This window comes from Mycobacterium sp. 663a-19 (genome assembly GCF_035616495.1).
GTDB lineage: Bacteria > Actinomycetota > Actinomycetes > Mycobacteriales > Mycobacteriaceae > Mycobacterium.
This window is the reverse complement of sequence record NZ_JAPJAV010000007.1, coordinates 1-57,671: the sequence shown is the minus strand read 5'-3', so window position 1 is coordinate 57,671 and position 57,671 is coordinate 1. Positions and strand designations below refer to the sequence as shown.

The window sequence follows — 57,671 nt, the reverse complement described above, 5'->3', positions numbered from 1 at the left end:
ATCACCATCACCCAGGTGGAGAACGCGGCGATCGCCGCCACCGCTCGCCGCGACTGGGCCAGCGGGGCCGCGAGGGCCAGCGGCCAGGAGTAGTACCAGGGCAGGGCCGCCGGGACGAACAGCACCACGATCAGCATCGACCAGGCGATGCCGGCGAGCGCGGCCCGGTCGTCGCGGCGGAAGCGCCACCACAGCACCGGCAGCGCCACGGCGATGATCGCGATCCCGATGAGGCGGGTGATCCGCAGCGTGGCGTAGAAGTTGACCGGGAAAAGGCCGCTGCCCAGGGCGTGGATCAGGTTGGCCGCCGCGGTCGGCACGGTCAGCCAGTTGATGATCTTCACCGACCCGGCCAGCGCGGTCAGCCAGCCCAGCCCCACACCGGCGACCGCCGACAGGATGCCGAACACCACGGTGAAGGTCAGCAGCGACAGCGCGGTGGCCGCCAGGAACGCGGGGGCGCTCCGGTAGCCGCGTCGATCCCGCAGGTGCCGCATCCACACCCACACCAGAAACGGCAACGCGATACCGGCGGTGGCCTTGACCGCGATCGCGACGGTGATCAGCGTGACGCCCAGCGCGTGGCGGCCCTGGAAGCTCAGCGCGATCCCGGCGGCCATCAGGCCGACCATCAGCATCTCGTTGTGCACCCCGCCCATGAGGTGGATCAGCACCAGCGGGTTGAGCACACAGATCCACAGCGCGGTCGCGCCGCTGGTGCCCAGGTGGTGGGCCAGCCGGGGCGCGGCCCAGATCAGCAACGCCAGCCCGGGCAGCATGCACAGGCGCAGCAGCATGGTCCCGGCGATCACGTGATTGCCGACCACCATCGTGACCACCTTGGCAATCAGGATGAACACCGGGCCGTAGGGTGCGGTGGTGATGGTCCAGATGGGGCTCACGTTGTCCAGCAAGGCATTCGGGTTGGCGACCGGGCCCACGGCGTACGGGTCGAAGCCGTCGCGCAGCAGGGCGCCCTGGGCCAGATAGGAATAGGTGTCGCGGCTGAAGACGGGCACCGACACCAGCAGCGGCGCCAGCCAGAAGCCGGTGGTGGCCCGCATCGTGAACTCGGTCGCGGTGCCGGCCACCACGCGGCGGCCCAGCGCCAGCCACGCGATCAGCATCAGGCCCACGCCCGTCCACAACAGGATCGACGACAGCACCAGCCCGTGCCCGAAGCGCAACCAGGACATGTGCATCGCTTCGAGCAGGGGGTCGTGCGGCTTGATGCTGCCGGCGCCCAGCCCGCCCAGCGTGATCAGCACCGAGCCGCAGAAGCCCAGCCGCGCAGGCCCCGCCTCCGGCGTGGCCACGAAGGCGCGCAACCGTGAAAACCGTTGGGCAAACGGATGTTTCGTTGCCGACGGGCGTTCCGCCGGGGTGTGCGTCGGGGTGGTCATCGGTTCAGGCGGCCCGGTTGGTGGCCATCTTGGCCAGGTCGGACAGCCCCGCCTTGGCCGCGTCGCTGATCGGCGCGGCCGCCAAGGTGGCCAGCGCCCGCCGGGTGAGCTCGGCGATGCGTTGCTCGGCCGCGGCCAGCGCGCCCACCGACTCGATGATGCCGCGCAGCTCGCCCACCTGCGCATCGGTCAGGCGTTCGCCGATGGAGCTGCGTAACACGTTGGCCGCCAACGGATCCGACTTGTCCGCCAACTCCACCGCCTCGGCCAGCAGCACCGTGCGCTTGCCCGACCTCAGGTCGTCGCCGGACGGCTTGCCGGTGACCGCGGGATCCCCGAACACGCCCAGCACGTCGTCGCGCAGCTGGAACGCCACGCCGAGGTCGGTCCCGAACCGGTCGAAAACGGCTTGCACATCGGGCCGGTCGGCGGCGGCGGCCACGCCGAGCTGCAGCGGCCGGGTCACGGTGTAGCAGGCGGTCTTGAAGGTGGCGACGTTCATCGCCGGCGCGATCGACTCGGCGGCGCCGGCCTCGGCGGCGATGTCGAGGTATTGCCCGCCCAGCACCTCGGTCCGGATCTCGGCCCACACCCGCCGCACCCGCGACCGGGCGTCGGGGGGTATTCCCGCCCCGAGCACGATGTCGTCGGCCCAGGCCAGCGCCAGGTCGCCGAGCAGGATGGCCGCCGATATCCCGAACCGGTCGGGCGAGCCGCGCCAGGCCTGGTCGCGGTGCAGTGCGGCGAAGTGGACGTGAACCGTCGGGCGGCCGCGCCGGGTCGAGGAGCCGTCGATCACGTCGTCGTGCACTAGCGCGCAGGCGTGCAGCAGTTCCAGCGCCGAAAACAGCAGCAGCACTTCGGGATCGGGCTGTCCGGTCGCGACTGCGCGCCAGCCCCAGTAGGCGAACGCGGGCCGAATCCGCTTGCCGCCGCGCAGGACGAAGTCTTCCAGGGCGGCGACCAGGGCGCCGTATTCCGCGCCGATGTAGGCGGTCTCGGTGCGTCGCGCGTGCAGGTACCGCCGAAGCCGGTCGGTGACGGCGCCGGTCAACTCAGCGGTTGCCGCTGCCGCTGGGGCATTTGGGCTCAGCGCGGCGCCCCCTTCTGCTCGGCGTGGTGATGCTGGTCTATGGGCCCGACCAGTGTATTCGGCGCGGGGCGCGGGCCCGATCCCGACATCGTCGGTCCCCGATGGGCACGAGTTGCTTCGAGTGGCTCACTTTTCCCCCGCAAGCGGGTGGTACCCCCACGCCCCTCATATGCTGGCGGGGTGCCTGGGCGTGGGCACCTGACCGAGGGAAGGAGCCGCGTGACCCTCAGCACGATCGCGCTCGAGCTGGTGCCGCCGAACGTCGACGACGGTCGGGACCGGGCACTCGACGATGCGCGAAAAGTTGTGCGGTACTCGGCGGAGTCCGGTCTGGCGGGCCGGATCCGGCACGTGATGATACCGGGGATGATCGCCGAGGAGGACGACCGTCCGGTCGCGATGAAGCCGAAGCTGGACGTGCTGGACTTCTGGTCGCTGATCAAACCGGAGTTGCCGGGGTTCAACGGCCTGTGCACCCAGGTGACCGCGTTCTCCGACGAGCAGTCCCTGCGCAAGCGGCTCACCCTGCTGTCCGATGCGGGCATGCAGGGCGTGGTGTTCGTCGGCGTGCCGCGCACGATGAACGACGGCGAGGGCTCCGGGGTCGCGCCGACCGACGCGCTGTCGATCTACCGCGACCTGATCCCCAATCGCGGGGTGATCCTGATCCCCACCCGCGACGGCGAACAGGGCCGGTTCAACTTCAAGTGCGACCAAGGCGCGACGTACGGCATGACGCAGTTGCTGTACTCCGACGCGATCGTCGGCTTCTTGACCGAGTTTGCCAAGACCACCGACCACCGGCCGGAGATCCTGCTGTCGTTCGGCTTTGTGCCCAAGGTGGAAAGCCGCGTCGGCCTGATCAATTGGCTGATTCAGGATCCGGGCAATGCCGCGGTGGCCGACGAGCAGGCGTTCGTCAAACGGCTGGCCGCCAGCGAGCCCGCGCAGAAGCGCCGGCTGATGGTCGACCTGTACAAGCGGGTGATCGACGGCGTCGGCGACCTCGGCTTTCCGCTCAGCATCCACCTCGAGGCGACCTACGGGGTGTCGGGCCCGGCGTTCGCGACGTTCGCGGAGATGCTGGCCTACTGGTCCCCCGACGCGCCCTAACCGGGCGGTTGGTCGCGGGGCGCGGTGAACCGCTCGGAGCGGTCCCGGCCGACCCAGGCCAGCACGCCGACCACGGCGGCGGCCGCGAAGGACGCGATGCCCAGCCAGACGCCCGCGCCGGTGAACGAACGCGTGTTGGGATCGGTGTAGCGGGCCTGGGCGTTCATCGTGCTCACCACGCCGGGCTTGAGCTTCCACGACACGACGTCGGGCTCGACGCGGTCGCCGTTGGTCGAGGTCACCACCCCGGGGAAGGCGACGGTCAATTCGACGTCGGCGTCGCTGTCGGTGACCGACGTCAGATCCGCTCGGCCCTCCATGATCACCACGCTGCCGCTTCTGCGCAGCGACAGGTTCACGCCCTGCGCGTCGGGGTTCATGTGCACCAGCTGCGGCACCTCGGCGAACGTCAGATCGGAGAACACCGCCTGCGAGCCGACGTAGCCGTCGCTGTCGTAGTTCGACACCGCCACCTTCTGGCCGAACGGCAGATCGCCGCCGAGCTGGGGGCCGGGGTCCTTGGGGCTCTTCGGCTTGGCCGCCGCGATGACCTCGCCGGACACCAGGTCGTCGGGCGAGATGGTCAGCGACGCCCTGACCCGCAGGCATCCGGTGGCCAGCGGGACGAGCAGCAGCAGCATCGCGATGACCAGCAGGCGGCGCCGCCGAGCGGTGAATCCTCGGGCTTTCGGCGCTGACGGGCTCGCGGGCACCAGGTCATCGTGCCAGATCCGGTCGCTACAGGGGCAGCGCGCGGCCCAGGATCGCGAACGCCCGCGGATCGCCGGCGAAGTGGTAGCCGCGGATGATGTCGGCGAATCCCAGCCGCCGGTACAACCGCCACGCGCGGTTGGGCTCACCGTTGGTCTCCGGCGTGGAGAGCAGGACGTTGCGTTCCCCGCGGCCGGCGAGCAGCCGGCGGGCCAGCGCCTCGCCGAGGCCGCGGCCCTGAGCGCGCGGATGAATGTGCAATTCGGTCAGCTCGAAGTAACTGGTCATCAGCCGGGTGATCTCCTGATGCGGCAGGCCGCCGCGCTGCAGGCCCAGCACGACCTGCTGCTGCCACCACTGACCGGGCGCACCGGGGTAGCCGTAGGCGACGCCGAGCAGCGGCGCGTCGCTCAGCTCGGCCGCCGACGGCGGCTCCGGGCCGGACGGCGCGTCGGCCTCGACGACGGCGGCGCCCTGCCAGCCCTGGCGCCGAATGTGCTCCAGCCACATCGCGGCGCGCTGGTTCTCGGTGCCCCTCGGATAGCGCATCGCGTCGACGTAGACCCCGAGAGCGTCACCGAGGCGGCGCTCCATATCGTGCGGTGGCAGATCGATGAGGAATATCGCCAACTCGCGGAGTCCTCCTCAGCCTCATGCAGTGGCCCGGCCGTGCGACCTATCGCCATTATCGGACCCGACGCGCGGCGTTGCTCGAGCGGTCGCCTCCGCAACAGGGTTGTAGCGCACCGCCGTTGCCGCCGACATGTTCGTCGGGTCCCAGTCGGGTCCCAGTCGGGTCGTCGCCGGGATGATCGCGACGATGCACCAGGGATAGAATCGCTGCCGAACCAGTGGTACGCCGCAGATTGACCTCGTATCATCTGAGTTAGTTGCCCCAAAACGGGCATCCGCGTGATATCGATAGTTACGTGCCAAGCGGTCGGCAAGGAGGGACGAATGCCACTCTCCGATCATGAGCAGCGGATGCTCGATCAGATCGAGAGCGCTCTCTATGCCGAGGACCCCAAGTTCGCTTCGAGCGTGCGTGGCGTGGGCTTCCGGGCGCCGACCGCGCGACGGCGGTTGCAGGGCGCGGCGCTGTTCGTCATCGGTCTGGCCATGCTGGTTTCCGGCGTGGCGTTCAAGGCCACGATGATCGGGAACTTCCCGATTCTCAGTGTCTTTGGCTTCGTCGTGATGTTCGGCGGGGTGGTGTTCGCCATCACCGGTCCGCGGTTGTCCGCCCGGTCGGGCCACTCGGGGTCGCTGCCGGGATCGGCGCGCCAGCGCCGCAGCAAGGGCGGCGGGGGCTCGTTCACCAGCCGCATGGAGGACCGGTTCCGTCGTCGTTTCGACGAGTAGCCGGATCTCCTGATACACAGCGCCTGACACAGCGGGGTAGCCGACGGCTACCCTGTTTCGCGCTCGTGCCCGATTCGAGCCCCAATCGAGGCCAAACCGTGGCCCGCCGCGCCCCGCCGGGCCGGTTTTGGCCCCACTTCGCCCCACCCACCGACTTCTCCCGCGTGAAATGCGGTTTTCCGGCGCGACAATCCGGCGCCCGGGCGGGCCGGGCGGCCGTCGCATCGACTTAGGTGGCGGAAAGCCCGGAAAAATCGTCGACGACACCGCGTGAATGGGGCGAAGTGGGGGATTGTGGGGTATGGTGGCTGAAGCGTTTGGGTGAGGCGAGAGCCGGGTCTCCACGGGAGGTGAGCTGGTGTTTCTCGGCACCTACACGCCCAAGCTCGACGACAAGGGGCGGCTGACGCTGCCCGCAAAGTTCCGCGACGCGCTGGCAGGGGGGTTGATGGTCACCAAGAGCCAAGATCACAGCCTGGCCGTGTACCCGCGGACGGAATTCGAGCAGCTGGCCCGACGGGCGAGCAAGGCCCCGAAGAGCAACCCGGAAGCCAGGGCGTTCCTGCGCAACCTGGCCGCCGGCACCGACGAGCAGCATCCCGACGCCCAGGGGCGCATCACCTTGTCGTCCGACCACCGCCGCTACGCCAACCTCTCCAAGGACTGTGTGGTGATCGGCGCGGTCGACTACCTCGAGATCTGGGACGCGCAGGCCTGGCACGACTACCAGCAAACCCACGAAGAGAACTTCTCCGCGGCCAGCGATGAAGCACTCGGCGACATCATCTGAGGCGCATGCCCGTGCATCGTGGCCTCTGCCCGAACCGACCCTGGCGTACTTCCCCAACGCCAGGTTCGTACGTTCGGACAGGGACCCCGGTGCCTGGGCGTCGCGCCCGACCAGGGGAGGTGTTGCGGTGCTTGACGATCCGCGAGACTTCGGGCACGTGCCCGTCCTGGCGCGGCGTTGCGTCGAGCTGCTGACCCCCGCACTGACCCGCCACCACCCGGACGGATCGGGGGCGCTGCTGGTCGACGCCACCGTCGGCGCGGGCGGGCACGCGGAGCGGTTCCTCACCGAGTTGCCGGGGCTGCGGCTGATCGGGCTCGACCGCGATCCCAGCGCCCTGGACATCGCCCGGGACCGGCTGCGGCGATTCGACGACCGGGTCACGCTGGTGCACACGAGGTTTGACGGGCTCGCCGCGATGCTGGCCGAATCCGGTTATGCCCCAACGGAATCGGTCGACGGCGTGCTGTTCGACCTCGGCGTCTCGTCGATGCAGGTCGACCGCGCGCAGCGAGGCTTCGCGTATGCGCAGGACGCGCCGCTGGACATGCGGATGGACCCGGGCTCCTCGCTCACCGCGGCCGACATCCTCAACACCTACGACGAGACCGCGCTGGCCGACATCCTGCGCCGCTACGGCGAGGAGCGGTTCGCGCGCCGCATCGCGGCGCACATCGTCCGGCGGCGCGCGCACGCGCCGTTGACGTCGACGTCGGAGCTGGTTGCGCTGATCTACCAAGCGATTCCGGCTCCGGCCCGGCGCACCGGCGGGCACCCGGCCAAGCGCACGTTCCAGGCGCTGCGGATCGCGGTCAACGAGGAGCTGGACTCGCTGCGCGACGCCATTCCCGCCGCCCTGGACGCGCTCGCCGTCGCGGGCCGGCTCGTGGTGCTGGCCTACCAATCGCTGGAGGACCGCATCGTCAAGCGGGCGTTCGCCGACGCGGTCGCCTCGCGCACACCGGTGGACCTGCCGGTCGAATTGCCGGGCCACGGGCCACGATTCCGGTTGTTGACGCACGGCGCGGAACGCGCCGACGCCGCCGAGATCGAGCGCAACCCGCGCAGCGCCGCGGTGCGATTACGGGCCGTGCAACGGGTGCAGCACAACGCCGAAGCGCAGACAACCGGGAAGGGCCACGCATGAAGGCAAAGCGCGACACGCAAAAACGCCGCGCTGTCGGTGACCGCCGCGACCGGCGCGACGGGGCCGCCCGGAAGGCCCGGCGCGCCACCGCCGATGCGGCGCCGCCGCGCCGGACCCGACCGGCGAGGGGCGCCGCGCCCGCCCGCGAAGCCCGGGCGCCCAGGTCCGGCCCGCAGACCGGCCCGATCGCCCGGCCGGTCGAGCGGTCGGCCCGGCCGAAGAGCACAAGCCAGGCCAAGGCGCGCGCCAAGGCGCGGAAAGCCAAGGCGCCCAAGGTCGTCCGGCCGCGGCTGACCGAGCGGATGGCCAACCGACTGGCGTCGATCGACCTGCGGCCCCGGACGCTGGCGAGCAAGGTCCCGTTCGTCGTGCTGGTGATCGGCGCCATCGGCCTCGGGCTGGGCCTGACGCTGTGGCTGTCCACCGACTCCGCGGAGCGCTCCTACCAGTTGAGCCACGCCCGGGAGCGCAACCGGCTGCTGCAGCAGCAGAAGGAGTCGCTGGAACGCGATGTGCGCGAGGCGGAGTCGGCGCCGGCGCTGGCCGAGGCCGCCCGCAAGCAGGGCATGATCCCGACGCGGGACACCGCCCACCTGGTCCAGGACCCGGCCGGCAACTGGGTGGTGGTCGGCACGCCCAAGCCGGCCGACGGCGTTCCGCCGCCGCCGCTGAACACCAAGCTTCCCGAACCGGGCCCGCCGCCACCCCCGAAGCCGGCGGCGCTTCCCCCCGAGGTCCCGATCCGGGTGCAGCCGGCCCCCGCTGGTCCCGGTGGGCCTCCCGCGCCGGCGAGGTCGGGCCCGGAGGCGTTGCTGCGCGCGCCGGACGGCTCGACGACGCTGGGCGGCCAGCACCTGCCGCAGGCCGCCCCGCCGCTGCCGGGCATGCCCGGCGGGCCGGCCACCGGGCAGTTCCAGGGTGGAATGCCCCTGCCGGGCCTGCCGGCCCCCGCGGCTCCGGCGACCGCCCCGGCGCCCCCCGAGGTGTCGATTCCGTTGGGCGGGTTGCCCGTCCCGACGAGCGCGCCCGCCCCGCTGCCCGCCGAGGTGCCGGTCCCGCTGCAACCGGTTGCTCCCGCCGCGACGACGCCGGGTGCGCCCAGGTGAGCCGCGGCGACTCCCGGCGCACGCGCCGGCCGGCGCGCCCGACCCGGGGACGCGGCGCGGCGCAGGACGCCAAGCATGTCGGGCGCCCCAAGCGGGCCCGCAAGCCGGAAAAGACCCCGAAGGCGCAGAAGGCCAAGGCGGCCACGAAATCCCGCGCGGCGCCCGACGCGGCGGGCCGGTCCACGCGGGAGCGGCGCACCCGTCAGCTGGTCGAGGTGGGCACCCGCGGTGCGTCGTTCGTGTTCCGGCATCGCGCCGGCAACGTCGTCATCCTGGTGCTGATGGTGGTGGCGGCGGCGCAGCTGTTCGTCCTGCAGGTGACGAATGCCCCGAAGCTGCGGGCCCAGGCCGCCGGCCAGCTCAAGGTCACCGACGTCGAGAAGGCGGTCCGCGGCAGCATCGTCGACCGCAACAACGAACGGCTGGCGTTCACCATCGAGTCCCGCGCGCTGACGTTTCAGCCCAAGCGAATTCACCAGCAGTTGGAGGAAGCCAAGAGGAAGAACTCCGCGGCCCCCGATCCGCAGCAGCGGCTGCGCGACATCGCCACCGAGGTCGCGGCCCGGCTGAACAACAAGCCCGACTTTCAGACCGTGCTGAAAAAATTGCAGAGCAACGACAACTTCGTCTACCTGGCGCGCGCCGTCGACCCCGCCGTCGCCAGCGCGATCTCCGACAAATACCCCGAGGTCGGCTCCGAGCGGCAGGACCTGCGCCAGTACCCGGGCGGATCGCTGGCCGCCAACATCGTCGGCGGCATCGACTGGGACGGCCACGGCCTGCTGGGGCTGGAGGACTCCCTGGACTCCGTGCTGTCCGGAACCGACGGCTCGGTCACCTATGACCGCGGCTCGGACGGCGTCGTCATCCCCGGCAGTTACCGCAACCGGCACCGGGCGGTCAACGGCTCGACCGTGCAGCTCACCATCGACGACGACATCCAGTTCTACGTGCAGCAGCAGGTCCAGCAGGCCAGGAATGTGTCTGGCGCGCACAACGTTTCGGCGGTCGTCCTGGACGCCAAGAACGGCGACGTGCTGGCCATGGCCAATGACAACACCTTCGACCCGTCGCAGGACATCGGGCGCCAGGGCGACAAGCAGCTGGGCAACCTGGTGGTGTCCTCGCCGTTCGAGCCGGGCTCGGTGAACAAGGTGATCACCGCGTCGTCGGTGATCGAATACGGCCTCACCAACCCCGACGAGGTGCTGCACGTGCCCGGCTCGATCCAGATGGGCGGGGTCACCGTGCACGACGCCTGGGAGCACGGCGTGATGCCCTACACCACCACCGGCATATTCGGGAAGTCGTCGAACGTCGGCACCCTGATGCTGGCGCAGCGCGTCGGCCCGGAACGCTTCTACGACATGGTCCGCAAGTTCGGGCTGGGTCAGCGCACCGGCGTCGGGCTGCCCGGTGAGAGCGCCGGGCTGGTGCCGCCCATCGACCAGTGGTCGGGCAGCACGTTCTCGAACCTGCCTATCGGCCAGGGTCTTTCGATGACGCTGCTGCAGATGGCCGACATGTACCAGACCATCGCCAACGACGGGGTGCGGGTACCGCCGCGGATCATCAAGGCCACCATCGCGCCCGACGGCACCCGCACCGAGGAGCCCCGCCCGGAGGGGATCCGGGTGGTGTCGCCGCAGACGGCGCAGACCGTGCGGGGCATGCTGCGCGCCGTCGTGCAGCGCGACCCGATGGGTTACCAGCAGGGGACCGGGCCGGCGGCCGGGGTGCCCGGCTACCAGATCGCCGGCAAGACGGGCACCGCCCAGCAGATCAACCCGGGCTGCGGTTGCTACTTCGACGACGTCTACTGGATCACCTTCGCCGGGATGGCCACCGCCGACAACCCGCGCTACGTCATCGGCATCATGATGGACAACCCGGAGCGCAACGCCGACGGCACGCCCGGTCATTCGGCGGCCCCGCTGTTCCACAACATCGCCGGCTGGCTGATGCAGCGCGAGAACGTCCCGCTGTCGCCCGACCCGGGCCCGCCGCTGACGCTGCAGGCCACCTAAAAGGCGAGCCCCTCGGACGCGACGCCCACCGGGTGCGCCTCGGTAGGGTCTCAGCTGTTCGCAATAAGGTGCGCCGGCTGTTGGCGGATCCGAGAGTCACGGTCGTGGTCGTCGAACACCGGGATCGGTTGGGGTGGATGAACACCGAGTTGGTGGAGTCGGCGCTCTCGGCGCACGGTCGTCGGCTGGTGGTGCTCGACGCCGGTGAAGGCGATGACGATCTGGTGCGCGACATGGTCGAAGTGTTGACCTCGTTCTGCGCACGGCTCTACGGGCGTCGGTCGGCGCGCAACCGGGCACTGAAAGCCATGGGTTGCGCCCAGCGTGATGTCGGACCGCGGGCGGCTGTCAGTGGTCGGGGGAATGATGGTGGCCATGCGTGAGTTTCGGGGAAGGCTCTTGGCATGAGTGGCGTGCGAGTCGTCGCCAGTGCGGCGTTGTCGAGCAATTTCGACAAGCGCTACGTCGTCGTCGACGAGGCGACCGGCGAGATTGTGGATGACGCTCAGGGATACGGGTACAAGACCGCGCAGAACGCGCACCGGGCACACGCCTACAAATCGATGCCGCCGAAGAAGAAACGCCAACGAGACGCCGCCAAACGACAGGTCCAACGCTGGTGTGGTGCGCACCCAGAATTCATGCAGCACGTCGAGCAATCGATGTTCTATGCGATGAAGGCCGGCGAAAGCTTTATTGCGGCAGATGTGCGGGCAATCTTGGCCGAACACGGCTTGGAGCTGCCGTTCTCGGTCAAAGGCCTGATGCGGCACTGGAACTGGTGATGCAGCGTGGGTAAGCAGCTGCGCCGGATCGGTGAGCCGGTGGTCGCTGCCCCGCCGGCCGGTGCTCGGGTTCGCACCCGGTTGCACCTGAGTGAGCATGAAACCGAGGTACTGGCGGGAATCGGAAAGTTTCTGGGTTCGGTGTATCGCCGCGAGCTGGCGCACCGGATCTCAATGGGCCACTTGGACCGTAAGGCGCACGCGGTGTGGCGGGCCCAGCGTAAGCAGGCGGTGACCGCAGTGTCGTCGTCGCGGTGGGCCGGCGCGATCACCCGCGCGGCTGAGGACCAGTACCAGCTCGGCATGCGAGCCCTAACCGACCAGGTGGCCGATTTGCGGTCCGCGATTGCGATACTGGAACGTCGATGCGGGTTGCGTCCCGGCCAGGCATCCGCCCCCGCGCGGGATGCTGAGGGTGGTCCGCGGCGAGGGTCCCGGCGGCCGGTGCGGGGGTATGCCAGTGCGGCGCAGCGGTTCTCCAAGACCCGCAGGCTGGCGGCGCTACGCGAGCGGCTGGCCGCTGCCGGGGAGGCATTGGCGGCAGGATGCCCGTCGATCACCCTTGGCGGCAACCGTTTGTGGCGCACCCGCCAGAACCTCGCCGCCGCTGAGATGACTGCGCAGCAGTGGCGCGGGCACTGGGATGCGGCCCGAATGTTTTTGACCGCGGACGGTGAATCTGGCAAGACCGGCGGTAACGAAACGATCCGCGTCGACACCCACGGCCGGTTACGGATCAAAGTCCCTGCCGCGCTGGCGGATCGATTCGGTGCGCATTTACACATCGCCGCACCTGTCGTGTTCAACCACCGTAGCGATGAGTGGGGCGATCGAGTTCATCATCGGCGAGCGGTGCGCTACGACATCACCTTCGACCCGAAACGTGACCGCTGGTATCTGGACGCGTCCTGGACAATTACCCCGGCTCCGATCGGCGAGCTCGACGAGCTGCGCGACGGCCACGTGCTTGGTGTGGATCTCAACGCTGATCACCTAGCTGCATGCGTCCTGGACTGTTCGGGCAATCCGGTCGGCGCGCCGGTCACCATCCCCGTCGACGCCGAAGGTTTACCTGCCACACGGCGCGATGGGCGGGTTCGGGCCGCGATCACCACGTTGCCCGACCTCGCGGTCCACCACAATTGCACCGCGGTGGTGGTGGAGAACCTCGATTTCGCTGATGCGCGTTCCGCTGGCCGTGAGACGTTGGGCCGTGGCCGCCGCGGGAAGCGGCTACGGCGCACCGTCGCCGGTATCCCCACGGCCAAGTTCAGATCCCGGCTCACCTCGATGGCCGCCCGCCGTAGTATCGCGGTCATCGGCGTGGACCCCGCCTACACCAGCAGGTGGGGGCGTCAGCACTGGCGCACCCCTCTTCAACAGCAGACGTCCGACCCGGCCACCGTGACCGTGCATCACGGTGCGGCAGCCGCGATCGGCAGACGTGGACTCGGCAAGCCGATCAGGCGTCGACCGGCAGGACCCCGCTCTCAACAGCGGATGCGTGCGGGCACTCCACCGGCCAGACCTGACCAGCCGCCGGACACCACACGACGGTGCCGTAGTTTTGGCTCACCGACCTGCCCACAACGACGACGAGGCATGCCGGTCCACCAGAGAGCACCCACCGTCAGCGGCCAACACCGTTCGGGCCGCACAGGACTCACTCCTGCTCAGTATTGAGGAACGGTGTCATGGCTGATCATGGGGATCAGGCGGCGCCGGAGGGAGGTGACACACGTGGAGCCCACCGCGTTGCGCCCCTCCGACACCGCGGGCGCGCGGCTGCCGGCGCTGGCGGCCCGGATCGGCGCCGCGCCGGCCGACGGCGCCGAGGCCGTGCCCGACGTGCCGGTCACCGGCGTGACGCTGCGTGCCCAGGACGTGCGGCCCGGCGACCTGTTCGCCGCGCTGCCCGGCTCGACCACCCACGGCGCCCGGTTCGCCGGCGATGCGATCGAACGCGGCGCCGTCGCGGTGCTCACCGACGCCGCCGGGGTCGCCGAGATGGCCGGCCGCGCCGGCACCGTGCCCACGCTGGTGCACCCCGCGCCCCGCGCCGTGCTCGGCGGCCTGGCCGCCGCGGTGTACGGAAACCCGTCGGAGAAGATGACGGTCGTCGGGATCACCGGGACGTCGGGCAAGACCACCACCACCTATCTGGTCGAGTCCGGCCTGCGGGCCGGCGGCCGCACCCCCGGACTGATCGGCACCGTCGGCATCCGCATCGACGGCGCCGACATCCCCAGCGCGCTGACCACCCCCGAGGCCCCCGCGCTGCAGGCGATGCTGGCCGCGATGGCCGAACGCGGCGTCGACACCGTGGTCATGGAGGTATCCAGCCACGCGCTGACGCTGGGCCGGGTGGACGGCACCGGGTTCGCGATCGGCGCCTTCACCAACCTTTCCCGCGACCACCTCGACTTTCACCCCACCATGGCCGACTACTTCGAGGCCAAGGCGTCGCTGTTCGACCCGGGCTCGCCGCTGCGCGCCCGCACCGCGATCGTGTGCATCGACGACGACGCCGGGCGCGCGATGGCCGCCCGGGCCGGCGATGCGATCACCGTCAGCGCCACCGGCCGGCCCGCCGACTGGCGCGCGGTGGACGCGGCGCCGCTGGGGGCCGGGGGACAGGAGTTCACCGCCGTCGACCCCGCCGGCGCGCACCACCGCATCGGCATCCGGCTACCCGGCGACTACAACGTCGCCAATTGCCTTGTCGCGCTGGCGATCCTGGACGCGGCGGGGGTCCCCCCGGAGCGGGCGGCGCCCGGGCTGCTGGAAACCCGGGTTCCCGGGCGGCTGGAGGAGATCGACCGCGGCCAGGACTTCCTGGCGCTGGTCGACTACGCCCACAAGCCCGGCGCGTTGCGGGCGGTGCTGACCGCCCTGGCGCGCCCGGGGCACCGGCTGGCGGTGGTGTTCGGCGCCGGCGGCGAGCGCGACCCGGGCAAGCGCGGGCCGATGGGCGAGATCGCCGCCGAGCTGGCCGATTTGGTCGTCGTCACCGACGACAACCCGCGCGGCGAGGACCCCGCGGCGATCCGGCGCGAGATCCTCGCCGGGGCGGCCGGCGGCCCCGCGCGGGTGGTCGAGGTCGCCGACCGGCGGGCGGCCATCGAGCACGCGGTCGCCTGGGCGGGCCCCGGCGACGTCGTGGTGATCGCCGGCAAGGGCCACGAAACCGGGCAACGCAGCGGCGGACAGACCCGCCCGTTCGACGACCGGGTGGAGCTGGCCCGGGCGCTGGAGGCCCTGGAGGCCCGGCGATGATCGACCTGACCGTCGCCCGGATCGCCGAGATCGTCGGCGGCACACTGGCCGACGTGTCGCCGGAGGCCGCCGCACAACTCCGGGTCACCGGGACCGTCGAATTCGACTCGCGGGCCATCGGTCCCGGCGGGCTGTTCCTGGCGCTGCCCGGGGCGCGCTCGGACGGGCACGACCACGCCGGCGCGGCGGTCGCGGCCGGGGCGGTCGCGGTGCTGGCCGCGCGGCCGGTCGGGGTCCCCGCCATCGTGGTGCCCCCGGTCGGCGAGACCGACTCGCGGGCGGGGGTGCTCGAGCACGACGCCGACGGGTCGGGCGCCGCGGTCCTGGCCGCGCTGGCCAGGCTGGCCACGGCGGTGGCGGCCGAGCTGGTGGCGGGCGGGCTGACCATCATCGGGATCACCGGCTCGTCGGGAAAGACCTCGACCAAGGACCTGGTGGCCGCCGTGCTGCGGCCGCTGGGCGAGGTGGTGGCTCCGCCGGGGTCGTTCAACAACGAGCTGGGTCATCCCTGGACGGTGTTGCGCGCGACGCGGGACACCGACTTCCTGGTCCTGGAGATGTCGGCGCGCCACCCCGGCAACATCGCCGAGCTGGCCCGGATCGCCCCGCCCGCGATCGGGGTGGTGCTCAACGTCGGCACCGCGCACCTGGGCGAGTTCGGCTCGCGCGAGGCCATCGCGCGCACCAAAGCCGAACTGCCGCAAGCTGTTCCGGAATCGGGCGTCGTCGTGCTCAACGTCGACGACCCCGCCGTGGCCGCGATGGCCCATGTCACCGACGCCTGGGTGGTTCGGGTGAGCCGGGCCGCCCACACCGAATCGGGGCCCAGCGACGTGTGGGCCGAAAACGTGTCGCTGGACGAATTGGCCAGGCCGCGTTTTACCCTGCACGCGATGGACCCGCGAGGCGCTGCTGAAGCCGAGGTGCGCCTCGGCGTGTATGGCGACCATCAGGTCACCAACGCGTTGTGCGCCGGCGCGGTCGCGCTGCAATGCGGCGCCGGCGTCGAGCAGGTGGCCGCCGCGCTCGCCGACGCCGGGCCGGTGTCGCGGCACCGGATGCAGGTGACCACCCGCCCCGACGGGGTGACCGTGATCGACGACGCCTACAACGCCAACCCCGACTCGATGCGGGCCGGGTTGCAGGCGCTGGCCTGGATCGCCCGCGGCGGCGACAACCGGAAGCCCCGCCGCAGCTGGGCGGTGCTGGGCGAAATGGCCGAGCTCGGCGAGGACGCGATAACCGAGCACGACCGCATCGGCCGGCTGGCGGTGCGCTTAGATGTCTCTCGACTCGTTGTGGTGGGAGTGGGGAGGTCGATGAGCGCCATGCACCACGGGGCGGTCATGGAGGGCTCGTGGGGCTCGGAAACCGGCCCGGGAGCCGATCGAGGGGCCGTGAACGTGGCCGACGCCGACGCCGCCCTGGCGTTGTTGCGGGCCCAGGTGCGACCCGGCGACGTGGTTCTGGTCAAGGCGTCGAACGCGGCCGGGCTGGGTGTGCTGGCCGAGGCGCTGGCCGCAGACGACCCCGCCGGCGAGGTCGGCCCGTGAGGCAGATCCTCATCGCCGTCGCCGTCGCGCTTGCCGTGTCAATCCTGTTGACCCCGGCGCTGATTCGGCTGTTCACCAAGCAGGGGTTCGGCCACCACACCCGCGAGGACGGCCCGCCCAGCCACCACACCAAACGCGGCACGCCGTCGATGGGCGGGGTGGCGATCCTGGCCGGCATCTGGGCGGGGTATCTGGGCACGCACCTCGCCGGGCTGGCGTTCGACGGCGACGGCGTCACCGCGTCGGGGCTGCTGGTGCTGGGCCTGGCCACCGTGCTGGGCGGCGTCGGGTTGGTCGACGACCTGATCAAGATCCGCCGGTCGCGCAACCTCGGGCTGAACAAGACGACCAAGGCGGTCGGGCAGGTCACCGCGGCGGTGTTGTTCGGCGCGCTGGTGCTGCAGTTCCGCAACGCCAACGGCCTGACCCCGGCCAGCGCCGACCTGTCCTACGTCCGCGAAATCGCCACCGTCACATTGGCTCCCGGACTGTTCGTGCTGTTCTGTGTGGTCATCGTCAGCGCCTGGTCGAACGCGGTCAACTTCACCGACGGCCTGGACGGGCTGGCCGCCGGAACCATGGCGATGGTCACCGGGGCCTACGTGCTGATCACCTTCTGGCAGTACCGCAATGCGTGCGCGACCGCGCCCGGCCTGGGCTGCTACAACGTGCGCGACCCGCTGGACCTGGCGCTCGTCGCGGCCGCCACGGCGGGCGCCTGCATCGGCTTTTTGTGGTGGAACGCCGCGCCGGCCAAGATCTTCATGGGTGACACCGGGTCGCTGGCGCTGGGCGGCATCATCGCCGGCCTGTCGGTCACCAGCCGCACCGAGATCCTCGCGGTCGTGCTGGGGTCGCTGTTCGTCGCCGAGGTCACCTCGGTGGTGCTGCAGATCCTGGCGTTCCGCACCACCGGGCGCCGGGTGTTCCGGATGGCGCCGTTCCACCACCACTTCGAGCTCAGCGGGTGGGCCGAGACCACGGTGATCATCCGCTTCTGGCTGCTCACCGCGATCACCTGCGGCCTGGGCGTGGCACTGTTCTACGGCGAGTGGCTGGCCGCGGTCGGTGCCTGACGTGTCCGGGCTGGCGCCGCTGGTGCCCGGGGCGCCCGTGCTGGTGGCCGGCGGCGGGGTCACCGGCAGGGCCGTGCTGGCCGCCCTCGGGCGGTTGGGGGCGGAGGCGACCCTGTGCGACGACGACCCCGAAACGTTGCGGGGCTACGCCGAGGGCGGGGTGGCCACGACGACCACAGCGGCGGCCGCCAGGCAGGTCTCGGGCTTCGCCCTGGTCGTCACCAGCCCCGGCTTCGCGCCGACGACGCCGTTGCTGGCCGCCGCCGCCGCGGCCGGCGTGCCCATCTGGGGCGACGTCGAGCTTGCCTGGCGGCTGGACGCCGCGGGCCACTACGGCCCGCCGCGCCGCTGGCTCGCGGTGACCGGCACCAACGGCAAGACCACGACGACGTCGATGCTGCAGGCCATGCTGACGGCGGCGGGGCGGCGCAGCCTGCTCTGCGGCAACATCGGCAGCCCGGTGCTCGACCTGCTCGGCCAGCCCGCCGAGCTGCTGGCCGTCGAGCTGTCCAGCTTCCAGCTGCACTGGGCGCCGTCGCTGCGGCCCGAGGCCGGCGCGGTGCTCAACATCGCCGAGGACCACCTGGACTGGCACTCCACGCTCGCCCACTACACCGCGGCCAAGGCCCGGGTGCTGGGCGGCCGGGTCGCGATCGTCGGGCTGGACGACCGCCGGGCCGCCGCGCTGCTGGACACCGCGACCGCGCCGGTGCGGGTCGGCTTTCGGCTGGGCGAACCCGCGCCCGGCGAGCTCGGCGTGTGCGACGGGCAGCTGGTCGACCGCGCCTTCGCCGACGACCTGACGCTGTTGCCGGCCGAGTCGATACCCGTGCCGGGCCCGGTCGGCGTCCTCGACGCCCTGGCCGCGGCGGCGCTGGCCCGCAGCGTCGGGGTGCCCGCCGAGGCGATCGCGGCCGCGGTCGCCTCGTTCCGGGTGGGCCGGCATCGGGCCGAGGTGGTGGCCGTCGCCGACGGGATCACCTACGTCGACGACTCCAAGGCCACCAATCCGCACGCCGCCGAGGCGTCCGTGCTGGCCTACCCGCGCGTGGTGTGGGTGGCCGGTGGCCTGCTGAAGGGCGCGTCCGTCGATGCCGAGGTCGCCAGGATCGCATCGCGGCTGGTCGGGGCGGTGCTCATCGGCCGCGATCGCCAAGAGGTTGCAGAGGCGTTATCGCGACACGCGCCGGATGTCCCCGTCGTCGAGGTTGTTACAGGCGAGGATGCTGATATGCATGCGACTGCTGTGATTCCTGGTGCGAATGTGACAGAAGTGAAACATACCGGCGAAGGTCTCGGCATGCGCGTCATGACCGCGGCGGTGGCCGCGGCCCGCGACTTGGCAAGGCCCGGCGACACGGTGCTGCTGGCGCCCGCCGGTGCGTCGTTCGACCAGTTCACCGGTTACGCCGACCGTGGCGACGCCTTCGCGGCCGCCGTGCGCGCGGCGATCCGGTAGGCGGGTATGCGTAACGCGCTGACCCGGCTCCTGCGTCAGGACAAGCGCCGGGGACAGGACGAAACCCCTGCCGCGCGGATCGAGGCCGAAGAACCGGATGCCGCGACGGACGCCGACGCGCCCGGCGACGCCGCCACCGACAAACCCAAGGCCGACAGGCCCAAGGCCGATAGGCCCAAGCCCCAGGCCACGGCCGAGGACGGCGGCCGTCGCACCTGGTTCGGCAACCGGTTCGGCGCCTGGCTGGGCCGGCCGATGACCTCGTTTCACCTGATCATCGCGGTCGCCGGGTTGCTGACGACGCTCGGCCTGATCATGGTGCTGTCCGCGTCCGGGGTGCGGTCCTATGGCGCCGACGGATCGGCCTGGGTGATCTTCGGCAAGCAGGTGCTGTGGACGGTCATCGGGGTCGTCGGGGCGTACGTGGCGATGCGGATGTCGGTGCGCTTCCTGCGCAGCGTCGCGTTCACCGGCTATCTAGTCACCATCATCTTGCTGGTGCTGGTGCTCGTGCCGGGAATCGGCAACCTGGCCAACGGTTCTCGCAAGTGGTTCGTGGTCGCGGGCTTTTCCATGCAGCCGTCCGAGCTGGCGAAGATCGCGTTCGCGATCTGGGGCGCGCACCTGCTGGCGGCCCGCAGGCTGGAGCGGGCGTCGCTGCGGGAGATGCTGATCCCGCTGGTGCCCGCGGCGGTCATCGCGCTGGCGCTGATCGTGGCCCAGCCCGACCTCGGGCAAACGGTGTCGCTGGGCATCATCCTGCTGGCCCTGCTGTGGTACGTCGGGCTGCCGCTGCGGGTCTTCGTCACCTCGCTGGCGGCCGTCTTCGTCGCCGGCGCGATCCTGGCGATGTCCGCCGGCTACCGATCCGAGCGGGTGCGGTCCTGGATCAACCCCGAAACCGACCCGCAAGACACCGGCTATCAGGCCCGGCAGGCGAAGTTCGCGCTGGCCCACGGCGGCATCTTCGGCGACGGCCTGGGCCAGGGCGTCGCGAAGTGGAACTACCTGCCCAACGCGCACAACGACTTCATCTTCGCCATCATCGGTGAGGAACTCGGCTTCGTCGGGGCGTTCGCGCTGCTGGCGCTGTTCGGGCTGTTCGCCTACACCGGCATGCGGATCGCGCGCCGCTCGGCCGACCCGTTCCTGCGGCTGCTGACCGCCACCACGACCATGTGGATCATCGGCCAGGCGTTCATCAACATCGGCTACGTGATCGGGATACTGCCGGTCACCGGCATTCAGCTGCCGCTGATATCCGCCGGTGGAACATCCACGGCCGCAACGCTTTTCATGATCGGGATTATGGCCAACGCGGCGCGACACGAACCGGAGGCGGTGGCCGCGCTGCGTGCGGGCCGCGACGACAAGATGAACCGGCTGCTGCGCTTGCCGCTGCCCCAGCCCTATGTGCCCAGCCGCATCGAGGCGTTCCGCGACCGCAAGCGGACCCGCCCGCAGCCGGGCCCCGCGGGCCGCAAGCCCGCCCCGGCGCCTGCGCGCAAGGCCTCCCGCAAGGCCGAACCGCCGCTGCGGCCGGCGTTCCCGCGCACGGCCGCCCGCCCGGCCCGGGGCGCAGGGCATCATGGATCTGGCCAGCGCTCCAATCGGGGCGCCGGCCAGCGTCAACCGCGGCGCGCTCGCGCATTGGAAGGTCAGCGTTACGGGTGAACAACACGGTCAGGAGGGCGACCGGCGGGCGGGGGGAAAATTCCTCGCCCGCCGGTGCCTCTTTGTCGGTCGTGCTGGCCGGCGGTGGCACCGCGGGGCACGTCGAGCCCGCGATGGCCGTCGCCGACGCGCTGTCCGCGCTGGATCCGCAGGTCCGGATAACCGCGCTGGGCACGGCGCGCGGGCTGGAGACCAGGCTGGTGCCCCAGCGCGGCTACCACCTGGAGCTGATCACGCCGGTGCCGCTGCCGCGCAAGCCGACGGGCGACCTGGCGCGGCTGCCGACGCGGGTGTGGCGCGCCGTTCGGGAGACCCGCGCGGTGCTCGACGTCGTCGACGCCGACGTCGTCGTCGGGTTCGGCGGCTACGTGGCGCTGCCGGCCTACCTCGCCGCCCGGGGTGTGCCCGGGCTGCGGCGCCGCATCCCGGTGGTGATCCACGAGGCCAACGCCCGCGCCGGGCTGGCCAATCGGGTCGGCGTGCGCGGCGCCGACCGGGTGCTGTCCGCGGTGCCGGACTCCGGCCTGCGCCGCGCCGAGGTGGTCGGCGTGCCGGTCCGCGCGGCGATCACCGCGTTGGATCGCGCGGCGCTGCGGGCCGAGGCGCGCAACCACTTCGGCTTTGCCGACGACGCGCGGGTGCTGCTGGTGTTCGGCGGATCCCAGGGCGCGGTCTCGCTCAACCGGGCGGTGTCCGGCGCCGCCGCGGAACTGGCCGCCGCGGGCGTGTCGGTGCTGCACGCGCACGGCCCGAAGAACACCCTCGAACTGCGCACGCCCGAGCCGGGCGACCCGCGCTACGTGGCGGTGCCGTACCTGGACCGGATGGACCTGGCCTACTCCGCCGCCGACCTGGTGATCTGCCGGTCCGGGGCGATGACGGTCGCCGAGGTGTCGGCGGTGGGCCTGCCGGCCATCTACGTGCCGCTGCCGATCGGCAACGGCGAGCAGCGGCTCAACGCGCTGCCGGTGGTCGACGCCGGCGGCGGCCTGGTGGTCGCCGACGCGGACCTCACGCCGGGCCTCGTCGCCCGGGAGGTGACCGGGCTGCTCACCGACCCGCCGCGGTTGGCGGCGATGACCGCGGCGGCCGCCCGGGTGGGGCATCCGGATGCGGCGCTGCGGGTGGCCCGGGCCGCGCTGGACGTCGCGCGGCAAGCCCGCCGCGCGCCGGGAGGCCGGCGGTGACCACCGAGCAGTCACCGCCGCAGTTGCCGCCCGAGCTGCAGCGGGTGCACATGGTGGGCATCGGGGGCGCGGGCATGTCCGGCGTCGCCCGCATCCTGCTGGACCGGGGCGGACTGGTATCCGGTTCGGACGCCAAGGAATCGCGCGGCATCCACGCGCTGCGGGCCCGCGGCGCGCTGATCCGGATCGGACACGACGCGTCGTCGCTGGATCTGCTGCCCGGCGGCGCCACCGCGGTGATCACCACCCACGCCGCCATCCCGAAGACCAACCCCGAGCTCGTCGAGGCCCGGCGCCGCGGCATTCCGGTGGTGCTGCGGCCGGCGGTGTTGGCCAGGCTGATGGACGGGCGCACCACGCTGATGGTCACCGGCACTCACGGCAAGACCACGACGACGTCGATGCTGATCGTGGTCCTGCAGCACTGCGGGCTCGACCCGTCGTTCGCGGTCGGCGGGGACCTCGGCGAGGCCGGCACCAACGCCCACCACGGCAGCGGCGACTTCTTCGTCGCCGAGGCCGACGAGAGCGACGGCTCGCTGCTGGAGTACACGCCCAACGTCGCGGTGGTCACCAACATCGAGACCGACCACCTGGACTTCTACGGCAGCCCCGACGCCTACGTCGGGGTGTTCGACGCCTTCGTGGAGCGGCTCGCCCCCGGGGGAGCGCTGGTGGTGTGCACCGACGACCCCGGGGCGGCCGCGCTGGCCGAGCGCACCGCCGAGCTGGGGATTCGGGTGCTGCGCTACGGCTCCGGGCCGCAGCCGGAGCACGACCTGGCCGGCACGCTGCTGTCGTGGGAGCAGCAGGGTACCGGAGCCGTCGCGCACATCCAGTTGGCCGGCGAACCGCACCCGCGCGTGATGCGGCTGCTGGTGCCGGGCAGGCACATGGCGCTCAACGCGCTGGGCGCGCTGCTGGCGGCGATCGAGATCGGCGCCCCCGCCGACGACGTGCTCGACGGGCTGGCCGGCTTCGAGGGCGTGCGCCGCCGGTTCGAACTGGTCGGCACTTCGGGGGTCGGCGCGGGATCGGTGCGGGTGTTCGACGACTACGCCCACCACCCGACGGAGATCAGCGCGACGCTGGCGGCGGTCCGCACTGTCCTCGAACAGAGCGGCGACGGTCGCTCGCTGGTGGTGTTTCAGCCCCACTTGTATTCGCGGACAAAGGCTTTCGCCGCCGAGTTCGGTCGCGCGCTGGATGCCGCCGACGAGGTGTTCGTCCTCGACGTCTACGGGGCACGCGAACAACCGCTCGCCGGTGTCAGCGGCGCCAGCGTCGCCGAGCACGTCAGCGCGCCGGTGCGCTACCTCGCCGACTTCTCGGCGGTGGCCCGGGAGGTCGCCGAGGCCGCCGGGCCGGGCGACGTCATCGTCACGATGGGCGCCGGCGACGTGACCCTGCTCGGGCCGGAGATCGTCACCGCGCTGCGGGCGCGGGCCAACCGCGCCACGCCCGGGCATCCGGAGGAGTTGCGATGAGCGACCCCAACGACGCCCCGCCGGCCGACCTGGACGCGGGCCCCGCCGACCCCGCCGACAGCGCGATCACCGAACCGCTGCAGGCGCAAGACGGTCAATCCCGGCCGGACGAACCCGAATTCGAGGGGCCGCGCCGGCGGGCCCGCCGCGAACGGGCCGAGCGCCGCGCCGCGCAGGCCCGCGCCCGCGCGATCGAGGAGGCCCGCCGGGAGGCCAAGCGCCGGGCCAGCGGGCGCCTCGTCAACCAGCCCAAACCCGTTGCGCGGGGCGTCGTTCGGGGCCTGAAGATGCTGTTGGCGACGGTGGTGATAGCGATCGTCGGCGTCGGGCTCGGGCTGATCCTCTATTTCACGCCCGCGATGTCGGCGCGCAACATCGTCGTCACCGGGCTTTCGGTGGTGACCCGCGAGGAGGTCCTCGACGCCGCGCGGGTGCGGCTCGGGACGCCGCTGCTGCAGATCAACACCAACCAGGTCGCCGACCGGGTCGCGGCGATCCGCCGGGTGGCCAGCGCGCGGGTGCAGCGCCAGTACCCGTCGGCGCTGCGGATCACCGTCGTCGAGCGAGTTCCCGTGGCGGTGAAGGATTTTCCGGACGGCCCGCACCTGTTCGACCGCGACGGCGTGGACTTCGCGACCGGCCCGCCACCGCCGGCGCTGCCCTACCTCGACGTCGCCGACCCCGGGCCCGCCGACCCGGCGACCAAGGCCGCGCTGCAGGTGCTGCTGGCGCTGCGGCCCGAGGTCGCGGGCCAGGTCGGCCGGATCGCGGCGCCCTCGGTGGCCTCGATCACTCTGACGCTGGGCGACGGGCGAGTGGTGATCTGGGGGACCACCGACCGCACCGACGAGAAGGCCGAGAAGCTGGCCGCGCTGCTGACCCAGCCGGGAAAGACCTACGACGTGTCCAGCCCCGACCTGCCGACCGTGAAATAGCGCGCCAGAAAAATTTGCGCGCCGCGCATCGGCGCGCCTGCGAGATTAGGGCCCGTCGTACCCATACCGTTCTGGTTGCGCGGAACTACTTGACATAACTCTAACTCTCTGGTTGAGGTTGAGAGTTTGCCAGGCAGGACCGCCCCCACCACCGGGGAACGGAGCCCACCAGGGAGGAAGACGAATGATGACCCCCCCGCACAACTACCTGGCCGTCATCAAGGTCGTGGGTATCGGTGGCGGCGGCGTCAACGCCGTCAACCGGATGATCGAGCAGGGCCTGAAGGGCGTCGAGTTCATCGCGATCAACACTGACGCGCAGGCGTTGTTGATGAGCGATGCCGACGTCAAGCTCGACGTCGGCCGCGACTCCACCCGCGGCCTGGGCGCCGGCGCGGATCCCGAGGTGGGGCGCAGGGCAGCCGAGGACGCCAAGGACGAGATCGAGGAGCTGCTGCGCGGGGCGGACATGGTGTTCGTCACCGCCGGCGAGGGCGGCGGCACCGGCACCGGCGGGGCGCCCGTCGTCGCCAGCATCGCCCGCAAGCTGGGCGCGCTGACCGTCGGCGTGGTCACCCGGCCGTTCTCGTTCGAGGGCAAGCGGCGCGGCAACCAGGCCGAGAGCGGCATCAACGCGCTGCGGGAGTGCTGCGACACCCTCATCGTGATCCCCAACGATCGGCTGCTGCAGATGGGCGACGCCGCGGTGTCCCTGATGGACGCGTTCCGCAGCGCCGACGAGGTGCTGCTCAACGGCGTGCAGGGCATCACCGACCTGATCACCACGCCGGGGCTGATCAACGTCGACTTCGCCGACGTCAAGGGCATCATGTCCGGTGCGGGCACGGCGCTGATGGGCATCGGATCGGCCCGGGGCGAAGGCCGTTCGCTCAAGGCCGCCGAGATCGCCATCAACTCGCCGCTGCTGGAGGCGTCGATGGAGGGCGCGCAGGGCGTGCTGATGTCGATCGCCGGCGGCAGCGACCTGGGCCTGTTCGAGATCAACGAGGCGGCCTCGCTGGTGCAGGACGCCGCCCACCAGGACGCCAACATCATCTTCGGCACGGTCATCGACGACTCGCTGGGCGACGAGGTGCGCGTCACCGTCATCGCGGCCGGCTTCGACGCGGCCGGGCCCGGCCGCAAGCCCCTCCTCGGCGGCGCCGCCGGGGAGAAGGGCGGCGCGCACCGGATCGAGTCGGCCAAGTCCGGCAAGCTCAGCTCGACGCTGTTCGAGCCCGTCGACGCCGTCAGCGTGCCGGTGCATACCAACGGCTCGACGCTGAGCATTGGCGGCGATGACGACGACGTCGACGTGCCGCCCTTCATGCGCCGCTGAGGGTCTCAATTTGCTTGCCAGTCCGCGACAAACCGGCCGCGGCCGGACGTCGCTGGCGCCTGGCGGGCAACGGCATCCGGATACTGAGCTGCGTGAGCGTTCGCATCCGGCGGGTGACCACCACCCGCGCGGGTGGTGTATCGGTGGCGCCGTTCGACACCTTCAACCTCGGCGACCATGTCGGTGACGACCCGGCGGCGGTGGCCGCCAACCGCGCGCGGCTGGCCGCCGCCATCGGCCTCGGCGCCGACCGGGTGGTGTGGATGAACCAGGTGCACGGGGATCGGGTCGAGGTGGTCGACGGGCCGCAGCGAGCCGCCGTCGGCGGCGGGGTGGGCACGGACGCGTTGGTGACCGGCACGCCCCGGTTGGCGCTGGCGGTGGTGACCGCCGACTGCGTGCCGGTGTTGCTCGCCGACGCGCGCGCCGGCGTCGTCGCCGCGGTGCACGCCGGTCGCGTCGGCGCCCAGCGGGGGGTGGTGGCGCGCGCGGTGGCGACGATGCGGCGCCTCGGCGCGCACCCGGGCGACACCTCGGCCCTGCTCGGTCCGGCGGTCAGCGGCCGCAACTACGAGGTGCCCGCGGCGATGGCCGACGAGGTCGAGGCCGCGCTGCCGGGCAGCCGCACCACGACCGCGGCAGGGACCCCCGGGCTCGACCTTCGGGCCGGAATCGCTTGCCAGCTGCGGGATTTGGGTGTCACGTCGATCGACGTCGATCCGCGCTGCACGGTGGACGACCCAACCCTGTTCAGCCATCGCCGGGGCGCACCGACCGGGCGGCTGGCGTCGCTGGTCTGGATGGAGTGACCGCCATGGCGGTGGACATGCCAGTCGAGGGGAGTCGGGGAAACCGCGAATCGGAATTGACTCATGCGTTGGCGGCGGTGCGTTCGCGACTTGCCGCGGCCGCGGAAGCGGTGGGTCGCAATGTCGGCGAAATTGAACTTCTTCCGATTACCAAATTCTTTCCAGCAACCGATGTTGCGATTTTGTCTCGATTGGGTTGTCGCTCAGTTGGCGAATCGCGGGAACAGGAAGCCGCGGCAAAGGTGGCCGAACTCGCGCGGTTGTCACAGGCGTCCCCACGCGCGGATTGGCGGGAAGTGAACTGGCACATGGTCGGCCAGATTCAGCGGAAGAAAGCCCGCGCCCTGGCCCGCTGGGCGCACACCGCCCACTCGGTGGACAGCGTGCGGCTGGTGAGCGCCCTGGACCGGGCGGTGGCGGCCGCCCTGGCCGCGGGAGAGCGCGAGAACCCGCTGCGCGTCTACGTTCAGGTCAGCCTCGACGGCGACCCGTCCCGCGGCGGCGTCGACGTGGCCAAGCCCGGGGCCGTCGAGGCGGTTTGCGCCAAGGTTGCGGAGGCGAAAGCCCTGCAGCTGCTCGGGTTGATGGGCATTCCGCCGCTGGACTGGGACCCCGACGACGCCTTTGACCGGCTGCGATCGGAGCACCGCCGGGTGCTCGAATCGCACCCCGACGCGGTCGGACTGTCGGCCGGCATGTCAGCCGATCTGGAAATTGCCGTCAAACATGGTTCGACGTGTGTGCGTGTCGGTACCGCGCTATTGGGTCCGCGGAGGCTACCGTCACCGTGAGTAGTCACTGTAGTCACATCTTCATCACGGACACCAATACTCCCAGGGGCTAGAAGGGGTCACACGCAATGAGCACACTGCACAAAGTCAAGGCCTACTTCGGTATGGCCCCGATGGACGACTACGACGACGAGTACTACGACGACCGCGCACCGTCCCGCGGCTTCCCGCGCCCCCGCTTCGACGACGGCTACGGCCGCTACGACGGGCGCGACTACGACGACCCGCGCGGCGAGGCGGACTACCCGCCGCCCGGTGGGTATCGCGGCGGCTACGGCGACGAGCCGCGCTACAGCCCGGTCCACCCCCGTGATTTCGAGCGGCCCGAGATGAGCAGGCCGCGCCTCGGGTCGTGGCTGCGCAGCTCCACCCGCGGCGCGCTGGCGATGGACCCCCGCCGCATGGCGATGATGTTCGAGGAAGGCCACCCGCTGTCGAAAATCACCACGCTGCGGCCCAAGGACTACAGCGAGGCCCGCACCATCGGCGAGCGGTTCCGGGACGGCACCCCGGTCATCATGGACCTGGTGTCGATGGACAACGCCGACGCCAAGCGGCTGGTCGACTTCGCGGCCGGCCTGGCCTTCGCGTTGCGGGGCTCGTTCGACAAGGTCGCGACCAAGGTGTTCCTGCTGTCGCCCGCCGACGTCGACGTGACCCCCGAGGAGCGTCGCCGGATCGCCGAAACTGGCTTCTACGCTTACCAATAGCGTCGTTCAGCCTCGTTTGGCCCGCCGGGATGGCGGGCCGGGCGCCGACCCCCACGCTGCGATGCGGCCCACACTTGATGTGTGGCCGCGCGCGCAGTCGGTACGCTGGCGATTGCCGCGCTAGCGTGCGGCGATTGACATCTCCTCGGTTAGGTTCCTCGGTAAGGTCGGGCTCTCGTTGGTGCTGTTCTTTCAGATCCTTGGGTTTGCGCTGTTCATCTTCTGGCTGCTGCTCATCGCGCGGGTCGTCGTCGAGTTCATCCGCTCGTTCAGCCGCGACTGGCGTCCCACCGGCATCACCGTGGTGATCCTGGAGATCATCATGTCGATCACCGATCCACCGGTGAAGCTGCTGCGCAGGCTGATCCCGCAGCTCACCATCGGGGCGGTGCGCTTCGATCTGTCCATCATGGTGCTGCTGCTGGTCGCGTTCATCGGCATGCAACTGGCGTTCAGTGCGGCGGCGTGAGCCTCGGCGACGGTTCGGCCACGGTTCGGCGTCGGTTCGATGCGCGCAATTCAAAAACTTTAAGGATTGGGATTTTGTAGCTCTTAGTGTTTGAAATTGGTTCTTATTTATTGGCCTAATCGGCAACCGCCGGTTCTGGTGTGACAGGATGGACGGCAGTTGCACAACGGCTACCACTCCGTTCTACACTTTCCAGAACGTTTGACAGGAACTTGAGGGGACAACAATGCCGCTTACACCAGCCGACGTTCACAATGTGGCGTTCAGTAAGCCGCCAATCGGCAAGCGCGGTTACAACGAGGACGAGGTCGACGCCTTCCTCGACCTGGTGGAGAACGAGCTGACGCGGCTCATCGAAGAGAACTCCGATCTGCGCCAGCGGATCGAGGAGCTCGACCGGGAACTGGCCGCCGCAGGCGGTGCCGGCCCCTCCGTCGCTGCTCAGGCCACTCAGGCGATTCCTGTCCCCGAACCCGAGCCCGCCAAGCCGGCGCCCGCGGCAGCGTCGGCGGGAACCAACGAGGAGCAGGCCATCAAGGCCGCTCGGGTGCTGAGCCTGGCCCAGGACACCGCCGACCGGCTCACCAGCACCGCCAAGGCCGAGTCGGACAAGATGCTGGCCGATGCCCGGGCCAACGCCGAGCAGATCCTCAGCGAGGCGCGCAGCACCGCCGAGTCCACGGTCGCCGAGGCCCGGCAGCGCGCCGACGCCATGCTGGCCGACGCCCAGACCCGCTCCGAGGCGCAGTTGCGCCAGGCCCAGGAGAAGGCCGACGCCCTGCAGGCCGACGCGGAGCGCAAGCACTCCGAGATCATGGGCACCATCAACCAGCAGCGCACGGTGCTGGAGGGCCGGCTCGAGCAGCTGCGCACGTTCGAACGCGAATACCGCACCCGACTCAAGACCTACCTGGAATCCCAGCTCGAGGAGCTCGGCCAGCGCGGGTCCGCGGCGCCCGTCGACTCCAGCGCGGACGCCGGCGGGTTCGACCAGTTCAATCGGGGTAGCAACTAGCCCATCGACCGCGCCGGGCGGTCTCGCCCGTTGCCGAAGGATGACCGATGCTGATCATTGCGCTGGTATTGGCCCTGATCGGGCTCGTTGCGCTGGTGTTCGCCGTGGTCACCAGCAACGAGCTGGTGGCCTGGGTGTGCATCGCCGCCAGCGTCGTGGGCGTGGTGCTGCTGATCGTCGACGCGTTGCGGGAGCGCCAGCACCGTGACGCGGGCGAGGAAGCCACCACCGAAGCCGAGACCGCCGAGACCGGCGAGTACGTCGACTACCCGGAGGAAGCCGCCGACGAGTCGGCAGAGGACGCCGTCACCAAGGCGAACGACGAATCGGCCCAGTAGGAGTCAGCCCGTCGGCGTCGCGAGCTGCTCGCGCACCTCGTCGTCGCTGACCTGATGAAAGTCGCTGTAGACCTGCCCGACGGCCTCGAACGCGGGCGGCATCGTCGCGCACACCACGTCGTCGGCCTCGCGCGTCAGCTCCTGGCAGACCGACTCCGGCCCCACCGGGACCGCGACGACGATCGATTGCGGCTTGGCGGCCCGTATCGCCCGGACCGCCGCCATCATGCTGGCGCCGGTGGCGATGCCGTCGTCCACCAGGATCACGATCTTGCCCTCCGGATCGGCCAGCGGGCGTCCACCCCGGTACGCCTGCTCGCGGCGGGTGAGCTCGGCCGTCTCGCTGTCGATCACCTCGCGCACCTGCTCGTCGGTGATGTGCAGGCTGGAAATCACGTTGTCGTTCATCACCACACCGCCGCCGCTGGCCAACGCGCCCATCGCCAGCTCGGACCAGCGCGGCACCCCGAGCTTGCGGACCAGGAACACGTCCAGCTCGGCGCCCAGCGCGGCGGCGATCTCCCAGGCGACCGGGACGCCGCCGCGCGCCAGCCCCAGGACCAGCACGTTGTCCTTGCCGCGGTAGGACGTCAGCTCCTCGGCCAGAGCGCGCCCGGCTTCGCGGCGGTCGCGGAAAGTCCGCGTCGTTGTCCGCCGGAGAAAGCCACCAGGTGGGTTCATCGTCTGCACTCTCGGCTGTCGGCCTCCGTCCAGCCTACGTGTGCCCGCAAGATCTCGCCGGATGACGTTGTGCGCGAACGGGAAACGGGTGTCCGAGGGGGGACTTGAACCCCCACGCCCATTAGTAGGGCACTAGCACCTCAAGCTAGCGCGTCTGCCATTCCGCCACTCGGACAAGACCAAACCGCATGGGCTGGCAGCTAAGGCTATCGGATTCGTCGGCGCGCACCCAACCCAGCTCCGGGCCTCGCGCCGCGCCCGTTGGCCGGGGCAGTGGTAGGAAAGGGGGTTGTGACCGGTGACGCCAGCGACGCCAGCGACGAGGTGGTCGAAGTCGTGAGCAGGCTGATCCGGTTCGACACCACCAACACCGGCGACCCCGGGACCACGCGGGGCGAGGCGGAATGCGCGCGGTGGGTCGCCGAGCAGCTCGCGGATGCCGGCTACCAGACGGAATACCTCGAATCCGGGGCGCCCGGGCGGGGCAACGTGTTCACCCGACTCGAGGGCGCAGACCGCTCCCGCGGCGCACTGCTGATCCACGGGCACCTGGACGTGGTGCCGGCCGAACCGGCCGAATGGAGCGTGCACCCGTTCTCCGGGGCGGTCGAGGACGGCTATGTCTGGGGCCGCGGAGCGGTCGACATGAAGGACATGGTCGGCATGATGATCGTGGTCGCCCGCCACCTGAAGCGGGCCGGCATCGTGCCGCCGCGCGACCTGGTGTTCGCGTTCGTCGCCGACGAAGAGCACGGCGGTCAGTACGGCGCGCGGTGGCTGGTCGACAACCGGCCCGACCTGTTCGACGGCGTCACCGAGGCGATCGGCGAGGTCGGCGGGTTTTCCCTGACGGTGCCGCGGGCCGGCGGCGGTGATCGGCGCCTGTATCTGATCGAGACGGCCGAGAAGGGCATCCAGTGGATGCGGCTCACCGCCCGGGGCAAGGCGGGACACGGCTCGATGGTGAACGACCAGAACGCGGTCACCACCCTGGCCGAGGCGGTCGCGCGGGTGGGCCGCCACCGGTTTCCGCTCGTGCTCACCGAGCCGGTGGTCGAGTTCCTGACCGCGCTCAGCGAGGAAACCGGCCTCACGTTCGACACCAATTCGCCCGACCTGGAAGGAACGGTCGAAAAGCTCGGCCCGATGGCCCGCATGCTGAATGCGGTGCTGCGCGACACCGCCAACCCGACGATGCTCAAGGCCGGGTACAAGGCCAACGTCGTCCCGGCGACTGCGGAAGCGGTGGTCGACTGTCGCGTGCTGCCCGGCCGGCAGGCGGCGTTCGAGGCCGAAATCGACGAGTTGATCGGCCCCGACGTGACCCGTGAGTGGATCAGGGACCTGCCGGCATATCAGACCGGCTTCGACGGGGACCTGGTCGACGCCATGAACGCGGCGGTGCTGGCCGTCGATCCGGACGGCCGGACGGTGCCCTACATGCTGTCGGGTGGCACCGATGCGAAATCCTTCGCGCGCTTGGGCATTCGCTGTTTCGGCTTCAGCCCGCTGCGGCTGCCGCCGGATTTAGACTTCTCTTCGTTGTTCCACGGCGTCGACGAGCGGGTACCCATCGACGCGTTGCGGTTCGGCACCGACGTGCTGGCCCGCTTCCTGACACATTGCTAGAAGTCACGAATTGCTAGAAGTCACGAATTGCTAGAAGTCACGAATTGCTAGAAGTCACGAGAGGATCGTCCATGAGCTCGCCGACCGACCCGTACGACGCCCTGCCCAAGCTGCCGCTGTTCACCCTGAAGTCAAATTCGATCACCAACGGCCAGCCCCTCGGCACACCGCAGATCAGCGGGATCATGGGCGCCGGGGGACAAGACGTCAGCCCGCAGCTGAGCTGGTCGGGTTTCCCCGACGAGACCCGCAGCTTCGCGGTCACCGTCTACGACCCCGACGCCCCGACGCTGTCCGGGTTCTGGCACTGGGCGGTGGCCAACCTGCCCGCCGACGTCACCGAGCTGCCCGAGGACGCGGGTAACGGCGGCGAGCTGCCCGGCGGCGCGCTGCAATTGGTCAACGACGCGGGGATGCGTCGCTACGTCGGTGCGGCGCCGCCGCCCGGCCACGGGGTCCACCGCTACTACGTTGCCGTGCATGCCGTCGACGTCGAAAAGCTCGACCTGCCCGAGGACGCCAGCCCGGCCTTCCTGGGGTTCAACCTGTTCCAGCACGCGATCGCGCGGGCCTACATCTACGGCACCTACGAACAGACGTAGCCGCGGACCGGACCGCGCCGGCGCCGGCTCCGAATAAGGATTGTGGAACCGCGCGGGTGCGTGTTGGTCCTGCCGGGCGGTCAGCCCCGCCGTCCGGCCCGTTCGGCGAATGCGTCGAGTGCGGCGAGCACTTCAGGTGAACGCCACACTCGGTTGCGGGGCCCACTGGTCGTCTCGACGAGGATCCCCGCCTCGGCCAGTGGGTTGAGGTAGCGGTGAGCGTTGGCGGACTCAATGCCCAGCTCCTGCGCAAGGAGCACAGCGTTGACGACCGGGCGGCGGGTCAACAAATCAGCGACCTTCCAAACAGCCGAGTCAGACCGAGCGATGATCACGCCGTTCCAGGTCTCCCGGATACGGCGAATGTCGGCGACGAGCTGACGCCCGTTCGCGATAGCCAGGACGCTGGCGTGTGAGAAGCGCTCGACAATCGGCGCGGCGTCACCGTCGCGGTAGGTAGTCAGCGCGGCGAAGTATGCGCCCGTGTCGGCCAACAGCCCGGCCGATATCGGCACCGTCACCTGGCGGGTCAGACCTTTGTTGCGCAACAAGGCTTGCACCAGTGCGCGGCCCGTGCGTCCGTTCCCGTCGGTGAAGGGGTGAATGGTCTCGAATTGTGCATGCGCCACTGCGATCTGCGGCAGTGCGGGAACGTCGGCGCGCTCCGCGAAGGCGATTAGGTCGCCGATCGCGCCGGGGATCAGCTCGTGACGCGGGCCGACGAATGTTGCGCCGATGGGGGTGGCGCCACCGCCGATCCACACTGGCTCGGTACGGAATTCGCCTGGCGTATGGCGCGACTCGTTGGCCAACGCGCGGTGCATCGCCAGGATGGCATCGGCGTCAACATTGTCGGACAGAGCGACCGGTGCTTGCATGGCCGCGGTGTTGCCGACAATCAGCTCGGCGTTGTGCTTGGCCTTGCCGCCAGGCAGCTCGGCCTCGGCAATAGCGCGGGCTGTCGCGGTCAGGTTCTCGATTTGCGAGCTGGCAGCGGACTCTGACCGCAGCAGTACGGCAGCAAACGGTGCGATTTCGCCTCCGAGTTCGGCGTCGAAGCGGGTGATCTCGCGGCTGGCGGATTCGGCTTCTGCCAACACGGACGGCGGCAAGTCAAGGACCAGGTCGGCAATGTTGGCCGGCACGGCGGAGTGATAGGTGCCGTACTTCCGCAGCGCCCTGCTCGCGTACCGCATCCCCTGTGGTTCCGAACGAACGTCCTCATAAGTGATGGGCCGAAGTGACGTCACTAACGCAGTGTAACCTCACTTATAGAACTAAGTGAAGTTAATGTTGATTTGTGCGCAGGTCGGGACGTATGGCGCGAACTGAAGTCACCGCCCCGGCTTAGCTTCGGTTATGTCATCAAGTGAAGTTATTGGGGTCGATTGACTTCGATTAGGCCGCCGCCGAGCCGACCGCATCGGCGAGTGAGGCGAACCCGCCGTCGTGCAACCGTCGGGCGATGCCGTCGTGAATGTGCTTGGGCCACAAGCCTCCGCCGTAGATGAAGCCGGTATAGCCCTGCAGCAGTGACGCGCCCGCGGTGATCCGCTCCCAGGCGTCGTCGGCGGTCTCGATGCCGCCGACGCTGATCAGCGCCAGGCGGTCGCCGACCCGCGCGTAGAGCCGGCGCAGCACCTCGACGGCGCGGCGCGCGAGCGGCGGTCCCGAGATGCCGCCGGGGCCCAGCTCGTCGACGTCCGGGGTGAGCAGGCCGTCGCGCGACACCGTCGTGTTGGTGGCCACGATGCCGGCCAGGCCCAATTCGACTGCCAGGTCTGCGATTTCATCGATGTCGGAATCGGAGAGGTCCGGCGCGATCTTCACCAGCACCGGGGTCGACGTCTCGGCGAGGACGCCCGCCAGGATGGGCCGCAGCGACTCGACGGCCTGCAGGTCGCGCAGTCCCGGCGTGTTCGGTGAACTGACATTGACCACCAGATACGACGCCAGCGGGCCGACCAGCCGGGCGCTCGTCCGGTAGTCCCCGACGGCGTCGGCGGCCGGGGTCGCCTTGGTCTTGCCGATGTTCACCCCGATCGGCACCTCGGGCCGGTGCCGGGCCAGCCGCATCGCCAGCGCCCCGGCGCCGAGGTTGTTGAACCCCATCCGGTTCAGCAGCGCCCGGTCGGCGGGCAGCCGGAACAGGCGCGGGGCCGGGTTGCCGGACTGCGGGTCGGCGGTGACGGTGCCGACCTCGGCGTACCCGAAGCCCAGCGCGCCCCAGGTCTGCAGCCCCCTGCCGTCCTTGTCGAACCCGGCGGCCAGGCCGAGCGGGCCGGGAAAGCGGACCCCGAACACCGTGCTGGCCAGCACCGGGTCGATCGGCCCCAACAGTCGGCGCAGCAAGTGCCGCGTGAAGCCGACTGCCGTGCCGGCGCGCAGTGCGGCGAAGACCAGCGTGTGGATGCGCTCGGGGGGGAACAGGAACAACAGCCGGCGGGTGAGCCGGTACATCACAGTTCCGGCTGGTCGGGCCGCCGGCCCGCGGAGCCGGCGCCGTCCAGACGAGACTTCTTGCGGCGCAACAGAACTCGCCTACTGCCGTCGGTATAGAGCCGCACCCGGGTCAGCTCCCAGCCGCGATATTCGGCCTCGATGGACAGCCGGGTGGACGCGCTGAGCCGGGTCACCTCGGGCGGCAGACGTAACGGTATCCACTCGTACTCGTCGGACATTTCCGTGTCCCAGCCCGCCGGCAGCCGGCCCCACCGTTGCGCGCGCGTCATGCGGCCCCCGCGCGCTCGATGATCTGCACGCCCGCACCCGACCCCGACACCACGTAAAGGGTGTCCGACGCTTCGTCAAAGGCCAGCGAGTTGGGTTGCTGCACGGTGGGGTATCGCACCCTTTCGACGGGGATTCCGGTTGACAGATCGTAACCAATGACCATGTTGGACGCGGTTTGGGACACCCAGGCCAGCGCACCCGATCCGGCCAGGCCGTAGGGGGACTGCCGCACCGGGTAGGCCTGACGCAGGATCAGCGGGTCGACACCGTAGACCAGCAGTTCGCCGCCGCGAGTGTCGGCGACCAGGACGCGGCCCAGCCGATCGGCGGCAAGGGTCGTCGCGCCCTGGCCGGCCCGCAGCGCCTGCTCGGGACGGCCGTCGGCGCCGATCGTGGTCACCGAGGTCTGTCCCCGATCCAGAACCACCGTCGTATTTCCCTGTGTCACAAGGCAATCGACGCGAGCGAAAATCTTGTTCCGGCTCTCGACCGTCGCGGTGTCCCCGCCGCCCGGAGCGGCCAGGATGTAGACGGCGCCGTCGGCGCTGCCCAACACCAGCTTGCCGTCGGCGCGGCGCGCGATCGCGGTGAATTCGACCCGCTGCGCCCCGGCGACGTTCACCTGTGCGGTGCGCCCGGCGGTCAGATCGACCACGAAGTAGCCGCCGCGGGTCGCCAGGTAGACGCTGCCGTGGCCGTCGCCGGCCAGCGCGGTCGCCGGGCCCGGCAGCGCGATCGCGCGCGCCGGGACCTGTGCCGCACCGATCACCGTGACGACGGCGGGCGCCGCCGGATCGGCGCCGGGGGCCAGGACCGCCAGCAGGTGAGTGTCGCCGTCGACGACGGCGGCCCGGGCCTGACCGGCCAGCGCCCGCACCACACCGGCCGGATTCGTCGACGCCGGCGGCGATTCGGCGGCCCGGGCCGGCTCGATCGTCGGGGGGTTTCCGGATGAAAGCGGGTTCGACGAGCAACCGGTGACCAGTGCCAGCAAAAGCACGAGGCCAAATAAATAGTGCTGACCTGATCGTTTCAAGCAGCTACGCAGTGTCAGCAACAATCAACCTTCGGAGGGTGTAGGAAGCCCAAATTTTGGGAAACGGTTTCGCATCCAATATGGCCATGTTGCACACATCGCGTAGTTCTGGAGAGGTATGGTCGCGATATGACCGTCATCGTTGACCGGCACATTGCAGACAAAGCGTTTGCTGTCGAAGACATTTCGACAGGAATTTTTGCCAGCGGGTACGGACAAGTTGGTGATGGGCGCAGTTTTTCCTTCCATATCGAGCACCGTTCGCTCGTCGTAGAAGTTTACCGGCCGCGGCTTTCCGGGCCGGTTCCGCTGGCCGAGGACGTGGTCGCGAGGGCGGTCCGCAGCCTGTTCGACATCGACCTCACCGACGAGCGGAGCCTGACCGCGGCGGTGCGCGACTCGGTCGCTCACGCGGTGCCGGTCGCGCGCTAGTCACATCCGGTCGCGGGTCACCCGCACCGGGTACGGTCGTCGTGTCATGACCGTCATCCTGTTACGCCACGGCCGGTCCACCTCGAACACCGCCGGCATTCTGGCGGGCCGCTCCGAGGGCGTCGACCTGGACGACAAGGGCCGCGAGCAAGCCGCAGGGCTGATCGACCGCCTCGGCGACCTGCCGATCCGCGCGGTGCTGACGTCGCCGCTGCTGCGCTGCCGGCGCACCGTCGAGCCGCTGGCCGAATCGTTGTGCCTCGAGCCGCTCGTCGAGGAGCGGCTCGCCGAGGTGGACTACGGGGAATGGACGGGCCGCAAAATCGGCGACCTGACGAAGGAGACGTTGTGGGGGGTGGTTCAGGCCCACCCCAGCGCGGCGGTGTTCCCCGGCGGTGAGGGGCTGGCCCAGGTGCAGGCGCGGGCGGTGGCCGCCGTTCGCGAGCACGACAAGCGGCTTGCCGATCAGCACGGCGGCGATGCGCTGTGGGTGGCGTGCACCCACGGCGACGTCATCAAGGCGGTGATCGCCGACGCCTACGGCATGCACCTGGACGGGTTCCAGCGCGTCACCGCCGACCCGGGTTCGGTGAGCGTGGTGTGTTACACACCGCTGCGCCCGTTCGTCTTGCACGTCAACCACACTGGGGCGCGGTTGGCCGCCGCGTTGCGCGCCGCGCCACCCCAGAAGGATCAATCCCAGCAGGATGAGTCCCAGGGCGATGGTGCCGGCGAAGTGCCGTCGAGCGACGCGGTGGTCGGCGGCTCCACCGACTAGTTCGGTTGCGACCGCCGAATCGGGATCGCATGGCGACGGCAACTGCCGGTATTTTAGAAGTGCCATGGCCCGCGCAATTCACGTCTTCCGCACGCCCGACCGCTTCGTGGCCGGGACCGTTGGCCAGCCCGGAAACCGCACCTTCTACATACAGGCGGTGGGCGATTCGCGGGTCGTGTCGGTGGTGCTAGAGAAGCAACAGGTGGCGGTGCTCGCCGAGCGGATCGGAGCGCTGCTGCTGGAGGTGAATCGCCGGTTCGGCACGCCGGTTCCGCCGGAGCCCGCCGAGGTCGACGACCTGAACCCGCTGATCACTCCCGTCGATGCCGAGTTTCGCGTCGGGACCATGGGCTTGGGCTGGGATTCGGAGGCGCAGACCGTGGTGGTCGAACTGCTTGCCGTCACCGACGCCGAGTTCGACGCCTCCGTCGTGCTCGACGACACCGAAGAGGGGCCCGACGCCGTCCGGGTGTTCCTGACGCCGGAGTCGGCCCGGCAGTTCGCCACCCGCTCCAATCGGGTGATCTCGGCGGGACGTCCGCCCTGCCCGCTGTGCGACGAACCGTTGGACCCGGACGGCCACATCTGCGCGCGCACCAACGGCTATAAGCGCAGCGCGCTGCTCGGGCCTGACGATGAACCCACGGAATAGCGAGCATGACGAACGTGAGGCGTTGCGGGACGGCGAGCTGACGGTCCTCGGACGCATCCGCTCCGCAAGCAACGCCACCTTTCTGTGCGAGTCGACGCTGGGCGAGCGCAGCGTGCACTGCGTCTACAAGCCGATCGCCGGTGAGGCGCCGCTATGGGATTTCCCGGACGGGACGCTGGCCGGCCGCGAACTCGCCGCGTACCTGATAGCCACGCAACTGGGCTGGAACATCGTGCCCTACACCATCATTCGGCACGGGCCGGCGGGCCCGGGCATGCTGCAGCTGTGGGTCGAGCAGGCCGGCGACGCTGTGGACTCGGCCCCCGCACCCCGGCACGACCTCGTCGACCTGTTCCCCGCCGACAGACTCGAGCCGGGTTACCTGCCGGTGCTGCGCGCCTACGACTACGCCGGCGACGAGGTCATCCTCATGCACGCCGACGACATCCGGTTGTGGCGGATGGCGGTGTTCGACGTGCTGATCAACAACGCCGACCGCAAGGGCGGCCACGTCCTGCGCGACCTCGAGGGCCACGTCTACGGGGTGGACCACGGCGTGTGCCTGCACGTCGAGAACAAGCTGCGCACCGTGTTGTGGGGCTGGGCGGGCAAGCCGCTCGACCAGGAGACGCTGGAGGCGGTGGCCGGGCTCGACGAGGCCCTGTGCGGCTCGTTCGGCGACGAGCTGAGCGAACAGATCACCCGGACCGAGATCGCGGCGCTGCGCAGGCGCATCCATGCGCTGCTGGAAAACCCGGTGATGCCCGAACCGAACCGGCATCGCCCCATTCCCTGGCCGGCGTTCTGAGGCGGGTGCCGCCGTCGGGGATACTGAGTCGGTGACCCTGACGGATGCCGCGCTGGCCGCCGAGCTGGCCGCGGACGCGGGGGAGCTGCTGCTGAAGGTGCGCGACGAGATCGGGTTCGGTCATCCCTGGGCGCTCGGCGACGCGGGCGACAGCCTGGCCAACGCGCTGATCCTGCGGCGGCTGCGCGACGAGCGGCCCGACGACGCGGTGCTCAGCGAGGAAGCGCACGACGACCTGGCCCGGCTGAACCGCGACCGGGTGTGGATCGTCGACCCGTTGGACGGCACCCGCGAGTTCTCCACGCCGGGGCGCGACGACTGGGCGGTGCACATCGCGCTTTGGCAGCGCCCCACCGGTGACCCCGCCGACGGTCACCGCGAAATCACCGACGCGGCAGTGGCTTTGCCCGCCCGCGGAAACATGGTGTACCGCAGCGACACCGTGACCGACGACGGCGCGCGCACCGGCATTCCCCGTACCTTCCGGATCGCCGTCAGCGCCACCCGGCCGCCCGCCGTCCTGCACCGCATGCATCAGATGCTGGCCATCCAGCCCGTCGCGATCGGCTCGGCGGGCGCCAAGGCGATGGCGCTGATCGACGGCGACGTCGACGCCTACCTGCATGCCGGCGGCCAATGGGAATGGGACTCGGCGGCCCCGGCCGGGGTCGTGATGGCCGCGGGCATGCACGCGTCGCGGCTGGACGGCTCGCCGCTGCGCTACAACCAGCTCGACCCGTACCTGCCCGACTTCGTGATGTGTCGCGCCGAGGTGGCCCCGATCCTGCTCGGCGCCATCCGCGATTCGTGGCGTTAGCAGGCCGTTATGCGGGCCGCATCGTCGCCGGGCCTAAAGTCGAGGGCATGCAGTCGTGGACTTCCGCACAGGTTCCGGTGTTGCCGGGACGCGGCCCGGAACTACGGCTCTACGACACCTCTGACCGGCAGGTCCGCCCGGCGGCGACCGGGGCGACCGCGTCCATGTACGTCTGCGGGATCACGCCGTACGACGCCACCCATCTGGGCCACGCGGCCACCTACCTGGCGTTCGACCTGATCCATCGCGTCTGGCTGGACCTCGGCCACGACGTGCACTACGTGCAGAACGTCACCGACGTCGACGATCCGCTGTTCGAGCGCGCCGAGCGTGACGGCGTGGATTGGCGCGAGCTCGGCGACCGGGAGGTCGCCCGGTTCCGCGAGGACATGGCGGCGCTGCAAATACTGCCGCCGCGCGAATACGTCGCGGCGACCGAGGCGATCCCGGAGGTGGTCGAGCTCGTCGAGAAGATGCTCGCGTCCGGGGCGGCGTACGTCGTCGACTCGGAAACGGGCTCGGGGTTCCCGGACATCTACTACCGCGCCGACGCCACGCCGCAGTTCGGCTACGAGTCCGGCTACGACCGCGACACCATGCTCCGGCTGTTCGCCGAGCGCGGTGGCGACCCGGAACGGCCGGGCAAGACCGACGAACTGGATGCGCTGCTGTGGCGGGCCGCGCGCCCCGGGGAACCCAGTTGGCCCGCACCCTTCGGCGCCGGCCGGCCCGGCTGGCATGTCGAATGCGCGGCCATCGCGCTCAGCCGGATCGGCAGCGGCCTGGACATCCAGGGCGGCGGCAGCGACCTGATCTTTCCGCATCACGAATTCACCGCCGCGCACGCCGAATGTGTCAGGGGCGAAAGGCGTTTCGCGCGGCACTATGTGCACGCCGGGATGATCGGCTGGGACGGGGAGAAGATGTCCAAGAGCCGCGGCAACCTGGTGCTGGTGTCGGCGCTGCGGGCGCAGGGCGTCGAGCCGTCGGCCGTTCGGCTTGGCCTGTTGGCCGGGCACTACCGCGCCGATCGGTTCTGGAGCCGGCAGGTGCTCGACGACGCGACCGCGCGGCTGCACCGGTGGCGCGCCGCGACCGCGCTGCCCGCCGGCCCGGACGCCGCCGACGTCATCGCCCGGGTGCGTCGCTACCTGGCCGACGACCTCGACACCCCCAAAGTGCTTGCCGCCCTTGATGGTTGGGCCGCCGACGCCCTGGAATACGGCGGGCACGACGCGGACGCGCCTCGGTTGGTGGCGACCGCGATCGACGCGCTGCTCGGGGTGCGCCTGTAGGAATCGAAAGTCACCAAACGGCAACTCCTGGGTGTCGATTCGCACAACAATCTGGGTGAACGGCGTGTCATAGGCCACCATCGACGGAGCAGCGCGTACGGCGCGTCAACCGCAAAGGTGATTGCTTGATGCTCAGTCGTTTTCGCCGCGTCGCCGGCGGGGTCGGCGCCGTCACGATGCTCGCCCTTGCGCTGAACACGGTGCCCGCGTTGGCCGACCCGTTTCAGAACCCGAACGCGATGGTCGCTCCCGGACCCAACCTGCTGGTCAATCCCGGCGCCGAGTTCGGCGACCCGTCATTGTCGGCATACAGTTCGGTGACCATCCCGGGCTGGGCCGTGACGGGCACGCCGACCGTGATCAGGTACGGCACCCTGCGCCGTCTGCCGGTGCCCCTGGGGAGCCCGGGGCCGACTCTGCCGGCGGCCTTTGGGTTTACGCGATCGGAGAACGGCCCCCCGGACGGCGGCGCGCAGTTCTTCGGCGGTGGAAACGTGGCCACGGCCACGCTCACCCAAACCGTCGACCTGTCCGGCGCGGCCGCCCAGATCGACTCCGGCACAGTGCCTTACACGCTCAGCGGCTGGCTCGGCGGATTCCTGGAGGACCCGTCCGCCGCGTCGGTCACCGTCACCTTCTTGGCGGCCGATCAGCAGTCGGCGCTGGGCGCCGGCAAGATCGGACCGGTCACGGTGTTGCAGCGCCGGTTGAGGACCGCGCTCCTGCCGCGCCAGACCACCGGGACGATTCCCGCGGGCGCCCGCAGCGCACGTGTGGTCGTGACGCTCAAGGACAGCAACCCGGTGATCGGCAACTACAACAACGCCTACGCCGACAACATCTCGCTCAACGTCGGCGCCCCGCTGCCGCCCCCGCCGCCTCCCACACCGCCGGCGTCGAAAGTCGGTCCCCTGGACCACGTTTTCATGATCTATCTGGAGAACCACGGCGCGAAGGACATCGTCGGCAGCCGGAACGCGCCATACATCAACGGGCTGATCGACAACAACGGATACGGCGCGAACTACTACGCACAGGCCCACCCCAGCCTGCCGAACTACTACCCGATTCTGGGCGGATCCGACTTCGGCTTCAACTACAACTGCGAGCTGGACTGCTTCGACCAACCCAACCTGGTCGACAACATCGAGCGGGCGGGCAAGGGGTGGGCCTCCTACGAGCAATCCATGCCCGAGCCGTGCTTCACGCGCTCCGCCGGGCCCTACAGCCCCGGCGAGCTACCGTTTCTCGCGTTCCACGACATCGTCTCGAACACCGCTCGCTGCCGGTCACACGTGCTCCCGCTGGAGCGGATGGCCACGGATCTCGCCTCCACCGCCACCACCCCGAACTACGTCTGGTGGGCCGCGGACGAAAACCACAACATGGAAGGCCCCATCAACCTCCAGTTCATCCTCAGCCTGCTCACCAATCATCAATACAACATCAAGGCCGGTGACCAGTTCCTCGCGAGCACGCTGCCCACGATCCTGAACTCGCCCGCGTTCCAGACGCAGCGCTCCGCCGTTTTCATCACATGGGACGAGGATTACAACAACCTGTCACTGGGGATCGGCAACAACGGGAACCACATTCCGATGATCGTCATCACGTCACCGAATTCCGGTATGCGCCAAGGCCACTTCGTCGCCGTCAACTACAACAACCACTACAGCCTGCTGCGCACCATAGAAGATGCCTTCGGACTTCCCCGGCTCACCAACAACGACAAGTTCGCCCAACCGATGAACGAGTGCTGGCCATAAGGACTTCCGCGCAGGGTACCTTGTCGGCCATGACATCACTGCAGGGCAAGGTCGTCTTCATCACGGGCGGCGCCAGGGGAATCGGGGCCGAGGTCGCCCGCCGGCTGCACGACGGGGGCGCCAACCTGGTGCTGACCGATCTCGACAAGGCCGCGCTGGACTCGCTGGCCGTAGGCCTCGGCGGCGACGAGCGGGTGCTGACCGCGGTGGCCGACGTGCGCGACCTGCCCGCCCTGCAGAAAACGGCCGCCGCGGCCGTCGAACGCTTCGGCGGCATCGACGCCGTCGTGGCCAACGCCGGCATCGCCAGCTACGGCTCGGTGCTGCAGGTGGATCCCGAGGCGGCCAAGCGGGTGCTGGACGTCAACCTGCTCGGCGTCTTCCACACCGTGCGCGCGGCGCTGCCGGCGCTGATCGACCGGCGCGGCTATGTGCTGATCGTCTCGTCGCTGGCCGCGTTCGCCGCCGCGCCGGGAATGGCGCCGTACGACATGTCGAAGGCCGGCAACGAGCACCTCGCCCACGCGCTGCGCCTCGAGGTCGGCCAGCTGGGCGTCGACGTCGGCGTGGCGCACATGTCGTGGATCGACACCGCCCTGGTCCGCGACAGCAAGGCGGACATGCCCGCGTTCGCCGACCTGCTCGCCGCACTGCCCTGGCCGCTGAACAAGACCACCTCGGTGGACAAGTGCGCGACGGCCTTCGTCAAAGGCATCGCGGGCCGCAAGAAGCGCGTGTACTGCCCGCGCTGGGTGGGCGTGTTCCGCTGGGTCAAGCCGGTGCTGTCCACGCGGATCGGCGAACTTCCCGTCCGCAAGGCCGGCGCCCTGATGCCCCGGATGGACGCCGAGGTCGCGGCGCTGGGCCGCTCCATGTCCGCGCCCAACGTCGAGTTGTTGCGTGAAAAGGGTTCACCACCCGACTAGACATTCCGCGGGTTATTTGCGGCGGCGGCGCAGATAGCGCTCGAACTCGGCGGCCAGCGCGTCGCCGTCGATCTTGCCCAGCGCCTCGTTCAAGTCCACCTCGGCGTCGCCCCGCTGCTCCAGCGACGCGACGTATTCGGACAGGTCCTCGTCCTCGGCGGTCATCTCGGTGACCGCCTGCTCCCACTCTTCGGCCTGCGCCGGCAGGTCGGCCAGCGGGACCTCGATGTCCAGCACGTCCTCGACGCGGCGCAGCAGCGCCACCGTCGCCTTCGGGTTCGGCGGCTGCGACACATAGTGCGGCACGGCCGCCCAGAACGTCACCGCCGGGATGCCCGCGGCCACGCAGGCGTCCTGGAACACGCCCGCGATCCCGGTCGGACCCTCGTAGCGGGTTTCCTCCAACCCGAAGCGCTTCGCCGACTCGGGGGAGTAGGCCGCTCCCGAGACCGGCACCGGCCGGGTGTGCGGGGTGTCGGCCAGCAGCGCGCCGAGGATCACGACGGTGTCGACGTTGAGCTTGTCGGCGATGGCCACCAACTCGGCGCAGAAGGTGCGCCAGCGCATGTTCGGCTCCACGCCGTGCATCAGGACGACGTCGCGGTCGCTGCCCGGCGGCCGGCAGTGGGTGATCCGCATCGCGGGCCACACCAGCTCGCGGGTGACCCCGTCGACCTGCCGGATGACCGGCCGATTCACCTGGTAGTCGTAGTAGGCCTCGTCGTCGATCTCCACGATCGGGTCGGCTTCCCAGATGGCGTCCAGGTGCTCCAGCGCGTCGCTGGCCGCGTCGCCGGCGTCGTTCCAGCCCTCGAACGCCGCCACGACGATCGTGTTGTGCAGTTGGGGCAGCGAACCGCCATCCGGCCGAGTCACAGAATCAGCCTACGGCGTGCCGTCACCCCGGGGGTGGTTGCATAGCACCACTATTCTTGTGGGGTGACTGCCACGAACGACCTCACGCTTGACGACGAAATACGTTCGGCTGCGATTTCGTTAACGTTGGTTACTATCGCGTCGCCGGCAGGATCCACGAGCTGTCGATAGCGGCGATGAGTTGGGCGTCCAGACGTCGATCGGGTGACGACGTAGACTTCTCTGGTCGAGAGGCGTTGCAACGGATATTTTGGGGGTCCGGGTCTCCCCCGGGTATCCGCCACGCTCGGCAGAGTCAAGGACGCCTTCCATTACGGAAGGAACGTACGTGAACGCCGTTGAGCCAAACACCTTCGCGCCGAACATCCGCCCCGACTGCACCGACGAGCTGACGGCAGCTCTGCGCCGGCGGATCATGGTGATCGACGGCGCGATGGGCACGGCGATCCAGCGGGACCGGCCGGACGAGGCAGGCTACCGCGGCGACCGGTTCACGGAGTGGCCGACCGCCCTTCAGGGCAACAACGACCTGCTCACCCTGACGCAGCCGCAGATCATCGAGGGGATCCACCGCGAGTACCTCGAGGCGGGCGCCGACATCCTGGAGACCAACACGTTCAACGCGAACGCGATCTCGCTCTCCGATTACGACATGGCGGATCTGAGCTACGAGCTGAACTACGCCGGCGCCGCCCTGGCCCGCAAGGCCGCCGACGAATTCAGCACCCCCGAGAAGCCCCGCTACGTCGCCGGCGCAATCGGGCCGACCACGCGGACCGCCTCGATCTCGCCGGACGTCAACGACCCCGGGGCCCGCAACGTCTCCTACGACCAGCTGGTCGCCGCCTACCTCGAATCGGCCAACGGCCTGGTCGACGGCGGTGCCGACCTGCTCATCATCGAGACGATCTTCGACTCGCTGAACGCCAAGGCGGCGGTGTTCGCCGTCGAGACGCTGTTCGAGGAGCGCGGACGGCGCTGGCCGGTCATCATCTCGGGCACCGTCACGGATGCTTCCGGCCGAACATTGTCCGGTCAGGTCACCGAGGCGTTCTGGAACGCGATCCGGCACGCGAAGCCGATCGCTGTCGGCCTCAACTGCGCCCTGGGCGCGCCGGAGATGAGGCCCTACATCGCCGAGATGTCGCGGATCGCAGACACTTTCGTCTCCTGCTACCCGAATGCCGGTCTGCCCAACGCTTTTGGCGAGTACGACGAGACCCCCGAGCGCCAGGCCGGCTACATCGCCGACTTCGCCGAGGCCGGCCTGGTCAACATCGTCGGCGGCTGCTGCGGAACCGCGCCGCCGCACATCGCCGAGATCGCCAAGGTCGTCGAGGGCAAGCCGCCGCGCGAGGTGCCGAAGATCCCGGTGGCAACGCGGCTCTCGGGCCTGGAGCCGCTCAACATCACCGACGACTCCCTGTTCGTGAACATCGGTGAGCGCACCAACATCACCGGCTCCGCCAGGTTTCGCAACCTGATCAAGGCCGAGGACTACGACACCGCGCTGTCGGTCGCCCTGCAGCAGGTCGAGGTCGGTGCGCAGATCATCGACATCAACATGGACGAGGGCATGATCGACGGCGTCGCCGCGATGGACCGGTTCACCAAGCTGATCGCGGCCGAGCCGGACATCAGCCGCGTTCCGGTGATGATCGACTCCTCCAAGTGGGAGGTCATCGAGGCGGGCCTGAAGAACGTGCAGGGCAAGCCGATCGTCAACTCCATCTCGATGAAGGAGGGCGAGGAGAAGTTCATCCGCGAGGCGCGGCTGTGCCGCAAGTACGGCGCCGCCGTCGTCGTGATGGCCTTCGACGAGCAGGGCCAGGCCGACAACCTCGAGCGCCGCAAGGAGATCTGTGCGCGCGCCTACCGGATCCTGACCGAAGAGGTCGGCTTCCCGCCCGAGGACATCATCTTCGACCCGAACTGCTTCGCGCTGGCAACCGGCATCGAGGAGCACGCGACCTACGGCATCGACTTCATCGAGGCCTGCGCCTGGATCAAGGAAAACCTGCCGGGGGTGCACATCTCCGGCGGCATCTCCAACGTGTCGTTCTCGTTCCGGGGCAACAACCCCGTCCGCGAGGCGATCCACTCGGTGTTCCTGTTCCACGCCATCAAGGCCGGCCTGGACATGGGCATCGTCAACGCCGGCGCGCTGGTGCCCTACGACTCGATCGACCCCGAGCTGCGCGACCGCATCGAGGACGTCGTGCTGAATCGTCGCCCGGATGCGGCCGAACGGCTGCTGGAGATCGCCGAGCGGTTCAACAAGTCGGAGAAGGCCGACGACGCGGCGGCGGCCGAGTGGCGCGGCCTGCCGGTCCGCGAGCGGATCACGCACGCCCTGGTCAAGGGCATCGACGCCCACGTCGACGAGGACACCGAGGAGTTGCGGGCCGAGATCGCCGCCGCGGGCGGTCGCCCGATCGAGGTGATCGAGGGTCCGCTGATGGACGGCATGAACGTCGTCGGCGACCTCTTCGGCTCCGGCAAGATGTTCCTGCCCCAGGTCGTGAAGTCGGCCCGGGTGATGAAGAAGGCCGTGGCGTACCTGCTGCCGTTCATCGAAGCGGAGAAGGAGGAGAACGGCACGGCCGATTCTAAGGACACCAACGGCACGATCGTGATGGCGACCGTGAAGGGCGACGTCCACGACATCGGCAAGAATATCGTCGGGGTTGTGTTGCAGTGCAACAACTTTGAGGTGATCGACCTCGGCGTGATGGTGCCCGCCGAGAAGATCCTGGCCGCGGCGCAGGAGCACGACGCGGACATCATCGGGCTGTCCGGGCTGATCACCCCGTCCCTGGACGAGATGGTCAACTTCGCCGCCGAGATGGAACGCCAGGGCCTGGAGATTCCCCTGCTGATCGGTGGCGCCACCACCTCGCGCGCCCACACCGCCGTGAAGGTGGCGCCCCGTCGCAACGGTCCGGTGGTCTGGGTGAAGGACGCCTCCCGCTCGGTGCCGGTCGCCGCGGCGCTGCTCGACGACAAGCAGCGGCCGGCCCTGCTGGAGGCCACCGAAAAGGACTACGCATCCCTGCGCGAACGGCACGCCCAGAAGAGCGAGCGGCCGATGCTGACCCTCGAGAAGGCCCGCGCCAACCGGACACCGATCGACTGGGACGGCTACACGCCGCCGGTGCCCGCCCAGGGCCTCGGTGTGCGGGAGTTTCACGACTACGACCTCGCCGAGCTACGCGAGTACATCGACTGGCAGCCGTTCTTCAACGCCTGGGAGATGAAGGGCCGCTTCCCCGACATCCTCAACAACCCGTCCACCGGCGAGGCTGCCCGCAAGCTGTACGACGACGCCCAGGAGATGCTCGACACCCTGATCAAGGAGAAGTGGCTGAGGGCCAACGGGGTGATCGGGTTCTTCCCGGCGAACACGGTCGGCCCCGGTTTCGAAGACATCGAGGTCTACACCGACGAGACCCGCACCGAGGTGCTGACCACGCTGCACAACCTGCGCCAGCAGGGCGAGCACCGGGACGGCATCCCGAACCGGTCGCTGGGTGACTACATCGCGCCCAAGGACACCGGTCTGGCCGACTACGTCGGCGCCTTCGCCGTCACCGCGGGGCTTGGCAGCCAGGAGAAGATCGCGGAGTTCAAGGCGGCCCTCGACGACTACAGCGCGATCCTGCTGGAGTCGGTCGCCGACCGGCTGGCGGAGGCGTTCGCCGAGCGGATGCACCAACGGGTCCGCAAGGAGTTCTGGGGATATCAGCCCGACGAGCAGCTGGACAACGACGCGCTCATCGATGAGAAGTACCGGGGAATCCGCCCCGCCCCCGGGTATCCGGCCTGCCCGGAGCACACCGAGAAGGCGACGCTGTGGCAGTTGATGGATGTCAAGGAGCGCACCGGCATCGAGCTGACCGAGTCGATGGCGATGTGGCCCGGTGCGGCCGTCAGCGGCTGGTATTTCTCGCACCCGCAGTCGCAGTACTTCGTGATCGGCCGGCTGGCGCAGGACCAGGTCGCCGACTACGCGAGGCGCAAGGGCTGGCCCCTGGCCGAGGCCGAGCGCTGGCTCAGCTCGAATCTCGGCTACAACCCGGAGGACTGAGCCCTGGCCATCTCTCGCGAGCGACCGCAAATGTACAGCGACACGCCGTGTAACGCGTACAAATGGGGACGCTCGCGGCTGAAACCAGAGTGACTTTGCTGGCGGACACGTGAAACAATCGCTGGCCGTGAAGACCTTCGAGGATCTGTTCGCCGAACTCGGCGACCGTGCCCGCACCCGGCCCGCCGGCAGCGCGACCGTTGCCGCGTTGGACGGCGGGATACACGGGTTGGGCAAAAAGATCCTCGAGGAGGCCGGCGAGGTGTGGCTGGCGGCCGAACACGAACCCGACGACGCGCTGGCCGGGGAGATCAGCCAGTTGCTGTACTGGACGCAGGTGCTGATGATCGCGCGCGGGCTTTCCCTCGACGACGTCTACCGGAAGCTGTGAGCGTGTTACGGGTCGCGGTTCCCAACAAGGGCGCGCTCAGCGAGCCGGCCGTCGAGATCCTCGCCGAGGCCGGCTACCGGCGCCGCACCGACCCCAAGGACCTGACCGTCATCGACCCCGTCAACCAGGTCGAGTTCTTCTTTCTGCGCCCCAAAGACATTGCCGTTTATGTCGGTTCGGGGGAGCTGGACTTCGGGATCACCGGCCGCGACCTGGTGCTCGATTCCGACGCGCCGGTCACCGAGCGCCTCGCGCTGGGCTTCGGCTCGTCCAGCTTCCGCTACGCCGCCCCCGCCGGACACAACTGGACGACGGCGGATCTGGCGGGCAAGCGCATCGCCACCGCCTACCCGAACCTGGTCCGAAAAGACTTGGCCAAGAACGGGATTGAGGCCACCGTCATCAGGCTCGACGGGGCCGTCGAGATCTCGGTGCAACTCGGCGTTGCCGACGCCATCGCCGACGTGGTGGGCTCCGGCCGCACCCTGGGCCTGCACGACCTGGTGGCCTTCGGCGAGCCGCTGTGTGATTCGGAGGCGGTGCTGATCGAGCGCATCAGTTACGGCGGCCATCCCCAGAGCAGGAAAACAGCGGCGCGCGACCAGATGGTGGCGCGGGTGCAGGGCGTCGTGTTCGGTCAGCAATACCTGATGCTCGACTACGACTGCCCGCGTGCGGTGCTGGACAAGGCCACCGCGATCACACCGGGATTGGAGTCGCCGACGATCGCCCCGCTGGCCGACCCGGACTGGGTGGCGATCCGGGCGCTGGTGCCGCGCCGCGGTGTCAACGAGATCATGGACGATCTCGCAACCATCGGGGCCAAGGCGATCCTGGCCTCCGATATCAGATTCTGCCGATTCTGATCGCCTATCGGCGGGTCAGGCCCCGCTGTGTTAGCGTCCGCCTTGGGCTGCTGGACGGAGGGTCTCTGTGACACACGCGCTCATACTTCTGATGGCGCTGTTGATCGGTGTGGTCGCCGGGTTGCGTTCCCTGACCGCGCCCGCCGTGGTGGCGTGGGCCGGCTTCCTCGGCTGGATCGACCTGCACGGCACCTGGGCGTCCTGGGTGGCCAACATCGTCACGGTCGTCGTCCTGACCGTTCTGGCCATCGCCGAACTGGTCGGTGACAAGCTCCCCAAGACCCCGGCCCGCACCGCGCCGCCGGCGTTCGCAGGGCGGATCGTCCTTGGCGGGTTTGCCGGCGCGGTGATCGGCGCCTGGCCGCATTGGACATTCAGCTCGCTGGGCGCCGGCGTGATCGGCGCGGTGCTCGGCACCCTGGGCGGCTATCACGGCCGGCGACTGCTGGTGCGCGGCGGACGCGACTTGCCGGTGGCGCTGCTCGAGGATGCGATTGCGATCGGCGGCGGGTTCGCAATCCTCGCGACGACGAGTCACGTGCTGATCACGTATATCCTGACGGCGGTTAGGTGACAACGCATTTCGATGCGATCATCGTGGGCGCCGGCCAGGCCGGGCCGCCGCTGGCGGGACGGCTGACGGCCGCCGGGCAGCGCGTCGCGATCGTCGAACGCAAGCTGATCGGCGGCACCTGCGTCAACAACGGATGCATCCCGACCAAGACGCTGGTGGCCAGCGCGCACGCCGCGCAGCTGGCCCGTCGCGGCGCGGAATACGGCGTCGGGACCGGGCCGGTCACCGTGGACATGGCCAAAGTCAAGGCGCGCAAGGACGACATCATGCTCGGCGACCGCAAGGGTGTCGAGGACTGGCTACAGGGCATGAACGGCTGCACCATTTTTCGCGGCCATGCCCGTTTCGAAGACCCGCACACCGTGCGCGTCGACGACGACGTGCTGCACGCCGACCGGATCTTCCTCAACGTCGGTGGTCGCGCGGTGGTGCCGGACATTCCGGGGCTGTCCGACGTCGAGTTCCTCACCAACGTGTCGATCCTCGAACTCGACACGCTGCCAGCCCATCTCGTCATCGTCGGCGGCAGCTACATCGCGCTCGAGTTCGCGCAGATGTACCGCCGGTTCGGGGCCCCGGTCACCGTCGTCGAACGGGGCCCGCGGCTGGCGTCCCGAGAGGACGAGGATGTCTCGGCCTCAATCAGGCAGATCCTGGAGGCCGAGGGGATCGACGTGATCCTCGGCGCCGACGATGTGCGAATCGCCAAGAACGGCAACGGATTCGAACTCACTCCCCGCGCCGGCGCGGCGCCCGTCCATGGCAGTCATCTGCTGCTGGCGGTGGGGCGCCGGCCCAACACCGACGACCTGGGCCTGGACGCGGCCGGCGTGCACACCGACGCCCGCGGCTACATCGTGGTGGACGACCAGCTCAAGACCAACGTCGAGCACATCTGGGCGATGGGCGACTGCAACGGCAAGGGCGCGTTCACCCACACGTCGTACAACGATTTCGAGATCGTGGCCGCCAACCTCCTCGACAGCGACTCGCGCCGGGTGAGCGACCGCGTCCCCACCTATGCGCTCTACATCGACCCGCCGCTCGGGCGGGCCGGCATGACGGTCAGCCAGGTCCGCGCGTCGGGCCGCAGGGCGCTGGTGGGCAAGCGGCCCATGACCAGGGTCGGCAGGGCGGTGGAAAAGGGTGAGACACAAGGGTTTATGAAGGTCGTGGTGGACGCCGACACCCGCGAGATCCTGGGCGCGGCGATCCTGGGCGTCGGCGGCGACGAGGCGATCCACGCCATCCTGGACGTCATGTCCGCCAAGGCGCCCTACACCGCGCTGTCGCGCACCATGCACATCCATCCCACGGTCAGCGAGCTCATTCCCACGATGCTGCAGGAGATGGCACCGCTCGACTAACCGAACATGCCGTTCGACCCCGCGAGGCGCCGCGGTGCCTTAGTCTTGGATGCTCGGTTGGGAACGCAAGGGGACAAACATGATTCGGCTGCCGTCAGCACCCTCGACGCTCACACCGGCCGCGCTGGCCGGCGGGCTGATCGTTTCGCTCGCGCTCGCCGGTTGCTCCGCCAAGCAGACGGCCACCGGCTCGTCCGCCCCGTCCACCGCGGCGAACTCGCCCGCAGCGGTCAAGGTGACGCTCGATGGGCAAGCTCAGGACGTCAAGGGCCCCGTCACGTGCGACACCTCGGGCGGCTTCATCAAGATCGCCATCGGCGAAAAGGTGGGCGGAACCGACCTCACCCTGTATTACGCGACCATGACCGATACGGACCCGCTCGATGTCCGTTCGGTCGGCCTCGGCGAACACGACGGCCATGGCCTCGCCTATTTGAAGGGGCTCTACAACGACACCGCAACGGCAACCAAGAGCGGCAAGTCCTACAAGATCACCGGGACCGCCAGCGGCGGGCTAGGCAACAAGCCCAAGCAGTTCGAGATGGACGTCACCTGTCCCTGACGGTCGGTCACGCGGCCGGTTCGGCGGGCTGGTCCGGCCACCCGGGGTAGGGCGGCGGCGTCCCACCGAAGACCGGGCAGTGCGCCTGATGCGGGCACCACTCGCACAGCCGCGACGGGCTGGGACGGAAATCGCCCGTCGGCGCCGCGGACTGGATTGCCCGCCAGATCGCCATCAGCGTCTTCTCGAAGCGCAGCAGCTCGTCGTGCTCCGGCGCATAGTCCAACACCTGCCCGTCGGCCAGGTAGATCAGCCGCAGCCGGGAGGGCAGCACCCCGCGCGAACGCAGCAACGCCACCGCGTAGAACTTCATCTGGAACATCGCCTTGAACTCGGCCAGTGCGCGCGCGGCGGGCGGTGACTTGCCCGTCTTGTAGTCGACCACGCGAAGCTCGCCGGTGACGGCGACGTCGATCCGATCGATGAAGCCGCGCAGCAGCGTGCCGTCGGCGAGCTCGACCTCCACGCGCTGTTCGCAGCATTGCGGGTCGAATCGCGTCGGGTCCTCCAGCCGGTAATAGCCGGACAGTAGCGCGCGGGCCTCCTCGAGCAGCTGGGTTCGCTGTTCGGGGTCGAGCCCGGCTGCCAGCTCGGGGTCGGCGGCGGTCACGCGTTCCCACGCGGGCTCCACGAGCGAGTGCGCGGTGCCCACGACGCGCGAGGCGGCGGGCAGGCCGTAGAGCTGCTCCAGCGCGGCGTGCACCACCGACCCCCGCAGCTGGGCCAGCGACGGCGCCTCGGGCAGGCGATCGACGGCCCGGAAGCGGTACAGCAGCGGGCACTGCTTGAAATCGGCCGCGCGCGACGGCGACAGAGCTGGTCTTGCAGCCGGTCCCGCAGCCGCTTCTGTCATGCCCGCAGCCTAGGACCGGGCGCCGACAACCCCGAGCACCGGTTGCGGCGAGTCGGCTGGCACGCTGGATGCCGTGTCCGCAACCGGCCCCTTCACCGTGGGCGAGCGCGTCCAGCTCACCGATGCCAAGGGCCGTCATTACACGATGGAGCTCACCGAGGGCGGCGAGTTCCACACCCACCGCGGCGCGATCGCGCACGACGACGTGATCGGGCTGGAGCAGGGCAGCGTCGTCAAGTCCAGCAACGGCGCCCCGTTCCTGGTGTTGCGCCCGCTGTTGGTTGACTACGTGATGTCGATGCCCCGCGGGCCGCAGGTCATCTACCCCAAGGACGCCGCCCAGATCGTGCACGAGGGCGACATCTTCCCGGGAGCCCGCGTCCTGGAGGCCGGCGCCGGATCGGGCGCGTTGACCTGCTCGCTGCTGCGCGCCGTCGGGCCGGAAGGCCGGGTGGTCTCCTACGAGCAGCGCGCCGACCACGCCGAGCACGCCCGCCGCAACGTGTCGGTGTTCTTCGGCCGGGCGCCCGACAACTGGCAGCTGATCGTCAGCGACGTCGCCGACTCCGAGCTGCCCGACGCGTCCGTCGACCGGGTCGTGCTGGACATGCTCGCGCCGTGGGAGGTGCTCGACGCGGTGTCGAGGCTGACGGTCGCCGGTGGTGTGCTGATCGTCTACGTGGCCACCGTCACCCAGCTGTCGCGCGCGGTGGAGGCGCTGCGGGCCCAGCAGTGCTGGACCGAACCGCGGGCCTGGGAAACGTTGCAGCGCGGCTGGAACGTGGTCGGCCTGGCCGTCCGGCCGCAGCACTCGATGCGCGGGCACACCGCGTTCCTGATCGCGGCGCGCCGGTTGGCGCCCGGGGCCGTCGCGCCGACGCCGTTGGGCCGCAAGCGCGAGGGCCGCGACGGCTAGTCAGTCGTCGCTGCGGCGCAGGGCGCGGCGCACCGACAGCAGCTCGAATTCGGGGTGCGCGGCCACCAGCCGTTCGGTCCTGTCGAGGATGTCGACGGCATGGCCGCGGTTACCGGACACGACCGCCACCCCGATGCCCGCGCGCCGGTACAGATCCTGAGAACCGACCTCGGCGGCGGACACGCTGAACTTGCGCTGCAGTTCGGCGACGACGGGACGGATCACCGACCGCTTCTGCTTGAGCGATCGCACGTCGCCCAGCAGCACGTCGAATTCGAGCCAGCCGATCCACATGCGCGCGTCAGCCCGGCGGGGGTTGTTCGGGCGGAGGCGGCGGTGGCGGCTCCGTCGGCGGGGGAGGCGGCGGCGGTGGCGGCTCCGGCGGAGGAGGGGGTTGTTCGGGGGGCGGCGGTGGCGGTGGCTCCGGCGGCGGAGGTGGCGGGGCCGGAGCCGCGGGCGGCGCGGGCGCGGGGGCCGGCACCGGGGCGGGTGCGGGCGCCGGGGATGGAGGCGGGGCGGGCGCCGGGGGCGGCGGGGGAGCTGGAGGGGGGCCGGGCGGCGGACCCGGGGGCGGCGGCGGAGCGGACGGCGAATTGCCCAGGGCCAACAGCATTTCCGCGGTCCGCCGGGACAACTGCCAGCCGCCCTGGAAGGGGGCGAACTCCATCGGGAAGGTGAACTTCCCGTTGTTGCCCCGCGGGGTGTTGATGCTGACCGTCGCCATCACGTTGGACGGATTCTTGTCCGACCACGCGATGTTGTTCGCCGCGAACGTCATCGGCAGGTAGCCGTTGTCGCGCAACGCGTTGGTGAACTTGTCCAGCGTGGCCGCGCTGTCGGGGGTCGCCCCTTCGACGAGGCTCACCTTGTTGCCGCCCGGGACGTTCGGGTCGGCGAGCCGGTTCAGCACCTCGGTGAGGGCCTCGGGCGGCGGCAGCGGGGCGGTCGGGGGAGCCAGGATGACGGGGCTCGACGCGGCGGGCACCGGCGCCGACGGGCTCGACGACGCGACCTTGGGTTCCTTGTGCGAGCATCCCGAGAGCCCGATGGCCGCCACGGCGGTCGCGGCGCCCAGCGCGACGGGAACGGAGAGGTGTCGGTGCATCCGGTCGGGTCGGCCGGGCTATTCGGCCACGCCTGATTCTTGCCGCGAGGTCGTAGTCGATGTCGGGCCAACGGGTGCAATGCAAGTCACACCCGTCGTCGGCGCGGCGCTTTTCGCGACGGCCGACACGCCTGTGGCGAGGGCTTTTACAAGCACAGTTGTCCTCTCGGTGGTCCCGAATCGACGCTGAGGTTACCAGCGGGAGCAATGACGCGAATTTTCACGGCATTTGACTCCGCACATCTGGCGGCAATCGCCGGTAGCGTTGAACTATCCACCGCGTATTTCGGGGCGGGAAAGGAGCGCACAATGGGTGACTCAGAGCGTTCTGAAGCATTCGGCACACCTCGCGAAAGCGACGTGTCCAGCGACGATGCTGCCGAATTGGAAGAGTTGCGCCGTGAGGCCGCGATGCTGCGCGAGCAACTGGACCACGCGGTGGCGTCGCACGGCGCCGGCCGCTCCGCCCGCGATGTGCATCAGCTCGAAGCCCGCATCGACTCGCTGGCGGCCCGCAATTCCAAATTAATGGAAACTCTTAAAGAAGCCCGCCAGCAACTGCTCGCATTGCGCGAGGAAGTCGACCGGCTCGGGCAGCCGCCCAGCGGCTACGGCGTTCTGCTGGGAGCGCACGACGACGAGACCGTCGACGTGTTCACGTCGGGCCGCAAGATGCGCCTCACATGCTCGCCGAACATCGACGTCACCTCTCTGCGGAAGGGGCAGACCGTCCGGCTCAACGAGGCGTTGACGGTCGTCGAGGCGGGCGCGTTCGAATCGGTCGGCGAGATCTCCACATTGCGCGAGGTCCTGTCCGACGGTCACCGGGCGCTCGTCGTCGGGCACGCCGACGAGGAGCGCATCGTGTGGCTGGCCGAGCCGTTGGTCGCCGAGGACCTGCCCGACGGCGTCCCGGACGCCCTCAACGACGACACCAAGCCCCGCAAGCTGCGCCCGGGCGACTCGCTGCTGGTCGACACCAAGGCCGGCTATGCATTTGAGCGCATCCCAAAGGCCGAGGTCGAGGACCTGGTGCTGGAAGAGGTGCCCGACGTCAGCTACCAGGACATCGGCGGCCTGACCCGCCAGATCGAGCAGATCCGCGACGCCGTGGAGTTGCCGTTCCTGCACAAGGAGCTCTACCGCGAGTACGCGCTGCGCCCGCCCAAGGGCGTGCTGCTCTACGGCCCTCCGGGCTGCGGCAAGACGCTGATCGCCAAGGCGGTGGCCAACTCGCTAGCCAAGAAGATGGCCGAGGTGCGCGGCGACGACGCCCGCGAGGCCAAGTCGTACTTCCTCAACATCAAGGGCCCCGAGCTGCTGAACAAGTTCGTCGGCGAGACCGAGCGCCACATCCGGCTGATCTTCCAGCGGGCGCGGGAGAAGGCGTCCGAGGGAACGCCGGTGATCGTGTTCTTCGACGAGATGGACTCGATCTTCCGCACCCGCGGCACCGGGGTCTCCTCCGATGTCGAGACCACCGTCGTCCCGCAGCTGCTGTCCGAGATCGACGGGGTGGAGGGGCTCGAGAACGTCATCGTGATCGGCGCCTCCAACCGCGAGGACATGATCGACCCCGCGATCCTGCGGCCCGGCCGCCTGGACGTGAAGATCAAGATCGAGCGGCCCGATGCCGAAGCGGCACAAGACATCTACTCGAAGTACCTGACCGAGGCGCTGCCGCTGCACGCCGACGACCTCGCCGAGTTCGACGGCGACCGCACGGCCTGCATCAAGGCGATGATCGAAAAGGTCGTCGAGCGGATGTACGCCGAGATCGACGACAACCGGTTCCTGGAGGTCACCTACGCCAACGGCGACAAGGAAGTCATGTACTTCAAGGACTTCAACTCCGGGGCGATGATCCAAAACGTCGTCGACCGGGCGAAGAAGAACGCCATCAAGTCGGTGCTGGAGACCGGCCAACCGGGTCTGCGCATCCAGCATCTGCTCGACTCGATCGTCGACGAGTTCGCCGAGAACGAGGACCTGCCCAACACCACCAATCCCGATGACTGGGCGCGGATCTCGGGCAAGAAGGGCGAGCGGATCGTCTACATCCGCACCCTGGTCACCGGCAAGAGCTCGAGCGCGTCGCGGGCAATCGACACCGAATCCAACCTGGGCCAGTACCTGTAGGCTGCCCAGACCTTCACCGCGACACTTAAACCACGCACACGACACGCCGGGCATTGTCAATCGGTTAGTGCAACAACTGCTCAGGCGGCTTGGTCGAGGAGTTGGGCGAGTCGTTGGGCGGGGGT

General features: G+C 69.7%; 52 protein-coding genes, 1 tRNA gene and 3 pseudogenes (1 of these 56 running past the window's edge). 42 read left to right on the top strand and 14 right to left on the bottom strand.

Annotation, left to right across the window (positions count from 1 at the left end):
• On the bottom strand, positions 1-1,403 hold the 5' portion of the coding sequence (locus OQ968_RS13935; protein ID WP_324678749.1) for an alpha-(1->6)-mannopyranosyltransferase A. 133 nt of this gene lie to the left of the window's left edge; the window shows 1,403 of its 1,536 coding nt (coding positions 1-1,403); it begins with the start codon at positions 1,401-1,403; the stop codon falls past the left edge of the window.
• A gap of 4 nt (positions 1,404-1,407) precedes the next feature.
• A complete protein-coding gene (gene idsA2 / locus OQ968_RS13930; protein WP_324678747.1) occupies positions 1,408-2,457 on the bottom strand; it encodes a bifunctional (2E,6E)-farnesyl/geranyl diphosphate synthase in 1,050 nt (349 codons plus the stop codon).
• 258 nt (positions 2,458-2,715) lie between these two features.
• On the opposite strand from idsA2, the gene OQ968_RS13925 reads away from it, so the two are divergent.
• Complete coding sequence (locus OQ968_RS13925) at positions 2,716-3,609, top strand: mycobacterial-type methylenetetrahydrofolate reductase (protein WP_324678745.1); 894 nt, start codon at positions 2,716-2,718, stop codon at positions 3,607-3,609.
• Here OQ968_RS13925 and OQ968_RS13920 read toward each other — a convergent pair.
• Both OQ968_RS13920 and OQ968_RS13915 read right to left on the bottom strand, forming a co-directional pair.
• Complete coding sequence (locus OQ968_RS13920; RefSeq protein ID WP_324679202.1) at positions 3,606-4,250, bottom strand: LppM family (lipo)protein; 645 nt, start codon at positions 4,248-4,250, stop codon at positions 3,606-3,608. The two genes, OQ968_RS13925 and OQ968_RS13920, sit on opposite strands and share 4 nt — an antisense overlap.
• 97 nt (positions 4,251-4,347) lie before the next feature.
• On the bottom strand, positions 4,348-4,950 hold the full coding sequence (locus tag OQ968_RS13915; protein ID WP_324678742.1) for an N-acetyltransferase: 603 nt from the start codon (positions 4,948-4,950) through the stop codon (positions 4,348-4,350).
• A gap of 327 nt (positions 4,951-5,277) precedes the next feature.
• Between OQ968_RS13915 and OQ968_RS13910 the strand changes: the two genes are divergently transcribed.
• The 23 genes and pseudogenes from OQ968_RS13910 (at position 5,278) to OQ968_RS13800 (ending at position 29,655) form a co-directional block, all read left to right on the top strand.
• Entirely contained in the window at positions 5,278-5,682 is a 405-nt protein-coding gene (locus OQ968_RS13910; protein ID WP_324678740.1) for a DUF3040 domain-containing protein, read from the top strand.
• Between the two features lie 358 nt (positions 5,683-6,040).
• Positions 6,041-6,472 (top strand): division/cell wall cluster transcriptional repressor MraZ, encoded by a 432-nt coding sequence (gene mraZ / locus OQ968_RS13905; protein WP_324678738.1) that lies wholly within the window; start codon positions 6,041-6,043, stop codon positions 6,470-6,472.
• On the top strand, positions 6,447-7,619 hold the full coding sequence (gene rsmH / locus OQ968_RS13900; RefSeq protein WP_324678735.1) for a 16S rRNA (cytosine(1402)-N(4))-methyltransferase RsmH: 1,173 nt from the start codon (positions 6,447-6,449) through the stop codon (positions 7,617-7,619). The genes mraZ and rsmH overlap by 26 nt, the downstream gene beginning before the upstream one ends.
• A complete protein-coding gene (locus tag OQ968_RS13895) occupies positions 7,616-8,725 on the top strand; it encodes a hypothetical protein (protein WP_324678733.1) in 1,110 nt (369 codons plus the stop codon). The genes rsmH and OQ968_RS13895 overlap by 4 nt, the downstream gene beginning before the upstream one ends.
• Positions 8,722-10,752 carry a penicillin-binding protein 2 gene (locus OQ968_RS13890; RefSeq protein ID WP_324678731.1) on the top strand — a complete coding sequence of 677 codons (2,031 nt, stop codon included), beginning with the start codon at positions 8,722-8,724 and terminating at the stop codon, positions 10,750-10,752. The genes OQ968_RS13895 and OQ968_RS13890 overlap by 4 nt, the downstream gene beginning before the upstream one ends.
• A gap of 59 nt (positions 10,753-10,811) precedes the next feature.
• Positions 10,812-11,135 (top strand): annotated as a pseudogene (locus OQ968_RS13885) (hypothetical protein); the annotation flags it as partial.
• Between the two features lie 30 nt (positions 11,136-11,165).
• Entirely contained in the window at positions 11,166-11,537 is a 372-nt protein-coding gene (locus OQ968_RS13880; protein WP_324678730.1) for a hypothetical protein, read from the top strand.
• A 534-nt stretch (positions 11,538-12,071) separates the two neighbouring features.
• Positions 12,072-13,220, top strand: a complete 1,149-nt coding sequence (locus OQ968_RS13875) for a hypothetical protein (RefSeq protein WP_324678728.1) — start codon at positions 12,072-12,074, stop codon at positions 13,218-13,220.
• 6 nt (positions 13,221-13,226) lie between these two features.
• On the top strand, positions 13,227-14,813 hold the full coding sequence (locus tag OQ968_RS13870; protein ID WP_324678726.1) for a UDP-N-acetylmuramoyl-L-alanyl-D-glutamate--2,6-diaminopimelate ligase: 1,587 nt from the start codon (positions 13,227-13,229) through the stop codon (positions 14,811-14,813).
• Complete coding sequence (locus tag OQ968_RS13865; protein ID WP_324678724.1) at positions 14,810-16,366, top strand: UDP-N-acetylmuramoyl-tripeptide--D-alanyl-D-alanine ligase; 1,557 nt, start codon at positions 14,810-14,812, stop codon at positions 16,364-16,366. Before OQ968_RS13870 ends, OQ968_RS13865 begins: the two co-directional genes overlap by 4 nt.
• Positions 16,363-17,442, top strand: coding sequence for a phospho-N-acetylmuramoyl-pentapeptide-transferase (mraY, locus tag OQ968_RS13860; RefSeq protein WP_324678722.1), 1,080 nt, complete (start codon positions 16,363-16,365; stop codon positions 17,440-17,442). The genes OQ968_RS13865 and mraY overlap by 4 nt, the downstream gene beginning before the upstream one ends.
• Before the next feature lie 10 nt (positions 17,443-17,452).
• A complete protein-coding gene (murD, locus tag OQ968_RS13855) occupies positions 17,453-18,901 on the top strand; it encodes a UDP-N-acetylmuramoyl-L-alanine--D-glutamate ligase (protein WP_324679200.1) in 1,449 nt (482 codons plus the stop codon).
• A 6-nt stretch (positions 18,902-18,907) separates the two neighbouring features.
• Positions 18,908-20,575, top strand: coding sequence for a putative lipid II flippase FtsW (gene ftsW / locus OQ968_RS13850; protein ID WP_324678720.1), 1,668 nt, complete (start codon positions 18,908-18,910; stop codon positions 20,573-20,575).
• Entirely contained in the window at positions 20,572-21,762 is a 1,191-nt protein-coding gene (murG, locus tag OQ968_RS13845; RefSeq protein ID WP_324678718.1) for an undecaprenyldiphospho-muramoylpentapeptide beta-N-acetylglucosaminyltransferase, read from the top strand. The genes ftsW and murG overlap by 4 nt, the downstream gene beginning before the upstream one ends.
• A gap of 50 nt (positions 21,763-21,812) precedes the next feature.
• Positions 21,813-23,249, top strand: a complete 1,437-nt coding sequence (gene murC / locus OQ968_RS13840) for a UDP-N-acetylmuramate--L-alanine ligase (RefSeq protein ID WP_324679198.1) — start codon at positions 21,813-21,815, stop codon at positions 23,247-23,249.
• Positions 23,246-24,184, top strand: coding sequence for a cell division protein FtsQ/DivIB (locus tag OQ968_RS13835; RefSeq protein ID WP_324678716.1), 939 nt, complete (start codon positions 23,246-23,248; stop codon positions 24,182-24,184). Before murC ends, OQ968_RS13835 begins: the two co-directional genes overlap by 4 nt.
• Before the next feature lie 187 nt (positions 24,185-24,371).
• Positions 24,372-25,523 carry a cell division protein FtsZ gene (gene ftsZ, locus OQ968_RS13830; protein WP_324679196.1) on the top strand — a complete coding sequence of 384 codons (1,152 nt, stop codon included), beginning with the start codon at positions 24,372-24,374 and terminating at the stop codon, positions 25,521-25,523.
• A gap of 92 nt (positions 25,524-25,615) precedes the next feature.
• Positions 25,616-26,332, top strand: coding sequence for a peptidoglycan editing factor PgeF (pgeF, locus tag OQ968_RS13825; protein ID WP_324678714.1), 717 nt, complete (start codon positions 25,616-25,618; stop codon positions 26,330-26,332).
• Between the two features lie 5 nt (positions 26,333-26,337).
• The gene (locus OQ968_RS13820; protein WP_420715908.1) at positions 26,338-27,123 is read left to right on the top strand and encodes a YggS family pyridoxal phosphate-dependent enzyme; all 786 of its coding nucleotides are present in this window, start codon (positions 26,338-26,340) and stop codon (positions 27,121-27,123) included.
• 68 nt (positions 27,124-27,191) lie between these two features.
• Positions 27,192-27,833 carry a cell division protein SepF gene (locus tag OQ968_RS13815; protein WP_324678712.1) on the top strand — a complete coding sequence of 214 codons (642 nt, stop codon included), beginning with the start codon at positions 27,192-27,194 and terminating at the stop codon, positions 27,831-27,833.
• A 178-nt stretch (positions 27,834-28,011) separates the two neighbouring features.
• Positions 28,012-28,302, top strand: coding sequence for a YggT family protein (locus OQ968_RS13810; RefSeq protein ID WP_324678710.1), 291 nt, complete (start codon positions 28,012-28,014; stop codon positions 28,300-28,302).
• 226 nt (positions 28,303-28,528) lie between these two features.
• A complete protein-coding gene (locus tag OQ968_RS13805) occupies positions 28,529-29,317 on the top strand; it encodes a DivIVA domain-containing protein (RefSeq protein ID WP_324678708.1) in 789 nt (262 codons plus the stop codon).
• Between the two features lie 47 nt (positions 29,318-29,364).
• Positions 29,365-29,655: a hypothetical protein gene (locus tag OQ968_RS13800; protein ID WP_324678706.1), complete on the top strand. Its 291-nt coding sequence runs from the start codon at positions 29,365-29,367 to the stop codon at positions 29,653-29,655.
• A 3-nt stretch (positions 29,656-29,658) separates the two neighbouring features.
• On the opposite strand, the pseudogene OQ968_RS13795 reads toward OQ968_RS13800, so the two are convergent.
• Together OQ968_RS13795 and OQ968_RS13790 are read right to left on the bottom strand one after the other, a co-directional pair.
• Positions 29,659-30,345 (bottom strand): annotated as a pseudogene (locus tag OQ968_RS13795) (phosphoribosyltransferase); the annotation flags it as partial.
• Positions 30,346-30,425: 80 nt separating this feature from the next.
• Positions 30,426-30,511: transfer RNA gene (locus OQ968_RS13790), tRNA-Leu, on the bottom strand.
• A gap of 116 nt (positions 30,512-30,627) precedes the next feature.
• On the opposite strand from OQ968_RS13790, the gene OQ968_RS13785 reads away from it, so the two are divergent.
• The gene (locus OQ968_RS13785; RefSeq protein WP_324678704.1) at positions 30,628-31,965 is read left to right on the top strand and encodes a M20/M25/M40 family metallo-hydrolase; all 1,338 of its coding nucleotides are present in this window, start codon (positions 30,628-30,630) and stop codon (positions 31,963-31,965) included.
• A gap of 71 nt (positions 31,966-32,036) precedes the next feature.
• Entirely contained in the window at positions 32,037-32,567 is a 531-nt protein-coding gene (locus OQ968_RS13780) for a YbhB/YbcL family Raf kinase inhibitor-like protein (protein ID WP_324678702.1), read from the top strand.
• Positions 32,568-32,647: 80 nt separating this feature from the next.
• Here the strand turns inward: OQ968_RS13780 and OQ968_RS13775 are convergent, their stop codons facing one another.
• From OQ968_RS13775 to OQ968_RS13760, 4 genes are all read right to left on the bottom strand, one after another.
• The gene (locus OQ968_RS13775) at positions 32,648-33,763 is read right to left on the bottom strand and encodes a Fic family protein (protein ID WP_420715913.1); all 1,116 of its coding nucleotides are present in this window, start codon (positions 33,761-33,763) and stop codon (positions 32,648-32,650) included.
• 202 nt (positions 33,764-33,965) lie between these two features.
• A complete protein-coding gene (locus tag OQ968_RS13770) occupies positions 33,966-35,027 on the bottom strand; it encodes a quinone-dependent dihydroorotate dehydrogenase (RefSeq protein ID WP_324678698.1) in 1,062 nt (353 codons plus the stop codon).
• The gene (locus tag OQ968_RS13765; RefSeq protein ID WP_324678696.1) at positions 35,027-35,299 is read right to left on the bottom strand and encodes a DUF5703 family protein; all 273 of its coding nucleotides are present in this window, start codon (positions 35,297-35,299) and stop codon (positions 35,027-35,029) included. The genes OQ968_RS13770 and OQ968_RS13765 overlap by 1 nt, the downstream gene beginning before the upstream one ends.
• Complete coding sequence (locus OQ968_RS13760; RefSeq protein ID WP_324678694.1) at positions 35,296-36,336, bottom strand: hypothetical protein; 1,041 nt, start codon at positions 36,334-36,336, stop codon at positions 35,296-35,298. The genes OQ968_RS13765 and OQ968_RS13760 overlap by 4 nt, the downstream gene beginning before the upstream one ends.
• Before the next feature lie 129 nt (positions 36,337-36,465).
• Here OQ968_RS13760 and OQ968_RS13755 point away from each other — a divergent pair, with 129 nt between their 5' ends.
• The 8 genes from OQ968_RS13755 to OQ968_RS13720 all read left to right on the top strand — a co-directional run bounded on the left by OQ968_RS13755 (position 36,466) and on the right by OQ968_RS13720 (position 43,810).
• Positions 36,466-36,768, top strand: coding sequence for a hypothetical protein (locus tag OQ968_RS13755; protein ID WP_324678692.1), 303 nt, complete (start codon positions 36,466-36,468; stop codon positions 36,766-36,768).
• A gap of 46 nt (positions 36,769-36,814) precedes the next feature.
• Positions 36,815-37,546, top strand: a complete 732-nt coding sequence (locus OQ968_RS13750; RefSeq protein WP_324678691.1) for a histidine phosphatase family protein — start codon at positions 36,815-36,817, stop codon at positions 37,544-37,546.
• A gap of 64 nt (positions 37,547-37,610) precedes the next feature.
• A complete protein-coding gene (locus OQ968_RS13745; RefSeq protein ID WP_324678690.1) occupies positions 37,611-38,198 on the top strand; it encodes a DUF3090 domain-containing protein in 588 nt (195 codons plus the stop codon).
• Positions 38,182-39,006, top strand: coding sequence for an SCO1664 family protein (locus OQ968_RS13740; protein WP_324678689.1), 825 nt, complete (start codon positions 38,182-38,184; stop codon positions 39,004-39,006). The genes OQ968_RS13745 and OQ968_RS13740 overlap by 17 nt, the downstream gene beginning before the upstream one ends.
• 31 nt (positions 39,007-39,037) lie before the next feature.
• A complete protein-coding gene (locus OQ968_RS13735) occupies positions 39,038-39,823 on the top strand; it encodes a 3'(2'),5'-bisphosphate nucleotidase CysQ (RefSeq protein ID WP_324678687.1) in 786 nt (261 codons plus the stop codon).
• 47 nt (positions 39,824-39,870) lie between these two features.
• Positions 39,871-41,118: a cysteine--1-D-myo-inosityl 2-amino-2-deoxy-alpha-D-glucopyranoside ligase gene (gene mshC / locus OQ968_RS13730; protein ID WP_324678685.1), complete on the top strand. Its 1,248-nt coding sequence runs from the start codon at positions 39,871-39,873 to the stop codon at positions 41,116-41,118.
• Between the two features lie 128 nt (positions 41,119-41,246).
• Positions 41,247-42,884 (top strand): alkaline phosphatase family protein, encoded by a 1,638-nt coding sequence (locus tag OQ968_RS13725; RefSeq protein ID WP_324678683.1) that lies wholly within the window; start codon positions 41,247-41,249, stop codon positions 42,882-42,884.
• 29 nt (positions 42,885-42,913) lie between these two features.
• Positions 42,914-43,810 carry an SDR family oxidoreductase gene (locus OQ968_RS13720; protein ID WP_324678681.1) on the top strand — a complete coding sequence of 299 codons (897 nt, stop codon included), beginning with the start codon at positions 42,914-42,916 and terminating at the stop codon, positions 43,808-43,810.
• 12 nt (positions 43,811-43,822) lie between these two features.
• Here the strand turns inward: OQ968_RS13720 and OQ968_RS13715 are convergent, their stop codons facing one another.
• Complete coding sequence (locus OQ968_RS13715; protein WP_324678679.1) at positions 43,823-44,686, bottom strand: PAC2 family protein; 864 nt, start codon at positions 44,684-44,686, stop codon at positions 43,823-43,825.
• Between the two features lie 328 nt (positions 44,687-45,014).
• Between OQ968_RS13715 and metH the strand changes: the two genes are divergently transcribed.
• From metH to OQ968_RS13685, 6 genes are all read left to right on the top strand, one after another.
• Positions 45,015-48,773: a methionine synthase gene (gene metH, locus OQ968_RS13710; RefSeq protein ID WP_420715907.1), complete on the top strand. Its 3,759-nt coding sequence runs from the start codon at positions 45,015-45,017 to the stop codon at positions 48,771-48,773.
• 109 nt (positions 48,774-48,882) lie between these two features.
• On the top strand, positions 48,883-49,164 hold the full coding sequence (locus OQ968_RS13705) for a phosphoribosyl-ATP diphosphatase (RefSeq protein WP_324678677.1): 282 nt from the start codon (positions 48,883-48,885) through the stop codon (positions 49,162-49,164).
• A 2-nt stretch (positions 49,165-49,166) separates the two neighbouring features.
• A complete protein-coding gene (hisG, locus tag OQ968_RS13700; RefSeq protein ID WP_324678675.1) occupies positions 49,167-50,030 on the top strand; it encodes an ATP phosphoribosyltransferase in 864 nt (287 codons plus the stop codon).
• A gap of 67 nt (positions 50,031-50,097) precedes the next feature.
• Positions 50,098-50,604 carry a DUF4126 domain-containing protein gene (locus OQ968_RS13695; protein ID WP_324678673.1) on the top strand — a complete coding sequence of 169 codons (507 nt, stop codon included), beginning with the start codon at positions 50,098-50,100 and terminating at the stop codon, positions 50,602-50,604.
• Positions 50,601-51,971, top strand: a complete 1,371-nt coding sequence (locus OQ968_RS13690) for an FAD-containing oxidoreductase (RefSeq protein ID WP_324678672.1) — start codon at positions 50,601-50,603, stop codon at positions 51,969-51,971. Before OQ968_RS13695 ends, OQ968_RS13690 begins: the two co-directional genes overlap by 4 nt.
• 79 nt (positions 51,972-52,050) lie before the next feature.
• On the top strand, positions 52,051-52,533 hold the full coding sequence (locus OQ968_RS13685) for a lipoprotein LpqH (protein WP_324678670.1): 483 nt from the start codon (positions 52,051-52,053) through the stop codon (positions 52,531-52,533).
• Between the two features lie 7 nt (positions 52,534-52,540).
• Here OQ968_RS13685 and OQ968_RS13680 read toward each other — a convergent pair whose 3' ends face one another.
• Positions 52,541-53,386: a RecB family exonuclease gene (locus OQ968_RS13680; protein ID WP_324678666.1), complete on the bottom strand. Its 846-nt coding sequence runs from the start codon at positions 53,384-53,386 to the stop codon at positions 52,541-52,543.
• A 73-nt stretch (positions 53,387-53,459) separates the two neighbouring features.
• Here OQ968_RS13680 and trmI point away from each other — a divergent pair, with 73 nt between their 5' ends.
• On the top strand, positions 53,460-54,302 hold the full coding sequence (gene trmI / locus OQ968_RS13675; protein WP_324678665.1) for a tRNA (adenine(58)-N(1))-methyltransferase TrmI: 843 nt from the start codon (positions 53,460-53,462) through the stop codon (positions 54,300-54,302).
• Here trmI and OQ968_RS13670 read toward each other — a convergent pair whose 3' ends face one another.
• Together OQ968_RS13670 and OQ968_RS13665 are read right to left on the bottom strand one after the other, a co-directional pair.
• A complete protein-coding gene (locus OQ968_RS13670) occupies positions 54,303-54,596 on the bottom strand; it encodes a DUF503 domain-containing protein (RefSeq protein ID WP_324678664.1) in 294 nt (97 codons plus the stop codon).
• Between the two features lie 238 nt (positions 54,597-54,834).
• A pseudogene (locus OQ968_RS13665) lies at positions 54,835-55,407 on the bottom strand (hypothetical protein); the annotation flags it as partial.
• Between the two features lie 309 nt (positions 55,408-55,716).
• Between OQ968_RS13665 and arc the strand changes: the two are divergent.
• Positions 55,717-57,546 (top strand): proteasome ATPase, encoded by a 1,830-nt coding sequence (gene arc, locus OQ968_RS13660; protein WP_324678662.1) that lies wholly within the window; start codon positions 55,717-55,719, stop codon positions 57,544-57,546.
• Positions 57,547-57,671: the final 125 nt, after the last annotated feature.

Bases quoted from the DNA above. Each gene is read 5' to 3' on its own strand.
- OQ968_RS13920 (WP_324679202.1), bottom strand. From the start codon at position 4,250: ATGCTGCTGCTGCTCGTCCCGCTGGCCACCGGATGCCTGCGGGTCAGG.
- OQ968_RS13910 (WP_324678740.1), top strand. From the start codon at position 5,278: ATGCCACTCTCCGATCATGAGCAGCGGATGCTCGATCAGATCGAGAGC.
- rsmH (WP_324678735.1), top strand. From the start codon at position 6,447: ATGAAGCACTCGGCGACATCATCTGAGGCGCATGCCCGTGCATCGTGG.
- OQ968_RS13895 (WP_324678733.1), top strand. From the start codon at position 7,616: ATGAAGGCAAAGCGCGACACGCAAAAACGCCGCGCTGTCGGTGACCGC.
- OQ968_RS13865 (WP_324678724.1), top strand. From the start codon at position 14,810: ATGATCGACCTGACCGTCGCCCGGATCGCCGAGATCGTCGGCGGCACA.
- ftsW (WP_324678720.1), top strand. From the start codon at position 18,908: ATGCGTAACGCGCTGACCCGGCTCCTGCGTCAGGACAAGCGCCGGGGA.
- murC (WP_324679198.1), top strand. From the start codon at position 21,813: ATGGTGGGCATCGGGGGCGCGGGCATGTCCGGCGTCGCCCGCATCCTG.
- OQ968_RS13835 (WP_324678716.1), top strand. From the start codon at position 23,246: ATGAGCGACCCCAACGACGCCCCGCCGGCCGACCTGGACGCGGGCCCC.
- ftsZ (WP_324679196.1), top strand. From the start codon at position 24,372: ATGACCCCCCCGCACAACTACCTGGCCGTCATCAAGGTCGTGGGTATC.
- OQ968_RS13820 (WP_420715908.1), top strand. From the start codon at position 26,338: ATGGCGGTGGACATGCCAGTCGAGGGGAGTCGGGGAAACCGCGAATCG.
- OQ968_RS13815 (WP_324678712.1), top strand. From the start codon at position 27,192: ATGAGCACACTGCACAAAGTCAAGGCCTACTTCGGTATGGCCCCGATG.
- OQ968_RS13805 (WP_324678708.1), top strand. From the start codon at position 28,529: ATGCCGCTTACACCAGCCGACGTTCACAATGTGGCGTTCAGTAAGCCG.
- OQ968_RS13800 (WP_324678706.1), top strand. From the start codon at position 29,365: ATGCTGATCATTGCGCTGGTATTGGCCCTGATCGGGCTCGTTGCGCTG.
- OQ968_RS13780 (WP_324678702.1), top strand. From the start codon at position 32,037: ATGAGCTCGCCGACCGACCCGTACGACGCCCTGCCCAAGCTGCCGCTG.
- OQ968_RS13775 (WP_420715913.1), bottom strand. From the start codon at position 33,763: ATGCGGTACGCGAGCAGGGCGCTGCGGAAGTACGGCACCTATCACTCC.
- OQ968_RS13770 (WP_324678698.1), bottom strand. From the start codon at position 35,027: ATGTACCGGCTCACCCGCCGGCTGTTGTTCCTGTTCCCCCCCGAGCGC.
- OQ968_RS13765 (WP_324678696.1), bottom strand. From the start codon at position 35,299: ATGACGCGCGCGCAACGGTGGGGCCGGCTGCCGGCGGGCTGGGACACG.
- OQ968_RS13755 (WP_324678692.1), top strand. From the start codon at position 36,466: ATGACCGTCATCGTTGACCGGCACATTGCAGACAAAGCGTTTGCTGTC.
- OQ968_RS13750 (WP_324678691.1), top strand. From the start codon at position 36,815: ATGACCGTCATCCTGTTACGCCACGGCCGGTCCACCTCGAACACCGCC.
- OQ968_RS13745 (WP_324678690.1), top strand. From the start codon at position 37,611: ATGGCCCGCGCAATTCACGTCTTCCGCACGCCCGACCGCTTCGTGGCC.
- OQ968_RS13740 (WP_324678689.1), top strand. From the start codon at position 38,182: ATGAACCCACGGAATAGCGAGCATGACGAACGTGAGGCGTTGCGGGAC.
- mshC (WP_324678685.1), top strand. From the start codon at position 39,871: ATGCAGTCGTGGACTTCCGCACAGGTTCCGGTGTTGCCGGGACGCGGC.
- OQ968_RS13725 (WP_324678683.1), top strand. From the start codon at position 41,247: ATGCTCAGTCGTTTTCGCCGCGTCGCCGGCGGGGTCGGCGCCGTCACG.
- OQ968_RS13720 (WP_324678681.1), top strand. From the start codon at position 42,914: ATGACATCACTGCAGGGCAAGGTCGTCTTCATCACGGGCGGCGCCAGG.
- OQ968_RS13685 (WP_324678670.1), top strand. From the start codon at position 52,051: ATGATTCGGCTGCCGTCAGCACCCTCGACGCTCACACCGGCCGCGCTG.
- OQ968_RS13680 (WP_324678666.1), bottom strand. From the start codon at position 53,386: ATGACAGAAGCGGCTGCGGGACCGGCTGCAAGACCAGCTCTGTCGCCG.
- OQ968_RS13670 (WP_324678664.1), bottom strand. From the start codon at position 54,596: ATGTGGATCGGCTGGCTCGAATTCGACGTGCTGCTGGGCGACGTGCGA.
- arc (WP_324678662.1), top strand. From the start codon at position 55,717: ATGGGTGACTCAGAGCGTTCTGAAGCATTCGGCACACCTCGCGAAAGC.